The sequence below is a fragment of the Subtercola sp. PAMC28395 genome (genome assembly GCF_018889995.1).
Taxonomy (GTDB): Bacteria; Actinomycetota; Actinomycetes; order Actinomycetales; family Microbacteriaceae; genus Subtercola.
Genome location: NZ_CP076547.1, coordinates 3,094,618 through 3,152,288, shown reverse-complemented (window position 1 = coordinate 3,152,288; position 57,671 = coordinate 3,094,618). Strand labels below are relative to the sequence as shown.

Sequence of the window (57,671 nt, the reverse complement as noted above, 5' to 3'; positions counted from 1 at the left end):
ACTCGCGTCTTGATTGGCGGAGTCGGAGAATGCCCCGCCCTGGTTCGTTCGGGTGTCGGTGCCCACGAGAAGCAGGTTCACTTCGCCCTCGATGGCCCCGACGCTCGGCACGGCGACGCCGGTGGAACCGGGAAGCTGGGCCAGCTGGATACCCGGCTTGATGCGGCCGACGGTCTGCCAGACGGCGATCGCTGCGACAGAGGTCGAGCTCACCGCGAGAACGACGATGATGGCCAGGGCGATTCTGCCGACGGTGGCGAAAGGATTCTGTGGGGCGCGCCGGCTGTGCTTCAGCGGTTGGTCGTGGTGGGTCATGGGGGCCGGCCGAGAAACCTTTCGCTGCAGTCAGGTGAGACGCTGAAATCGACCCGTCGGTGTGTGACAGGTCGATTCTTTCGCGACACTATCGTTGCTTGACAGAGTCGTTAGTTCACCATGGTGCCGTACGACTGTGTCAATTGACTGCAATTGGCCGGTTATCTCGGGGGATTCTACGAAGATCCCCAGTTTGCGGGAGTCAGCCTGTGGCATCAGCTTGCGGCTGTCAGTCCGCGGGTATCAGACCGCGGGTGCCAGACGGCAGAAGGTCCGGCCGTCTCTGCTCCACGATTCGACCATGCGCAGGCCTGCACCGACCGAGCGGTGAGCGAGTGCGTGACTGCCGATCTCGGCCCAGGGGAACGCGTCGCTTGTGTGCCCGTCGTCACTGGTCACCGTGCAGTCGAAACGACTGTCGGCAGCATGGTCGTTCTCCACCTCGACGAGCACACATCCCGCAGGGGCGAGCAACTGGGCACAGCGGGCGAGCAGGCGCGAGGGGTCGCCGCCGATGCCGATGTTGCCGTCGACGAGGAGGGCGGTCATCCATCTGCCTTCGAGTGGAAGCTCGTCGAAGACGCTGGCCCTCAGAACGGAAGCCCCTGAACTCGAGGCGAGGTCGATTGCCGCCTGCGAGACGTCGATGCCGAGGGCGCGGTAGCCGACGCCCGACGCGGCCCGCACCATCCGGCCAGGGCCACAGCCGATATCGAGGAGTGGCCCCGTGCCCTCTTCGATGAGACTCATGTCGGTGGCGTCGGCGTTTGCCCGCCAGCGGGCGATGTCCAGGGTTGTGGTGGTGGCGGTGGTGGTTGTGGTGGTGTTGTCAGTCGAAGTCGCGGACGCGGTGGCTGCATTTCCAGCGACGGCTCCCTGTCGCACCAGGTGAAGGCGTCCCTCGCCTCGGAGCGCTCTCGCATAGGGGTCACCACCGCCGGAGCCGAAAGTGGGCACGTGGGTCGGCGTGAGTGCTGCCGGAGCTGAGGTGCTCACGATCAGGCCGCGGCAGCGCGATGTGCGCCGACCAGGTTGTCTGCGAATGCTCGGGCGACAGCCTCGGCGAATCGCCCGTCAGGCGCGATCTCTGCCACCTCTGCGGCGTCGCCGACCGTGTCGACGTCGCTCAGCACGGGCAGGAGCTTGACGCGAAGCCCGGCATCGAGAAGACGCTCGAGCTGTATACGCCCGGTGTCCGCCTGCGACATCGGTACACCGCGGATCAGGGAACCGTCGGGCTCAGCCAGGGCGAGGGCCCAGAACCCGCCGTCCGTCGCGAAACCGAACCAGGCGTCGAGTTCGCCACTCCAATCGCCGAGGGCCGGTTCAAGCACGCTTCGATCGACCTGGGGAGTGTCCATCCCGACCAGCAGGGTTGGGCCAGCGCACTGGTCGAAGATCGCGGCCAGCCTCTCTGACAGGTCGCCTTCGACCTGGGGAATGATCTCGAAACCTTGCGCCTCGGCGGGTGCATGGGCTGGTCGGCCGTCGAAGGCCAGAATCCTCCGTGTCGCGGGCAGAGCGCGCACCACGTCGAGAGTGTCAGCAAGGCTCGCGGATGCCACGGCGGCGGCCTGCTCGAAAGAGAGTTCGGGCGTGAGCCGGGTCTTGACCCTGCCGGGAAGGCACTCCTTGGCGATGACGATGATCGTGAGCATCTGCGACTCCATTCTCGGAAACGTCCTCTCGCGTTCGGGAACGCGCGGGATGGCTTCAGTGTGGTGTCAGGAGTTACTCGGTCAGCACCCCTGCACGCTTTGTTCGGAGCCGTGTGGGGGTTGGATGGGTGGGGGTGGATGGTGTGTTCAGCGAACGCACAGCTTTGGCGACAGAGGGGAGGAGGTCAGGTGAGGCGCGGGCGCTCGAGTGGGAGCGCAGGATGGGGCGGCGGGGCGCGGATTGGCTCAGCGAGGCTTCTTCACCTGGGCGAGCAGCGCCGACATGTCGGAGATCGCGCTGATGGTTCCGCGAACCGTACCCGTGACCTTGGAGGTGCCCACGCGGGGGGAGTAGGAGGTGTCGAGTTCGATGATGGTGTGACCTGCCGCGTTCGAGCGGAGCACCATCTCTAGAGGGTAGCCGCTTCGTCGATCTTCGAGCCCGAGGGCGAGCAACTGCTCGCGGCGCGCGACGCGCAGCGGGCCCAGATCGTGAAGGTGGATGCCTGCACGCACCCGGATGAGGCTACTGAGTGCACGGTTCGCGACCCGGGCGTGTAACGGCCAGGAGCCGCGCGCTGTTGGCCTGCGGCGCCCGAGCACCAGGTCGGCCCTGCCTTCGAGAATGGGGGTCACCAGCCGGGGAAGCTCTGCCGGATCCATCGACGCATCGGCGTCGCAGAAGGCGACGAGCTCAGCGGTGGCGGCAAGCAGGCCCGCATGGGCAGCTGATCCGAACCCGCGACGGGGTTCGGTGATGACGAGAGCGCCATGGGCGCGTGCGACGTCTGCGGAGCCGTCGGTGGACCCGTTGTCGACCACGATCGCGCGGTAGCCCTCGGGGAGCCGGCCGAGCACCCAGGGGAGGGCTGCGGCTTCGTTCAGGCACGGGAAGATGACGTCGACCCTGGCTGAGTGCGCATCAAACGAGGCGTGCGCAGTTGCTTCGGGGGCAGTGGTTTCGGGCGCAGTGGTTTCGGGCGCAGTGGCTTCGGATTGCGCTGTGGCTGTGGCTTCGGGTGCAGGAGGCTGCACGGCTGCACGAAGGGGGGCGGTCGCGAATTCCGTCATACCCGCCTCGAACTCGACCGAGGGTACCCAGCCCAGCTCGACCTGAAGCCGGTCGGACGACGCCGTGATGTGCCGAACATCGCCGAGCCGGAACTGCCCGGTGACGACGGGGGCAAGCCCCCCGGAGTTGCGGCTGAGGGCGGCCGCAAGGTCGCCGATCGTATGAACCTTTCCGCTGCCGACGTTGTAGGCCCTGAATCCGGGAGACTCGGCAGAGGCCGTGCGGGCGAGCGCAGCGAGGTTGGCACGCGCGACATCGACGACGTGCACGAAATCCCGTCGCTGGCCCCCGTCTTCGAAGACCTGGGGCGCCTCCCCTCGCTCGATCGCCGAGCGGAACAGCGAAGCGACTCCGGCGTAGGGAGTGTTCTGGGGCATACCGGGGCCATACACATTGTGGTACCGGAGCGCGATCGCGTGACCACCGGTCGTGCGCGACCACGAGGCCGCGAGGTACTCCTGCGAGAGCTTGCTTGATGCGTAGACGTTGCGGGGGTCCAGCGGGTCGTCTTCGTAGATCAGCGCGGGAAGGAGCGGCTGGCCGGTCTCGGGGTCGATGGGGTCGAAACGTCCCGCCTCCAGATCGGCCACGAGTCGAGCCGGCGGGCGGATCGTGATACTGCTTGCCTCAGTGCTGGCTGCCTCAGTGCCGGCTGCCTCAGTGCCGGCTGCTTCAGTGCTCGTCAGGTCACTCCGCGTGTAACTGCCCTCGCCATAGACGACCATCGACGATGCCAGAACGAGTCGATGGATGCCCAGCCGGGCCATTGCGGCGAGCAACACAGCGGTACCGAGCTCGTTTGTGGCCACGTAGTCCGGCGCATCGGCGAAGTCGACTCCGAGACCCACCTTCGCCGCCTGGTGGCAGACGGCCGTGACGCCCTGCAGGGCATCCGCCACCGCCTGGGGGTCGGTGATGTCGGCATGAATGAACTCGACTGAAGGATCGATCTGCTCGCTGGAGCCGCGGGTGGGCGGGTGTACGTCGGGGCGCAGGGAGTCCAGGACCCGAAGGCGCCAGCCGTCAGCGAGCGCCTGCACCACGATCTGTGAGCCGATGAAACCGGCGCCGCCGGTGACGAGAAGGAGGCCGGGTTGTCGGGTGTCGGGCATGGCTCCACGGTAACAGGGCCGTGCCGAAAGGAGGCACCGTGACCCTGGAGCTGCTGCAGCTTGCGGGGCCGCGAAAGTGGGCGGGACTACGGCGGCCCGCGTGCCTACTGCAGCTCGCGGCGGCGCATCAACGCCAGTGCGGCCAGAGCTGAGAGGAGGGAGAGCGCGAGCATCCAGACACCGCCCGTCCAGTCGGTGGTGGAGCCCGTGGTCACAGGGGTGTGCGTGAAGGGCGAGGTGTTGCGCAACCACTCGGGGAGCCCGAGCACCGCACCATACAGGCCGAAGACGATTCCAGCCGTCAGGGTGCCCCAGCCGATCGCTGCTGTCGCGCGAGGCAGCAGGGTGAAGACCACTGCGAGGCCGCAGAGATAGACGAGAGCGACCGGAAGTTGGGCCACTGTACTGAGGAGGATGCTCTGCCAGGCATCGGGGTACCCGGAACCGCTGAGCAGCAGGGCGGCCGGAATCGCTGCTGCCAGCAGGACGATGACGACGGCGGCAGACCCCACGACGAGATAGCCCAGTAGATAGCGCACACGTGAGACAGCCGAAGCAAGCACGAGTTCGGCGGTGCCCCTGGCCTCCTCCTGGCGCAACCGGATGATCGACTGGATCGCGCTCCCCGCCGCGAGGATGCCGGCGACGCCGAAGATTGCGGAGATGAACATCTTCATGACGTCGTTCGTATCGCCGGGCGCTATGAGCTTCAGCGCGGCAGTGATCGACGAGTCTGTCGACACCGCGGAGAGCATGGCCGGCCCGAGCGTGCCGACGATTGCGCCGAGTGCGGCGGAGCCCAGCGCCCAGCCGGTGATCGTCGGCCAGTGCAGGCGCCAGGCCAGGGCAGTCGGGCCGGAGAGCCAGCGGCGGGCCGTGGTGCGACCGGTTCGGGCTGCGAAGAGGCTCGCCCCGACGTCACGAGATGACTGCACGACGAGCGCGAGGGCGACCAGGCCTACTACCGCGACGACATCCAGCAGCAGCGGCAGGCCCGTGGGCCGCGTGAACGGGTGGGACTGCTGGCCCCAGCCGATCGGCGAGAGCCAGACGGGCCAGGCCGCGGCGACCGCGGTGCCGTCGGGTGACGCGGCGCCGGTCGCGTTGCCGATCCCGGCCGCGAGGTAGGCGAAGCCGACGAAAGCTGCCGAGAGGCCGTTCGCACCCCTCGATGTGCTGACGAGCTGGGCGACGACGAGCGCCACAGCCATCGAGGTGAGCCCGACCCCGGCCACGCTGGCCCCGGCCAGGATCGACCCCCAGACCGCTGACGACGGCGTGGGAGACGATGATGTGAGTGAGTTGGCCAGCGCCTGGAGTGCGGTGGCAGTCGCAGTTGCGGCCCCCGTCGCAGTCGGGTCACTCGCGTTCGCGACGTTCTGAGGGTTGCCGCTTGCCGACAGGTAGCCCGCGGCCACGATGATGCCGAGAACGAGGTTCGCGCTCGTCGCGAGGATGAGGGTGGCGAGAGTGGGAGCGCGGCGCGACGCAGGGGTCGCGCCGATGAGTTCGGCGCGACCTGTTTCTTCTTCTGCCCGCGTGTGGCGCGTGACGAGGAAGGTACTCATGAAGCCGGCCAGAAGGCCCAGGAATGAAAAGAGTTCGAAGAACCCGAATCCGCCGTTCGAGATACCGTCGGGAAGCCCACGGAGCAGGAGGAGAACAGGATTCGCGGTGGCAACCTGCAGAATGCCTACACGGCTCACTGCCGACGGGAACGTGGTGTTGACGGAGGCAAGCGAGGCGTAGGCGAGCAGGCCGATTCCTACGATCCAGATGATGAGGTGTGCGCGATCACGCCTGAGCCTCTGAGCGAGAAGGATGCGAACGGACTGTCGTTCGAGCTGCCGTTCGAGGCTCTTCACGGCTGGGCCAGTTCGACCGGTGCATCCGGTGCATCGCCGTAATGGCGGAGGAAGAGTTCCTCGAGTGAGGGCGGTGCGATCGTCAGGCCTGTGACCTCGAGAGCGGCCAGCTGGGGGAGAGCCGCTACGAGCTGCGTCGAGTCGACGGTGAGAAACACGCGGCCGTCGGCGGTTCGCAGATCGTGCACGTTCGCCAGGGTGGCGAGCCGGGCATCCGTCATGCCGGCTGAGGAGAACGAGACCTCTGTGCGCGTCAGATGACGGAGGTCAGCCAGAGTGCCGGTCTCGACGGTCGCACCTGCCCTGATGATAGTGACCCTGTCGCAGAGTTCTTCGACTTCGGAGAGGATGTGGCTCGAGAGCAGCACGGCGGCGCCATCGTTCGTGACCCGCGTGACTTCGCGGGCGAACACCGACTCCATCACCGGGTCGAGCCCGGAGGTCGGCTCGTCGAGAACGTACAGCTCAGCGGGAGTGGCGAAGGCGGCGATCAGGGCGACCTTCTGCCGGTTGCCCTTTGAGTACGCTCGGCCTTTCTTGCCCGGATCGAAATCGAACGCGTCGATGAGGGCATCTCGCCGGCGCACGGTGTCACGACTGTCGGAGGCTCCTCGCTCAGTGGAACCATGTTCGCGCCCGTGCCCACGCCTGTTCCCACGAACGGCGCGCAGGCGGGTGAGCAGGTCGATCGCCTCGCCGCCGGTGAGGTTCGGCCAGAGGGTGACATCTCCTGGAACGTAGGCGATCCGGCGATGCAGCGACACGGACGCCGCCCACGGGTCTTCACCGAAGACTTCGACCGTGCCACCGTCGGCGCGGGCGAGGCCGAGCAGGATGCGGATGGTCGTGGACTTGCCAGACCCGTTCGGTCCGAGGAAACCGTGCACTTCGCCGGGGGCGACGCTCAGGTCGAGGCCGTCGAGTGCTGCCACGTGACCGAATCGTTTGACGAGCCCGCGCGCTGCGATGACCGGCTGCCCTGGCCCCACCCCGGGAGTCGTTCCCGCCCCCACTGTTTCTGAGTTCATCGTGTTCTCCGACCGTGTGCGGCCAGACTACTCCCGGAGCGCTGTGGCGGAGGATTGGCGGCGAAGCAGCGGCGAAGCGGCGGCAGAACAGGGCTGGAGGAGCACAGTAGCCCTGATCGTGCCAGTCGTCAGCGAGCTAGTGGTGATCACGCACCTCTGACTCCGACAGGACGTGGCCCGTGTCGTGAGCAGGGGGTTCCGGCAGGAAGTTCAGGCCACTGCCACTGTTCGCCGACTCCATCAACGCGTCGACCCACTCCCGGTTGATCGAGGGGATCCGCGACCCGAAATAGCGGTAGCACAGGGTGCTGCTGGGGTCGAGCCAGATCGAACTGCGACCACTTCCTGTCTCGGGGGCGTCGTTCCAGGAGAAGACGAAGCTCTCGTGCCTGCGAAGCTTCGCGGTGATGACGATCTGGAGGTGCTGCAGTGCCCGGTCATCGAATTTGATCTCGATACCTGGGCTTCCGTAAAGCAGAAGACCCATCAGCCAACGCCCCCCTCTTGCCCACGCATGGTCTGCATCCACGTCCGCTCGTACTCGAGGCTTGTCGGGTGCAGCGGCCAGCGCGTCGGTGCGTTGTTCGTGTGGCAACACTCTATTGCTTACCGGTCGAGCTGTTCAGCATTCCACGACATTCAGGGCCAGCCCGCCCCGCGCGGTCTCCTTGTACTTGTCTTTCATGTCAGCGCCGGTCTGTCGCATGGTGAGAATGGCCTGGTCGAGCGAGACGTGGTGGGCGCCATCGGTGCGAATGGCCATCCGCGCGGCCGTGATGGCCTTGATCGCACCGACGGCGTTCCGTTCGATGCAGGGGATCTGCACAAGGCCACCGACCGGGTCGCAGGTGAGACCCAGGTTGTGTTCGATGCCGATCTCCGCCGCCATCTCGACTTGCCGCGGTGTACCGCCGAGCACCTCGGTGAGACCGGCGGCCGCCATCGAGCAGGCTGAGCCCACCTCGCCCTGGCAGCCGACCTCTGCGCCGGAGATTGACGCGTTCTCCTTGAAGAGGATTCCGACCGCGGTTGCCGTGAGCAGGAAGCGCACGACGCCGTCTTCGGTGGCGTCGGGCACGAAGTCCGTGTAGTACTTCAGCACCGCCGGGATGATGCCTGCCGCGCCGTTGGTGGGTGCTGTCACGACGCGTCCGCCGGCAGCATTCTCCTCATTCACTGCGAGGGCGAAGAGGGTGACCCACTCCATGGCACGCAGGGGGTCGTCAGGGTTGGGGTTCTGCTCGAGCTGGCTGCGCTGCACCGCTGCGCGTCGCCGAACCCTGAGCCCGCCGGGAAGGATGCCCGTAGCGGTGCTGCCGCGTTCGATGGTCTGCTGCATCACCTCCCAGATGTGGAGGAGCCCGTTGCGGATCTCGGCTTCGCCCCGCCAGCTCCGTTCATTGGCGAGGATCACGTCGCTCACACGAAGGCCGGTCTCCTCGCAGAGGGCGAGAAGCTCGTCGCCGCTGCCGAACCGGTGTGCCACGGGTGTCGGGTCGGGAATGAGTCTGCGGGTACCCGCCTCGTCCTGGTCGAGTACAAAGCCACCACCGATCGAGAAGTACTCGCGCACCTCGACAGGAGTACCAGCAGAATCGAACGCGCTGAACCTCATTCCGTTGGTGTGGAAGTTGAGCCGTTCGCGGCGGTGCATGACGATGTCATCCCGCCAGGAGAAGGCGATTGCATGCGTTCCGCCGAGTTCCAGGATGCCCTCGGTCGTGGAGCGTTCTGCCTTCGCATCAGCCGTGGTGGGGTCGACGAGTTGGGGCTGCTCACCCTGGAGACCGAGAATGACCGCCTTGATCGTGCCGTGCCCATGGCCAGTGGCCCCGAGCGACCCGAAGAGATCGACTCGCACGCGCGCCGTGCGCTCGAGAAGGGAATCGTCGCGGAGCCGGGCGACGAAGCTGTAGGCCGCGCGCATCGGCCCCACCGTGTGAGAGCTCGACGGCCCGATACCGATGGTGAAGAGGTCGAATGCGCTCAGACTCATGGGAGGGAGTGTACGCGCAAGCCCTCACAGAGACAGATCCCGCCGTCAGAATTGCAGGCTACAATCGTGCGCACACGAGAGCATTCGCAAGCCAGGGCACGCCGAACGAGGGAGTTTCGATGAGCGGACCACGAGGTGGTGCCGGGCTGCGGTTTCGGCCGGCTGTCGACACGGCTGCCCGCACAGCTGTCGAAATGCTCTGCGTCTCCGAAGTGAAGGCATGACCATGGCGGATCGCGCACAAGACCAGAGCCCGGCTTCTGAACCTGATTCGACGCTCGTCGAGTTCGACCGGCTGGCTTCGGCGATCCTGGAGAACCTGCAGAAGGTCATCAACGGCAAGACCGAGGTGGCCACGCTGTCGCTCGTGGTGCTTCTTGCGGAAGGTCATCTGCTCGTCGAAGACGTTCCGGGTGTGGGCAAGACCACACTGGCCAAAGCGCTTGCCCGCTCTGTCGGTTGCACCGTCAGCCGCATCCAGTTCACGCCCGACCTCCTGCCGAGCGATGTCACGGGGGTCTCGATCTACAACCAGCACGAGCGGGAGTTCGAATTCAAACCGGGCGCGGTGTTCGCCAACATCGTGATCGCCGATGAGATCAACCGGGCTTCTCCGAAGACCCAGTCCGCCCTCCTCGAATGCATGGAGGAGCGCCAGGTCTCCATCGACGGCCAGACCTACTATCTCGAGGCGCCCTTCAGCGTGGTGGCGACGCAGAACCCCATCGAGATGGAGGGCACCTACGCCCTGCCAGAAGCACAGCGTGACCGGTTCATGGTCCGGGTGTCGATGGGCTACCCCGACGCGCGTGCAGAACTCGCCATGCTGCACAATCGTGAGCTCGTGAGCCCCCTCGACCAGATCGAGGCGGTGGTGACCCGCTCGGAGCTGCAGTCCATGATCGAGACCGCGCGGAATGTCTTCGTCTCTCCGGCCGTCGAACAGTATGCCGTGAACATCGCCCAGGCGACCCGTCGGGATTCCGACATCCGTCTGGGCGTCAGCCCGCGGGCGACGCTGCACCTGGTGCGGGCCGCGAAGGTGACGGCCGCTCTGGATGGCCGAGACTACGTTCTCCCCGATGACATCGATGCGCTCGTGGTGCCGGTTCTGGCTCATCGCGTGCTTCTGACCCGCCGCTCGCTCGCCGACAACCGTGGCGGCAGCGCCCAGGCGGTCGACGATGTGCTTCGGAGAATCGTCTCCAACACCCCTGTTCCACTCGTGGCCACCAGGATGGCGTAGGCGAGCTGCCATGTCGAAGCTCCCGCACCTGACCCTGCGCGGCTGGGGTTTCGTGAGCGTCGCCGTCGTCTTCTTCGTGGTGATGCAGGTGCTGCAGCACCGGGAATTCGGTTTCGTCGCGTTGCTTCTGCTTGCCCTTCCACTCATCGGCCTGGCCAGTGTCTCGCTGTACCGCCTGCCTCTGACGGTGGAGCGTCGGTTCCAGCCGGAACTCGCTCCAGCAGGATCGCCCGTCACGGTGCGGTTGACGCTCCGAAACGAAGGTGTGCGTGCAGCGCCCGGGGCCAGCTGGTCGGATTCGGCCGAAGCGCCGCTGAAACCGAGCGAGCCGGCCGAGCTGCCACTTCTTCGCGGATTCCGCTCCAGCCGATCCGATGCCCCCCTTGCCCACACCCTGAGCTACGAACGCAATGCCACCCATCGGGGTCACCACGCGATCGGGCCACTGGTGCTGCTGCTCGTGGATCCCTTCGGCATGGCGTACCGCCGGGCATCCGTGGGTGCCACCGATGTCCTCACCGTGACGCCATCGATCGTTCCTCTGCCGAGAGGAGCACTGCGGCTCGCGTCCGGTTCCGGAGCCGCTCAGCAGTCCAGGCAACTCGGCAGCGGGGGAGAGCACGACGTCATCTCACGCAAATACCAGACCGGTGACTCGATGCGCAGGGTGAACTGGTCTGCCACGGCGCGGTTCGGTGAACTCATGGTTCGACAGGATGACCAGCAGAACGACCAGCACGCCGTCGTCATTCTCGATTCGTCGCGCCAGAGCTATCGCTCCGTCTCTGATCGCTTCGACTCTGGTCGCTCCGACTCTGGCCGGGAGGGCGACTCCTGGTCGCCCGAGTTCGAATGGGCTGTCTCGATGGCAGCGTCGATCGGCGTGCATCTCCTCGAAGAGGGATTCCACGTGCGCGTGGTTGACAGCGCTCACCCGGAGGGCCGGCAGTTCGAACCGGATTCGGCCGGTAACTTCGCCGATCTCCCCGGCGAACACGCTCTTCTGCTCCACGCCGCACAGGCCGACCTGGTCGACGCAGTCGATGTCGACTTTCGGCACTCAGTGACTCGCGACGACTCCAGTGCGGGCGACGCTCCGCCGCTCTTTGCTGTGGTGGGCCGGCTCGGGGCAACCTCGACTCAGACCCTGGCGGTGGCCGCGCGGCTCGCGTCGAGTGCCGTCGCGGTCATCGTCGTGCCCGGCGGGCGAGGAGTGCCAGGGGATCCCGACTGGGCCGTGGCGCTTCGCGATGTGCTCGAGGACTCGGGATGGGTCGCCCAGATCGTCTCGAGCGACGATGCGCCGTCGTCGGTGTGGGGCGCCAGCAGCGGCGAACGGCTGACACTGTGAGTGCAGACACTGTGACGGCACTACTATGACCACCCTTGCACCGGCACCCGGCTCGTCAACGCCCGGCCCGCGGCCGCATCAGCGCTCCGATCATCGGCCCCACGGGCATCCGCACCCCCCGAAGGGCGCGCACGACCCCCGCCGCGGCACGGAGCGCTCGCCGGAGCACGAACCCGGTCGATTCGCCTCCAGGGCCCGTCTGGGTGCGCTCAGCGGGCTGATTTTCGTGATGCTCATTCTGCCGGTCGGCGGATTGTCCGCACTCCTCGCCGGCGACAACTGGTGGTGGAGCACGGCCTCGTTCGTGGCCCTGGTTCTCGGTTCCGCTGCACTGGTGCGGCTGCTTCCCCTGCCGGCCTTCCTCTCGTCCCTCGTGGCCACCATCACAGCGCTGCTGGCCTGGACCATCTGCATCACCGTGGTGTTCGCACCCGATACCGCCTGGGCGGGATTCGTTCCGACCCTTGAGACGGCACGTGCCCTGCGATCCGGCCTCACCGCAGCCGGGGAGTCGATCGCGGTCCAGAGCATTCCCGCTGATCCCGTGCAGCCGATCGTTCTGCTGCTGGCCGTATCCGTAGGCCTGCTTGCCCTGCTGGCCGACGCCCTGGTCTTCGCCATCCGGATGCCCGCCCTGGCTGGGTTCGTGAGCCTGGCCATCTTCGCGGTGCCCTACGCCGTGCACCAACAGGACCTCGACGTGTGGCTCTTCGTCTGCACCTCCGCGGTGTATCTTGCGCTGTTGTGGGTGTGGGGGAGACTTATTCACCGACCACGCGGAAGACGCGGTCGCACCGGCCTCAGGGCGTTGGTGTCAGGAGCTCTTGCGATTACGATCGCCGTGGCTCTGCCCGCATTCACCCCCGGGCTTACCCCTGAGTCGTTCCAGGCGCCGACCCGGGGCCAACTGGCGTCGGTCTACTCCAGTGGAGTCGATCCGAGCATCCAGCTGAGCCAGGATCTGCGTCGTTCGAACCCGCTCCTCGCGCTGACGTACACCACGACATCCGCAGACGGTCTCTACCTGCAGTTGGTGACTCTGAGCGCCCTGATCGACGGGCCGTGGGAGCCCGAGACCGCCGGCACCGCGCACCCCCTCGAAGCCGGCTACCAGGCACCGACAGGCCTGGCCCCCGATGTCGCGACCGCAGCCGTCACCACCGACGTCTCGGTCAGCGGGCTGAGAAGTGACTGGGTGCCGGTTCCCTACCCGGCGACCGGCGTCACCGGGCTGACCGGCGATTGGATCCTGACGCCCGGCAGTCTCACCCTGACCGGCCAGGGGGCCGGCTCCCTGGGTCAGAACTACACGGTCTCGAGCCTCGAAGTGACGCCCACCGCAGCCCAGCTTGCGGCGGCGACAGGCCCGCTGCCGGGCGCGATCGCCGGCTACACGGCTCTTCCTGACGGCATCCCCGCGGTCATCGGCAACACGGCGCAGTTGGTGACCGCGTCTGCTGCGACGCCCTACGACAAGGCAGTGGCGCTGCAGCGGTACTTCACCTCTGGCGCGTTCCAGTACTCGGTGACGGCTCCGGTCGAAGGTCACTACGACGGAGGAAACTTCGCCGCAGTTGCGACTTTTCTCTCGGCAAAGAGCGGCTACTGCATCCATTTCGCGTCGGCGATGGCGGTGATGGCGCGCACCCTGGGCATTCCCTCACGCATTGCAATCGGCTACCACCCCGGCCAGGCGAGTGAGCGCAACGCCGACGGCACGTCGACCTTCCAGGTCTTCAGCGACCAGTTGCACGCCTGGCCGGAGCTGTGGTTCGAGGGCATCGGGTGGCTGGCCTTCGAACCGACGCCCGGGCTCGGAATCGTGCCGCCCGACTATTCGTTGCCGAGCTACGCGATCACCGGGGTCGGTGCACCGGCGCGCGACAGTGCCGGCAGTGCACTGCCCCTACGACACCGAAGCCCGTCACGGAGAAGGACACCGCCTCGAATCCTGTGATCGACGCGCAGACCCAGGCCCAGACGCAGGGGCGCGCGTGGCTGATCGCCCTGGCCGTGGCGCTCCTCGTGGTGCTCGCAGCCCTCACGCCTGCCACCGTGCGCAGACTCCGCCGCCGCCGGCGGTTGTCGGCGATGATGCGGGCCCCGAACCCGGCAGCGCTGGGCTGGAGCGAGGTGTGCGACACGGCCAACGACTACCGCATAGAGGTCCCGCATTCCGAAACCGCCCGTGCCTTCGCGGCGCGCCTGGGGGCGATCTACCGCATGCCTGCCGAGCCGGTTGCTGCTCTGCTGGGGGCGCTCGAGCGCGAACAGTTCGCCCGTCGCGGTGCCGGCGAGACCCGCGCAGACGAGCGAGCGGAGTTGGTCGAGCACGTGCGGGCGATCATCCGGGCAATCAGTGCACAGGCGAGTACGGCCGATGATCGGCGAGCCGTGTTTCTGCCTCTGTCGCTGCTGGCCGGTTTACCACTACTCTCGGGGGAATAACTGAGCCATCAACCAGCTGGCGCGTGAAGAACCAGGGCCTGGCACAAACAGGATCTGGACGCATCAGTGCGGCGGGGCTCGACTCCTCACGAGAACGGCGGAATGAGAATGACTGCGGTTTCAGCACAGGGTGGTTCAGGGGCGGGCTCAGGGGGAAATCCGGGCGGAAGCCCTGGTACCGGCGCGGGGGCCGGTGAGAAGGGCCTGAAGTCAGGTTCGCTCGGGCTGGTCTCGAGCATCGTCGTCGGCATGGCGTCGACGGCTCCGGCCTACAGCCTCGCGGCAAGTCTCGGGTTCATCATCGCCAGCGGCGGGGCGCTGCTGGCAGGAGTCAAAGCCCCCGCCATCGTTCTTCTGGCGTTCGTGCCCATGTACCTCATCGCGGTCTCGTACCAGGAGCTCAACAAGGCAGAGCCCGACTGCGGCACCACCTTCACCTGGGCCGCGCGCGCCTTCGGCCCTAAGACAGGCTGGCTCGGGGGTTGGGGCATCATTGCGGCCGACGTGATCGTGATGGCGAACCTCGCACAGATCGCGGGGTCGTACTCGTTCACCTTTCTCGGGGACCTCGGGTTGACAGGTGTCGCGGACCTCTCCAACGATGTCTTCTGGTCGACGGTGGTCGGTGTCGCCTGGATCGCCATCATGACCTACATCTGCTATCGCGGCATCGAGGTCTCGGCCCGGCTGCAGTACTTCCTGCTCGGGTTCGAGGTCATCATCCTGATCGTCTTCGCGGTGGTGGCCCTGGTACGGGTCTACTCGGGCAACGCTGAGTCATATTCGCTCGTGCCGCAACTGGACTGGTTCCTGCCGACCGGGCTCGACTTCGGCTCGGTGATCGCCCCGGCGATGCTCGTGGCGATCTTCATCTACTGGGGTTGGGACACGGCGGTCGCCTGCAACGAGGAGAGCGACGACCCGGGCAAGACACCGGGCCGCGCGGCCGTCATCTCGACCCTGCTGCTGCTGGCGACCTACGCCATCGTCTCGACCGCAACCGTGGCCTTCGCGGGCGTCGGCACCGATGGCGTCGGCCTCGGGAACCCCGACAACGCCAGCGACGTCTTCAGCGCGATCGGCGCCCAGCTCTTCGGCGACAGCGTGATCGGCCACATCATGATGCTGCTGCTGGCCGCATCAATTCTGACCTCCGCAGCAGCGTCGACGCAGACGACGATTCTGCCCACCGCCCGCACGGCGCTCTCGATGGCCGCCTATAAGGCCATTCCGCAGAAGTTCGCGCGCATCCACCCGAAGTTCCTGACCCCCACCTGGGCGACGGTCGCCATGGGCGTCATCTCGACGGTGTTCTACCTGATCTTCACCTTCATCAGCCCTTCGCTGCTGTCGGCTCTGATCGGCTCGGTCGGCCTGATGATCGCGTTCTACTACGGGCTCACCGGTTTCGCCTGCGTCTGGTTCTACCGCAAGACGCTCACGACGTCGTTCCGCAACTTCATCATGCGCGGTGTGGTACCCCTGCTCGGCGGGCTGATGCTCGCGGCCGTGTTCGTCTTCGGCCTGTACAACTATGCGCAGCCCGACTGGCTCACCGACGACAACGGCGACAATGTCACGATCTTCGGCATCGGTGCGGTCGCGGTTGTCGGTATCGGGGCCATGCTGATCGGCGTCGTCGTCATGATCATCTGGTGGGTGCGTTCACCCGACTTCTTCCGTGGTCGCACGCTCGAGAAGCGATCAGACGACCTGGTGCTGGCCAGCACGGACGGCTTCGTCGCGAGGCTCGGCCTGCCAGACTCCGGAGATCGGCCGGTCGTGATTGCCCCCGATCTGTTCAACCTGCCGCCGGGTGCGACGGCTGTCGACCCCGAGACGGGCGAGGAGTACAAGAAGCCGTAAGGCGAGCGCGGCGGGCGCCCCGAATGGGCGCCCGCTTCCAGCGAGCGAGGCGCACCGCACTCCGCCGACACGCCTGTCGGCTCCTCAACCGGCGTGGGTGCGGGTAGCCCAAGTGAGAGCGTCGGCGGCCCGCACGAGCGCGAGGTGCGAGAGTGCCTGGGGGGTGTTGCCGGCCTGCCGGTGGCCGGTGACGTCGTACTCCTCTGACAGCAGTCCCACGTCGTTGCGCAGGGCGAGCAGGCGCTCCATCAGGGCCGTGGCGTCATCGACCCTGCCCGACCGGGCGTACTGCTCGACAAGCCAGAACGAGCATGCCAGAAAGGGATGCTCGCCGGCCGGCAGCCCGTCGACACCAGTCTCTGTGCGGTACCGCATCAGAAGCCCGTCCCGGAGCAGCGTCTTCTCGATCACCGCCACCGTCGCCAGCATGCGCGGGTCGTCGTAGGCGCAGTACTCGACCTGGGCAAGTTGCAGCAGCGAAGCGTCGACCTCCGTGCCTCCGAAGACCTGGGTGTAGGCGCCCGTTGCCGGGTCCACGCCATGGCTCTCGATCTCTGAGCGAACCTGCTCCCTCAAGCTGCGCCACATCTCGACAGGGCCGCGCAACCCGAACTCCTCGACACCGCGGACCCCCCGGTCCAGAGCCGCCCAGATCATCACGCGGGAGTGGGTGAAGAACTGGTTGGCACCACGGATCTCCCAGATACCACTGTCAGCTCGATCGAGATTGGCCTCGACGAACCCGAGCAGTGCACGCTGGAGCGCCCAGGCCTCCTTCGTCTCGCGAACGGTGTGCACGCGAGACTGGTGCAGGCCCACCATGACCTCGCCGATGACATCGGCCTGGTACTGGCTCACTGCCCCGTTGCCGACCCGCACGGGAGAAGCGCCCTGGTAGCCGGGAAGGCTCGGAATGGTGTGTTCCGGCAGGTACCGCTCGCCCTGCAGGCCGTACATGATCTGCACATCGGCCGGGTCGCCGGCGATTGCGCGCAGCAACCACTGCCGCCAGTCACTCGCTTCTTCGATGAAGCCGTGGTCGAGCAGCACCATGAGGGTGAGTGAAGCGTCACGAAGCCAGACGTAGCGGTAGTCCCAGTTGCGCTCGCCGCCGAAAGCCTCCGGCAGGGAGGTCGTCGCGGCGGCGACGATTCCGCCAGTGTCTTCGTGGGTGAGGGCCCGAAGCACCAACAGCGAGCGCACCACCGCCGAAGAGTAGGCCCCGCTGCTCGTGCTGTTCGAACCCCACTTCTCCCACCAGGCAGCCGTCTCGGCCAGGACCTTGTCGACGTCGACGGGCTGCGGCATCGACCGGTGTGAGGGGTACCAGGTCATGACCATGTCGACGAGCTCACCTTCCCGAACGGTGTACTCGCGGCGGTGTGAATGGCCTTTCGGGCTGAGTTCCGCCCCTCGAAAGAGAACGGCATCCGGGCCCGCCACGGCCAGCAGCGAGCGTGTCGTGCGGGGGCCGCTCCTGCCACTGGTGCCCGTGGAGCTGTCAGTTCCAGCGCCAGAGCCGGCGCCTGAGCCAGCGCCAACTCCGAAGCCAGTGCCGTCGACGATGGGCTCCTCCACCTGCCTGACCCACGGTATCGCTGTGGCGTAGGCGAACCTGATGCGCAGGTCGACGGTCATCTCCACGCTGCCGCTGACACCCTTCACGCGACGAACGAGGTCGGCCCTGCGATCGCCGTGCGGCATGAAATCGGTCACCTCCACCACGCCGGTGGGGGTGGTCCAGGTGGTCACGAGGATGAAGGTGTTGCCGAGGTATTCACGCCGTGAGTGCGCCGACGGGTCGGTGGGGGCGATCATCCACCGCCCGTGGCTCTCGTCGCCCAGCAGTGCACCGAACGTGGAGGGGGAGTCGTAGCGGGGCAGGCACAGCCAGTCGATGCTTCCGTCTCGCCCGACGAGGGCCGCCGTGTGGCAGTCGCTGATGAGTGCATAGTCTTCGATCGGCAGTGACATGTCACCATCTTGACCGACGAACACGTGCAATGGTGTGTTGTGCCCCGGGTGCGCCGGTGGGTTGACACTCCCGCGGGCTGACACCTCCGTGGGTTGACACGCTGGTGGGTAGGGAAGCCCGTGGTAGGGATGCCCGTGAGTACGGATGCCCGGGAGTACGGATGCCCGTGGGCTGGGTGCCGTGACGCGCAGGTCAGGCGCACGGCCTGGACGCACGCCGTAGTCTTGTCGGGTGAGTATTCTCAGTGACGAGCTGATCGAACGCATCCGGTCGCGTGCGGCGGGGTACGACGCGAACAACAGCTTCTTCTTCGAAGACCTCGACGAGTTGCGCGAGGCCGGCTACCTGCGCATGTTCACGCCCCTCGACCGTGGGGGCCTGGGCTTCGGGCTCGAACAGGTTGCCAGGGAGCAGACCCGACTGGCCACGGCAGCCCCCGCGACCGCGCTGGCGATCAACATGCACCTGGTCTGGGCGGGGGTGGCCAAGGCACTGCTCGATCGCGGCGACGACTCGCTGGCCTTCGTGCTCGACGAAGCCGCGCACGGGGAGCTCTTCGCCTTCGGCAACAGCGAGGCGGGCAACGACCTGGTGCTGTTCGGGTCGACGACGAGGGCCGAGCCGCAGGCAGGCGGCGGTTACCGGTACTTCGGCCGCAAGATCTTCACCTCTCTCTCGCCGGCGTGGACGAGGCTCGGTATCTTCGGCCTCGACGACTCACGCCCCGGGCATCCGATGCTCGTGCACGGCTTCATCACCCGCGATACGCCCGGCTATGAGATCGTCGACGACTGGAACACGCTGGGCATGCGCGCGACGCAGAGTTCGACCACCATTCTCGATGGGGCCCTGGTGCCGGCCGACCGAGTGGTGCGAAGGCTGCCAGCAGGCCCGAGCGCAGACCCGTTGATCTTCGCGATCTTCGCCAACTTCGAGATTCTGCTGGCCGCCGTGTACACCGGTATCGGTGAGAGGGCATTGGCCCTTGCTGTCGAGGCAGCCCATCGGCGAACGTCGATGAAGAACGATGGCCGCAGCTACGCCTCCGACCCCGATATCCGCTGGAAGGTGGCCGACGCTGCGATTGCGCAGGACGGGATCTACCCGCAGATCGACGCACTAGCCCGTGACGTCGACACGCTCGCTGATCATGGCCGAGCGTGGTTTCCGCGACTCGTCGGCCTGAAGGTCCGCGCGACAGAGAACGCCCGGTTTGTCGTGGACCAGGCGCTTCGTGTGTCTGGCGGGTCGTCGATGGCGTCGTCGAGCGAGCTCGGCAGGCTGTACCGTGATGTCGTCGCGGGAATCTTTCACCCCTCCGATGGCGAGTCAGCGCACTCGACCGTCGCCAATGCTTGGTTAGGCCCGGTTTCATGAATGTCATCACCTTCGCAGGTCACACCCCCCTCATCGACGACGCCGCCTGGGGCGCCCCGAACGCGACGGTGATCGGTCAGTTCACCGCTGCAGCACGATCGAGCATCTTCTACGGCACAGTGGTGCGCGCCGACCGTTCTGGCATCAGCCTCGGCGTGGGCAGCAACCTGCAGGACAACGTTGTTGTCCACGGCGACGCCGGATTCGCCACCACGATCGGCGCCGGCGTCAGTGTGGGCCACGGAGCGGTGCTGCACGGCTGCACCGTCGCCGACAACTGTCTCATCGGCATGAACGCCACTGTGTTGAACGGTGCCGTCATCGGTGAGGGGTCGCTGATCGCCGCCGGCGCGCTCATCCTCGAAGGCACCGTCATACCGCCCGGCTCTCTCGTCGCGGGCGTACCAGGGAAGGTCAGGCGCGAGCTCACGACCGAAGAGCAGCAGGGCATCCGGCACAACGCCTTGACGTACCTCGAACTCTCGGCGCGGCATCGTGAGGCCGAAAGCAGCGGATGATCGGGCGATCCGGGCCGTCCGGGTCCGGCCTGCGTCGACCTGAGCGGTGCGGACCTGAGAGGTGCGGACCTGAGTGGTACAGGCATGAGTGGTACAGGCATGAGTGGTGCGGCCTGTCTGGCCCGGGTCTGAGGCCCGCGTGACCTCGCGGCGTCGGGAGCGGGTGGTGAGCCGACTGCGGCGCGGACGAGTGCCGTTGGCCGTCGGCGGGATTCTTGTGCTCGCCGGGTGTGCGGCCGGGTCATCGTCACCCGCGACCGGAGCGCCCGCATCCTCATCCGCCGTGCATTCACTCCCGTCGGTGGCTCCATCGCTGGCGAGAACGCCCTCACCGACCACGCCCTCACCGACCACGCCCCCACCGACCACACCCTCACCGACTGCGCGAGCATCACGGCCTGCGGCGACGCCCGTGCAACTGAACCGCTTGTATGCCGATACACGTATGCGATCCATGAGCCTGGCAGACAAAGTGTCGACGCTCTTCATGGTGCAGTTGCCGGGCACAGATCCTGCGCCCCTGGAGGCCTATCTCGCTGCAAATCGGCCGGCCGGGCTGCTGCTTCTTGGTTCCAACATCCCGGCCACGGCGGCCGAACTTTCGGGCCAGCTCTCGGGGTTGGGCATCACCACCGGCCTGAAGCCGCTCATCGCCGTCGATGAAGAGGGTGGCGACGTGACCCGACTGCCTGAAGACGACTTCGCTGGCGCAGACCGCCTGAAATCCCTTCCGGTCTCAGCAACCACTGACGCTTTCACCCAGCGTGCTGCGCTCCTCGAGAGCGCAGGGATCTCGGTCAATTTCGGCACGGTGGCCGACGTGACCTCCGACCCGGCTTCATTCATCTTCGACCGGGTGCTTGGCACTGATCCTTCATCGGCAGGTGAACGAGTTGGCGCTTCAGTCGCTGCGCAGAACGGTTCGGTGTTCGCAACGCTCAAGCATTTTCCAGGTCACGGTGAGACGAAGGCAGACTCGCACACGACCATCCCGTCGACCGGCATTACGTTCGCCCAGTGGCAGTCGCAGGATGCCCCGCCATTCCAGAGCGGAATCGACACGGGTGCTCCGCTCGTGATGTTCGGGCATCTCACCTACGCAGCCGTCGATTCGGCACCGGCATCGTTATCACAGCGCTGGCACGAGATTCTGCGCGGGGAGCTCGGTTTCACGGGAATCGCCATCACCGACGACATGCTCATGCTTCAGGATTCGGGGGACCCCTCGTACTCCGACCAGGCAGCGAACGCCGTGCGGGCAGTTGCCGCAGGCAACGACATCCTGCTCTACAACAGTGCAATCGATATGGCGCCTTCGGTGGCTGCCATCATGGCCGCCGTGAAGTCCGGCCAGATCGCCGAGGCCCAGATCGACGAGTCGGTCGTGCGTGTGCTCAGCCTGCAGCGTGCGGCCTGGCTGCAGGCTGCGAGCTAGAAGGCCCGGCACCCAGTTGCGGCACCCAGTTGCGGCACTCAGTGGCGGCAGTCAGTGGCGGCACGGAGTAGCATGACCACCCATGTGCGGCAGATTTGCGATGAACAAGGAGACCGACGACCTCATTCTGGAGTTCGTCGCGAGGGGCGGGCGCGCCGAGGACTGGCGGCCGAGCTACAGCGTGGCTCCGACCGACGTCGCCCCGATCATCCGGCAGCGCAAGGGTGCTCATGCTGGTGATTCCGGCACCGGTGCTTCGGGCAGCGGTGCTTCGCCCAGTGGTTCGTCGGGCAGTGGTTCGTCGGCCAGCGGCGCTTCGCTCAGTGAGAGTGGGGCGGGCTTCCGCGAGATCGAGATCGCGGCGTGGGGGCTGAAGCCGGCGTGGGCGAAACCGGGTGGGCCCGCACCGATCAATGCACGGTTGGAGTCGGTGGCGACGAACGGCATGTTCCGCAGTGCATTCGCGTCGAGTCGCTGCCTCGTGCCGATGACGGGGTACTACGAATGGCAGGCGGTTTCCGATGGCAAGCAGCCGTACTTCATCCACGCGGGTGCAGGCGCTGGTGTGGGTGTCGAGTCGACCAGTGCGAGCCGTCTGCTCGCGGCAGCCGGGCTCTACAGTGCGCGCAAGCTCGACGACGAGTGGGCAGTGACGTTCACGATCATCACGCGGGAGGCCCGTGATGCCTCGGGAGAAGTGCACGATCGCATGCCGGTCTTTCTCACGCCCGATGCGTGGGACGCCTGGCTTGATCCTCGAAAGATCGAAGCGAACAGTGCCGGTCAGGGGGCGATTCTCGATCTGCTCGACAGGAGTTCGACGGCGGTTGCGTCGACGATCACAACGTACGCTGTGGATCGTCGGGTCAACAACTCCCGAACGCTCGACAGCTCGGATGCGACGCTCATCGAACCGCTGGATCGTTCAGATGACGATTTCACCGGTTGGAATGCCGACCCGCTGACGGGCGAGATCCTCGACTGACCACGAGCACGTCAGTCTGTGTGCCAAGCCGACAGGCTCGTCAGTTGCGAACCGCTGCCGCGGCCTCGAGCGCGGGAAGCGCGGCGGCGATCGTTTCGATGGCGCTGTCGCTCTGCTCCGCGAGCATGGCGACGACTCGTTCGGTTCGCGAGGAGCGGGCTTCGGCAACGGTGCCGAGGCCGCTGGCGGTTGCACGCAGCAGGAACGACCGGCCGTCGACGGGGTCTGCTGTGCGCTCGACGAGTCCGCGCTGCTCGAGGTCTGCGACAATCCGGGTCATCGTGGGGGCAGCAACATTCTCTAGACGAGCCAGATCGCTCGGCCGCAGGGGGCCGGAGTTCTTGACGCTCGACAGGGCCGACAGGAGCCCGTGGCTCAGTTCGTCGCCGACAGGGCGGATGCGCCGACTCAGCCGGCTCACAACCAGGGTCAGGCGTTCGGCTACGTCGTCACGCGAGAGCGGAAGTGTGTCGGCGACCGGTTCAGCGCTAGATTCAGGCATTTTTAGACCCTAACATCGCTCGGTTGTGTCTGTGCTGCGACCAGATACTTGCTCTAGTCTAACTAGTTATTCACAGTTGCGCGTTTGCTGGGTCTGCGCGACACCCAGATTGCGCCAGCTCCGAGCGCACTGATCACCACAGCGATCAATACGACATAGAAGGCGACAGACGCGTATCCTGCGGCCGATGTCGTCGGGTTGAGGAACGGGTACGGATACCACGGCTTGCCGGTCGCCTGGTCTATCGCGAGGGGCCCGCGAACCAGCGTGTAGGCAACCCACACCACGGGGAAGGCGATGATCGCCCACAGGCGCTTCCAGTCGAGCGGGACCCGGCCCGGAGCGAACAGCCAGTCGAGCAGAAGATAGATCGGGCCGACCACGTGCAGGATCTCGTTCGACCACGCCACTGTGGTGCCCTGTGGAAGCGCTATTCCCCGGAGCAACAGGTTGTAGACGATTCCCGTGGTCACCATGTACGTGACGACTGAGGCGCGAACGGTTGTATAGAGCAGCGGGTCTGAGTACACCACCTGGTCTGAGTAGCGGGAGCCGCCCGAGAGCCCGCCCTGCCTGATCGCGAGCCCGGCCCCGACCAGCAGCACCACCACGCTCGCCGCGTTCGAGTCGACCGTGAAGAAACTGAAGAAGTTGACGACGACGAACCCTACGCTGGCCGGGTTCGCGTCGAAGGCGATCGACACCGTCTTGGCGAGCTGGGCGATGATGGCAGCACCGATGGCGAGGGCCACAGCCACCCGCAGAATCACAAAGAGCAATCGCATGGTGATCAGCATAAGAGGTTTCGCCAAGAGGTGGCGGCACAGCACGCACAGACCAGCGCGGTCGTCGGCACCTCTTGGCGAAACCTCTCGGCTCACGCTCGACCGATCGTGGGGCGACGCCTCACTGCCCGACTATGCGGCCTTGGCGAACCCTGCGTCCCGGCCGGTGTTTCTGCTGGCATCGCCGCGCCCTGCCGGTGAGCTCGTGAGCTGAGCGTCATCGGCCAGAACGCTGTCGTGGGCGATGAGCGAGCTGTCGGCGACCATCACGCGATCACCGATTCGTGTGTGGCTGCCGATCTTCGAACCACGGCCGATCCGGGCATCCTGCCCGACGTGCACGTTGGCACCGATGAAGACTCCGGCGCCGATGACGGCACCGCGATCGATCCAACTGCCGGCGCCGATCCAGGCACCCTGGCCGACTTGGGCGTCAGGCTCGACGAAGGCCGACGATTCGATGTACGCGGTCGGGTGCACGGCCGAGGTCGCTGAGATGAACCCGCGACCGTTCAGGTGGTGCTTGTATCGGGCGAGTTCACCGAACTCATTCTCGATTTCTACGTAGATCTTGCTCATGTGTGTCTCCCTGCTGGGCACTGCACTGAATAGCTGTGGTTATCAGCCCTGCGTGTGCCTACGAGGTGTGCAACAACGATCGACCGCTGAGGATTCCCGCCTGCAGACAATCGCACCGGTCGTGATCAGGCATGTCGTGAGCAGGTGTGTCGTCAGTTCGTCGCTTTGCGTGAGCCGCTGCGCCGGGCGAACCGGATGACCAGCAGTACTATCGCGGCCACAAGCGCTATCGCAAGCAGCCACGGCAGTGCGATGCCGAGCACGACGAGCCCGCCGGCGGCTCCCGCGACAAGCGATGACCACCCTGCTGCCAGGCCGCCCCAGAAGTCGTTCGGTGCTCCGGTTGCCAGCACGCTGTGGCTGGTGATCGTGAGAGTGACAGAGGCGTACTGAACCTGGTCGGCCAGGGCCGAACTCTGTGCTTTCAGGCCGTCGAGTTCGGCCTGGCGCTGGGAGAGGGCGGACTCGAGGGCGATGAGGTCGGCTGTCGTCGTCGCCTTCGTCATGAGGTCGAGCAGCCGGTCTACAGACGTCTGCAGTGCAGTGATGCGGGCATTCACATCGGCGACCTGCGTGGTGACGTCGGTCGACGTCAGCGTCACCGAGTCGACGGTGCCGAGTTTCTTCAGTGCATCGACGGTCGACGTGACCTGGGCATTCGGAATGCGGAGCGTGAGGTCGGCCCGTGCGCCCGCGGTGCTTGACGACGAGGTTCCTGACGACGAGGTGCCCTGCGTTGTGCCCGCCGGGTCGTTGGCACCCAGGGGCATGATGATGCCCGGCCCGCCGGTGTTGCCGAGCGATTCACTCCGGTTGTCGACATGCCCGCCTGCCGCCTCGACGGTCGAAACGGCTTTGTCTGCGGCTGCAATCGGGTCGTCGGCGATGAGCGCAATCGATCCCGTGGTGATGACCTGGGTGCTCGGAAGGGTAGCTGCACTACCCACGCTGCCCGCTGCACCGCCCCCCGAGGCGCTGTCTGCAGACCCGGCGCCCGGAGCCACGATTGCCGGGCCGGCCTCTGTGCCCGATGTACCGGAGGAGCCAGCGCTGCCGGAGGAACCCGACGAGTTCGAGCCGGCCAGAGCCGAGCATCCCCCGAGTGCGAGAGCAGTCAGAGTGACAACGGTGGCGATCGCGAGAATTCTTCGCTTCATGGGGTAACTGTATTGACTCCGCGCTCTGATGTGCTGTGAAACGGCGGATGGTTATGGGATGTTCACCGTCTTGTGATGAGGCTGTTACGAGCGCGTGCCCGCAGACGTGCAGGGGCATAGTCTTTCTGCATGGAATACCGCGAACTCGGCAGAACCCACCGCACCGTCTCGGTCATCGGCCTCGGCACCTGGCAACTCGGGGCCGACTGGGGCGAGGTGAACGAAGCGGATGCCCTGGCTGTTCTCGATGCGGCCGTCGACTCCGGCGTGACGTTCTTCGACACCGCTGATGTGTACGGTGATGGCCGCAGTGAGCAGCTGATCGGCACGTACCTCGCCGCGCATCCCGGGCATTCGATCACCGTCGCGACGAAGATGGGTCGCCGGCAGGAACAGCTCGCAGAGAACTACGTGCTCGAGAACTTTCGCGCGTGGACCGACAGGTCCAGGCGCAACCTCGGCGTCGAGACCCTCGACCTCGTGCAGTTGCACTGCCCGCCCTCCGAGGTGTTCCGGAGCGACGAGGTCTACGACGCCCTCGAAACGCTGGTGTCTGACGAGGTCATCTCGAACTACGGTTTCAGCGTCGAGACGGCCGCGCAGGCGCTCGACGCGATTTCGAGGCCAGGCACCGCGACCATCCAGATCATTCTGAATGCGTTCCGGCTGAAGCCTCTCGACGAAGTGCTGCCGTCCGCCATTGCCGCAGGGGTCGGGATCATCGCGCGGGTGCCATTGGCGTCAGGCATGCTGAGCGGCAAATACACCTCGGCCACGACGTTCGCAGCGAACGACCATCGCAACTACAACCGCGACGGCAGTGCGTTCGATGTGGGGGAGACCTTCTCTGGCGTCGACTACGAAACCGGACTGGCTGCTGCCCTGGAATTCGCGCGCCTGGCGCCGGCCGGCATGAGCCCCGCCACCGCCGCGCTTGCATGGGTTGCCCAGCAGGCTGGCGTGAGCAGCGTCATTCCGGGTGCACGGAACCCGGCACAAGCCGTGAACAACGCGGCCGCGGGTTCGGTCGGTCACCTCGGGGCCGCCTTCGACGCGGGTGTGAAGGAGATCTACGACCGGCACTTCCGGGCGGGCATCCACTCGCGCTGGTGACGCAGGCCCTCCTGACACACATTCCGGTGGTGCAGACACTGGTCGATCAGACGGAGAACCTGAAGTTCAGTCGAAGTCGTCGGGGTCTTTGCCGGTGCGCTCGCCGCTGTTGAGAGTGGCGATGGTGGCCAGGTCCTCTGCGTCGAGGGCGAAGTCGAAGACATCGATGTTCGCTGCGATGCGCGAGGGCGTCACCGACTTCGGAATCACCACGTTGCCGAGCTGCAGGTGCCAGCGGATCACGACCTGGGCCGGCGACTTCCCGTGCTTCAGAGCGACGGCGTCGAGAACCGGGGTGTCGAGAATCCGGCCGCGCGCGAGGGGCGACCAGGCTTCGGTCACGATCGAATGTGCGTCGTCGTAGGCCCGCGTCTCGGCCTGGGGTAGCCACGGGTGCAGCTCCACTTGGTTGATGCTCGGTACCACACTGGTCTCTGAGCCGGTTTCTGAAGCAAGCCTCTCGAGGTGGTGCGGGTGAAAGTTCGAAACGCCGATAGAACGGGCCAGACCGTCGGCCTGGATCTTCTCGAGCGCCCGCCAGGTCTCGACGTAGAGGTCCTGACGCGGAGCCGGCCAGTGGATGAGGAACAGGTCGACATAGTCGAGCTGAAGGCGTTCCAGGCTCGCGTCGAAGGAACGGCGGGCCTTGTCGTAGCCCTGCTGGTCGTTGAAGACCTTGGTCGTGATGAAGAGCTCGCTGCGGGGGATCGAACTTCGTCTGACGGCCTCGCCGACACCCTTCTCGTTGTCGTAGAGGGTCGCAGTGTCGATGTGCCGGTACCCATGCTCGAACGCAACGGCGATGGCGTCGATCGTCTCGGCGTCGGTCGCCTTGTAGACCCCGAGGCCGAGCTGCGGAATGCTCGAACCGTCGTTCAGCGGAATGCGGGGCACAGAAGGAGTGAGTGTCATCCTTCGATTATCCGGCCCGAAAGTGTCTGGCCGGTGAGAGCGTCTAACTGGTGATGGCCTCGATCGGCTCGGTGTCAGGGATGGGGCTTGCGTCCTTGCCTCGGAGGTCGGGGTGCCAGCGTTTGCCCAGCAGCGGAACAGCGAAGCCGGCCAGCGCGAGGGCGGCGGCGGCGATGAACGCCCCGGTGGGGCCCTGTGAGTCGATGAGGAACCCCGCGACGGCCGAACCGAGGGCCGCACCGATGAGCTGGCCGGTACCGACCCAACCATAGGCCTCGGCGGTCTCACTGAAGCGCACGCTCGAGGAGACGATCGAGAACATCACGGCGAGGGCCGGCGCGATTCCGACACCGGCGAGAAAGAGGAAGACCGAGAGCCACCAGATGTTCAGCGAGAACGCAGCGACCGCCGTTCCCGCGAAGACGATGAACATGCGCCGGGCGAGCGCCCAAGGGCCGATCGGAACGTGCCCGAGCGCGAGGCCGCCCACGAGCGAGCCGATGGCGAAGACCGCCAGAACGATCCCGGCCTGCGGGCCGTCGTGGCCGAAGGTCGACACGACGCCGGCCTCGATGGAGGCACAGGCAGCGACGAGCAGGAAGCCCACCACGGTGGCCAGCAGCACCGACGGTTTGGCCAGCACGGCACCGATGCGCCGGCGACTGCGCGGGATGCGCACCCGCCCGAGCTCGGGGCTTGCAAGGAACCACGCACCCCCGCCGACCAGGAACGCCACAGCGAGCAGGATTCCTGCCACCGTACTGATCTGCGTCGCGGCGAACGTCGTGATCACTGGGCCCACGACCCAGATGATCTCCTGGGCGGAGGCATCCAGCGAGAAGAGCGGGGTGAGCTGGCGCGAGTTGACCATCTTGGGGTAGATCGTGCGCACGGCCGGCTGGATCGGCGGCATGGTGAGCCCGGCGACCAGGGCGACGACCATGGTGACCGGGATCGTCATCGGAATGAGGGCGATCGAGGTGATCGCGACCGCACAGACCGCGATCGTGCCAGAGATCACCGGCCGCATTCCCCAGCGGCCCATCAGCCTGCTGGTGAGGGGCCCAGCGATAGCCTGGCCGATCGAGAGAGCGGCGAGCACCAGCCCGGCCGAGCCGTACGAGTTGTGGACGTGCTCGATGTGCAGCAGGAAGGCGAGCGAGAGCATGCCGAACGGAAAACGGGCGACGAGCTGGGCGGCCATGATGCGCCCCACGCCGCGGGTCTTCAGAAGGCTTGAATAAGTGCTCACAAGCAGTTAAGTGTACCGGTTGGACTGTTACGCCCGGCCGGTGACTCTGAAGCGTCGCTTCACGTTCCCAAGAGCTTCACTATCCGTTGCAGCGAAACAGGCTCGGCTGTGCCGAGCGACTGGGCGAAGAGGCTGATCCGGAGTTCTTCGATCATCCATCGCGCCTTCACCACCGGAGCCCCGATGGCCAGCCAGGCGTCGAGAGGGAGCGGAAGCACGCCGCCGGCGGCCTCGTAGCGCGCGGTCGCGTTCTGGGCCTCTGTCATCCACGCGCGGTCGCGGGCGGGAGCGTCGGGCAGCTTCTGCAGGCGCTGCTCGATCCCGGTGAGGTATCGCGGCAGGTTGCTCAGCTGGTCGATGCCCATCGAGGCGATGAAGCCGGCGAAGACGAGGTTTCCGAGCTGGCTCCGTGCGTCGGCGAGAGCGGTCAGCAGTGTCACGCTGGTGACCTTCTTGAGCGCCCGTTCGGCATCCCTGGCCCTCGTTAGGCTCGTGGCGACGGTTGCGACTGTCTGGTACATGAGGTCGATGATGCTCGACGAGAGCGTGTCGCGAACGGCCTCGAATTCTCCGCGCGTGAAGACCCTTCCGTCCGGGTGTGCGGTGCGCAGTACATGGTCGGCTGCGGCAAGAAGGCAATCGTCGAAGAGCGCCTGGATGCTCGGGTACGGGCTCGTCGCCAGAACCAGTTTCTCGTTCTGGCTGAGGTGCTCGCGAACATACGAGACGGGGGAGGCCACGCCGAGCAGCAGCAGCCTGCGAACGCCGGCAGGGGTGAGCCGTGCCGCCTCTGCTGGCGTCGTCACCAGGCGAATCGCCACCGACGTCTTCTCGTCGACGATCGCGGGATAGGCACGGATCACGCTGCCCGGCTGTTTCGTATCGAGGTGCTGCGGCAGCTCGTCGAAGTCCCAGGTGGTGATGCCCCGGCGTTCGATCAAGCTGGCTGCCGCACCGGATGCCCGGGCCACACTCTCGCGAGCGGCGCCCTTGAAGCGGCTCTGCAACGAGCCGAGGTCTTTCGATGCCGCGAGCGTCTTGCCCCGGTCATCCACCACCCGGAAGGAGACCGAGAGGTGCGACGGAATGCGCGCGAGGTCGAAGTCGGCAGCCGTGACGGGCGTGTAGGCGAGGCGCGACATGGTGGCGGCCAGCGCGGCGACGAAGGATGCTGAACCCGCTGAACCCGCTGAACCCGGTGAACCCGTTCCAGCCGTGTCGTGGACCGGCAGCTCGAGCAGGAGCTTCTTCGCCCAGTCGGTCGCCGGCACGAAGTTCTTGCGGATGTTCTTGGGCAGAGAGCGGATGAGCGCGGTCACGAGTTCGTCGCGGAACCCCGGCACCTGCGATTCGAAGCCGGAGGGCTCGAGGCGGGGCAGCAGGGTGAGCGGAACCGTGACGCTGACGCCGTCGTCTTCAGTGCCCGGTTCGAAGCGGTACGAGAGGGCAAGCTGCTGGTCGCCCTGCTGCCAGGTGGCCGGGAACTTCGCCTCGTCGATCTCGGGCGCGCCTTCGGGAACCAGCGAGGTGAGAGTCATCGTGAGCAGCTCTGGCGTGTCGTACTTCGCCTTCTTCCACCAGCCGTCGAAGCTCCGGGCGGTGTTCACCTCGCGGGGAACCCTCGCGTCGTAGAACTCGAAGACGGCCTCGTCGTCGAGCAGCAGGTCACGGCGACGGCTGCGCTCCTCGATTTCGGCGAGTTCTGAGCGGAACCGGCGGTTGTCGCGGTCGAAGGCGTGCTGTGATTCCCAGTCGCCCTCGACGAGAGCGTGCCGAATGAAGAGCTCGCGAGCATACGCAGGGTCGATCCGCGAGAACTGCACGCGGCGCTTGGGAACGATGGGCACTCCGTAGAGTGTGACCCGCTCGTAGGCGACGACTGCGCCCTGCTTCTTCTCCCAGTGGGGTTCGGAGTAGGTGCGTTTGCAGAGGTCGCCGGCGAGCGACTCCGCCCAGGCCGGATCGATCGTTGCATTCATTCGCGCGAAGAGGCGGCTGGTCTCGACCAGCTCGGCGCTCATCACCGAGTTGGGCTGCTTCTTCGCGAGGGCCGACCCCGGAAAGATGCTGAACCGGGTCTGGCGCGCCCCGACGTAGTCCTTCTTCGCCACATCTTTCAAGCCGATGTGCGACAGCAGGCCGGAGAGGATCGAACGGTGGATCCCGTCGGGGTTGACCGACGGCTCGCCGATTGTGAGGTTCAGCGGTTTGCTGAGCTGGCGCAGCTGACGAAAGACGTCCTGCCATTCACGCACCCGCACGTAGTTCAGGTGTTCGGCCTTGCAGAGCCGGCGGAAGGCACTGGAAGAGAGCTCACGTTGTTTCTCCTCGAGGTAGTTCCAGAGGTTCAGCAGTGAGAGGAAGTCGCTGCTGACGTCGGTGAACCGGGCGTGCAGTTCGTCGGCCCGCTGGCGTCGCTCGAGCGGGCGTTCGCGAGGATCCTGTACCGTCAGCCCCGACACGATGATCATGACTTCCCGGCTCGTACGGTGGTTCTTCGACTCGATGACCATGCGGGCGAACCGCGGTTCGATCGGCATGCGCGAGAGGTCGCGGCCGACGCGGGTGAGCGTCGGTACGGCGCTCGCGGTGCCGGGTCGTGCGCTGCTGTCAACGGAAGAATCTGTCGCGCTGCGACCCGGGTTCTCCCGGTTGCGACCGCCGCCACTTCGATCGACACCGCGCCCTGCACGCTTGGCATCACTCGGAGGGTTGATCGCGCCCAGTTCGCTCAGCAGGTCCAGGCCGTCTTTGATGCCGCGCGAATCCGGCGGCTGCAGAAACGGAAAGCTCGCAATGTCGCCAAGGCCCAGCGAGATCATCTGGAGGATCACTGCGGCCAGGTTGGTGCGCAGGATCTCCGGTTCGGTGAATTCAGGCCTCGCCAGATAGTCGTCTTCTGAGTAGAGCCTGATGCAGATTCCGTCGCTTGTGCGCCCACTCCGCCCCGCGCGCTGGTTCGCCGAAGCCTGCGAAATGGCCTCGATGGGCAGCCGCTGCACCTTCGAGCGCACACTGTAGCGACTGATACGGGCGGTACCGGTGTCGATCACGTACTTGATGCCGGGTACCGTGAGGCTTGTCTCCGCGACGTTGGTCGCGAGCACGATACGGCGACGGATGCCCGGGGCCGACGACTTCTGGAACACCTTGTGCTGGTCGGCCGACGACAACCGGCCATACAACGGCAGAACCTCGGTCGCCGCACCGAGAGCCCCGCCCCCACCCGAGTTGAGACGCCCGCGGATGGCCTCTTCAGCATCCCGGATCTCGTTCTCGCCGGAGAAGAACACCAGCACGTCGCCGTCGCCTTCGCGAGCGAGCTCGTCGAGCGCTTCGTTCACGGCGTCGAGAGGGTCGCGATTCAGTGCAGGCCGTGCCGCTGGCCCGCCATTCGGGCCCCCGCCCGAACGCGTACCGCTGTTGCCGTTCGACGCGCGCCGAGCAGGCGCCGCTTCATCGTCGTCACTCTCATCGTCGACGTCGTCGCTCACCTCGCCGTCGGCGACGAGCGGGCGATACCGTACTTCGACCGGGTAGGTGCGCCCAGACACCTCGATGATCGGCGCCCCGCCGAAGTGCCTGGAGAAGCTCCCCGGGTCGATCGTCGCCGAGGTGACGATCACCTTGAGGTCGGGTCGCTTGGGCAGCAGCTGGCGCAGGTACCCGAGCAGGAAGTCGATGGTGAGGCTGCGCTCGTGAGCCTCATCGATGATGATCGTGTCGTACTTCGTCAGCAGCCGGTCGCGGTGGATCTCGTTCAGCAGAATGCCGTCGGTCATCAGCTTGATCTGGGTGTTCGGTCCCACCGTGTCGGTGAAGCGCACCTGGTAGCCGACGCGGTCGCCGACCTCCTGGCCGAGCTCCTCCGCGATGCGTTCGGCGATCGTGCGTGCCGCGATGCGCCGGGGCTGCGTGTGCCCGATGCTCGTTCTGCCAAGCTCCAGGCAGATCTTCGGCAACTGGGTCGTCTTGCCGGACCCGGTCTCGCCGGCGACGATGACGACCTGGTTCGCGGCGATCGTGCGTGCGATCTCTTCGCGCAACTGGCTGACGGGCAGCTCGGGCGGGAAGTAGATCGACTCGGCATTCATCAGCGCTCCAGTCTACGGCTGGCCGGGCATCCACGTGCCCGCACCTGAATGCCGACGGCATCGAAGTGACGCGACACGCCCGGTGGATGCCCGGGGTGGGGCGAATCGCGTCAGCTCGAGGTGCAGCGGGGCGCTCGGGCGCGCGCCCTCGTCAGGCCGACGCCGCGCGTAGGCTTGCCTGATGGCCAATCGATTGGGCGACGCGATCAGCCCGTACCTCCGTTCGCATGCCGACAACCCCGTGGACTGGTACCCATGGGGTGAGGCCGCATTCGCTGAGGCTGCCCGGCGCGACGTGCCGGTGCTCGTGTCGATCGGGTACTCCACCTGCCACTGGTGCCACGTGATGGCGCGCGAGAGTTTCAGTGACACTGGCCTGGCGGCGGTGCTGAATCGCGGGTTCGTGGCTGTGAAGGTCGACCGGGAAGAGCATCCGGAGGTCGACGCGGTCTACCTCGCGGCCGCAGGGGCATTCACCCAGAACCTCGGCTGGCCGCTGAATGTGTTCGTCACGCCCGACGCGAAGCCGTTCTTCGCAGGCACGTACTCGCCGCCAGTGGCCGTGCAGGGTAACCCGTCGTTCGGGCAGGTTCTCGGCGCGGTGGCCGATGCCTGGGCGAACCGCCGCGAAGAAGTCGAGTCGACCGCAGCGCAGCTCACGAAGGCGCTCGTCGCTGCGTCGAACGGTGAGCAGCCCGGCGAACTACCTGCTGAAGCCCGCAGCAAAGCACTGCCCACCCCGGCCCAGCTGGCGCAGGTCGTCTTCGAGCTCGACGCCTACGAAGACGCCCTTCATGGCGGGTTCGGGGGTGCCCCGAAGTTCCCGGTGGCGCCGGTGCTGAAATTCCTGCAGGTCATGGATGCTCCGCTCGCCGATCGCGCGCTCCGGGCTATGGCCGCCTCCCCGCTCCGCGACCCGGTCGAAGGGGGCTTCTTCCGTTACGCGACGGCCTCTGACTGGAGTGAGCCGCACTACGAGCGCATGCTCTACGACAACGCACTGCTGCTCGACGCGTACACGACGTCGGCGCAGAAGGCCGGAAGCACGGGCGCCGCCAAGACACCGGCAGACCACTGGGCCGGCGAAACCGCGGCTGGCATCGCCTCGTTCCTCGTTTCGACGATGCAGATCGATGGCGGAGGATTCGCCTCAGCGCAAGACTCGGAGAGCGTCGTTGCCGGCCAGCAGAGCGAGGGTGGCTACTACGCACTCGACGCTGAAGCACGGAAGGGGGAGACTCCGCCGAAGCTCGACCTCAAAGTGCTGACCGGATGGAACGGCCTGGCCATCTCGGCGCTCACACACGCGGGGGCGGCCTTCGGCAACGAACAGTGGCTGAGCGCAGCGGCGTCGGCCGCCGACTACGTGCTCGAGCATCACGTGCGCGCTGATGGAACACTCGCGCGTGCTTCCCTTGACGGCCAGCTGTCGCCCGCGCGGGCGATACTCGAAGACTACGGAATGTTCGCCGACGCACTGCTCCAGCTGGGTTCCGTTCTCGGCAACGAGCGGTACCTCCGGGTCGGCCGCCAACTGGTCGACCTCACTATCGGCGCAAGTGCTGCGGCAGGAACAGGAGCAGGAGCGGAACCGGAAGCAGGAGCGGAAGCGGGAGACGGAGCCGATGGCAGGCCGCCGTTCCTCGCGCCCGGTGGCGGAGACCCGGTGCTCGCCGCGCATGGCTTGCTCATCGAGGGTGACGTCTCCGAAGGTGCCTACCCGTCCGGGCTTTCCGCCGTGTCGAGTGCAGCCTGTGCCCTCTTCTTCGCGTCGGGGGAGCAACGGTACATCGACGCGGTTCGCGAGTCGCTCGCGTCTGTGGCAGAGGATGCCCTGCAGCGCCCGATCGGATTCGGTGCTGCCCTGGAGATTATGGCGAAGCTTGCTGCGACCGATCGGGCACGCGCGAATCGCTGAACGTGCGCGACAGGCCAGACGAACTCGAGGCGCCGATCGAATTCACCGCGCCGATCAATCTCGAGGGGCTGTTGAATCGCGGGGTGCTGTTCAATCGCGAAGGGCTGGACTGTCGTGAGTCTCTAGACGAGCGCCGCGCTCGGGTCGTCAGCCCATTCGTTCAGTGATCCGTCGTAGAGGGCGACCCCTGTCTCGCCGAGAACGGCGAGAGCGAGCGCGTCGAGCGCTGCGGCTATGCCGCCTGCGCAATAGACGATGATCGGTTGCGTTGGCCTGCTTCGCCCTGCGAGCACCGGGGCGAAAATGGCACGCAGCGCAACGGGCTTGAGAAGAGTGTTGGTGTCGCTGTTGATGACCTCGGCGGAGGGCAGGCTGGAGCTGCCGGGGATGTGCCCCAGTCGGGAACGGTTGCCGGAGTGACCCGCGAATTCGCGGGGTGGCACGGCGCAGATCAGCAGGGCATCCGTAATCCCGTTCACGACGGATTCGACGAAAGTCTTGTCGACCCAGAAACCGGGCAGCTCAGTCGCCTTGAATTCAGCAGGCTCAGCTTCTGTCAGAGCGGGTTGTATCTGCGCAGATTCCTCCGAGACGACTGCCGCGAAGCCGGCCTCGGTGGGGCGATCTTCTGCCCTCCACTTCGTGAAGCCGCCGTCGAGGACGGAGATGGCGTCGAAACCGAACGAGCGGAACAGCCACCAGACGCGTGCGGCCCACTGCCCACGCCCACTGTCATAGACGACTACTCGTGAAGATGCCTGCACGCCGACAGATGCCGCGGCAGCTTCGAATTGTTCAGCGGTGGGCCTCGTGAATGCAAAAGGCGCACCTGGATCGGAGAAATCATCGATCAGGTCGGCGAAGATCGCCGAGGGAATGTGGCCTGCATCCCGATACTCATCGCGACCGCTCTGCCAGTACGGCAGGCCGCCCGGGCCTTCGCCGGCCAGAACGCTGGCATCGAGCACGACCAGCGATTCGCCACCGAGGTGATCGCAGAGCCACTGCGTCGACACGACGGGGAAAGTACTGCCCGGGAGGGAGTGTGTCGGTGCGGCTGGGAAGGTCACGCTGTCAACGCTAGCTGCCAGTGGGCTCGGGTGGCTGTGGGTTGCAACAGAAAGTCACAAGTCCGTAACGGCCTATTCACACAAGCAGCCAAGAGGCTCGCGCAGCGTCGTCGCACCGAGTCGTCGCACAGCGTCGCACATAGGGCGGCAAGTAGGCGCTCGTTCAGCGCGACAACCAGCCGTCACACGAACTCAGTCGGCCGTCACTCGAGCTCAGAGGGCCTTCACCCTTATCAGGGAGCCGACGTCCCGAGTGTGCGAGCAACGTCAGCGCAGGCTCTTTCGCGCCGTGATCTGACCTGTGTCGAAGCCGAGCAGGTGCAGGCCGCCGTTGAACCGGGCATGTTCGACCTTGATGCAGCGGTCCATGACCACCGTGAGGCCTTTGCTCTCACCGTAGAGGGCCGCATCCTGGTTCCAGATGCCGAGCTGGATCCAGATGGTCTTCGCGCCGCTGGCCAGTACGTCGTCGATGACGGAGGGGATGTCGCTCGCCTTGCGGAACACGTCGACGATGTCGGGAACCTCTGGCAGTGAGGCAAGGTCGGGGTAGGCCTTCTGCCCCAGGATCTCGCTGGCGTTCGGGTTGACGAAGTACACCCGGTAGTCGCTGGACTGCAGAAGGTAGGTTCCCACGAAGTAGCTCGAACGAGCAGCGTTCGGCGAGGCGCCGACAATCGCGATCGACTTCGCTTTGCGCAGGATCTGGAGCCGCTCTTTGGCCGTGGGTCCGACCCAGGTGCGCTGCGACTTCAGCAGCTTCGCAAGCGGCGAACTCGATGGCACGTCACAGGTGAGCCCGTTCGCGAACTGCGCGGTGATCGTCTCTTCGTCTGCTGCAGTCGCGGTGTCGGTGATCGTAGTGCCGGTGATCGCGATGTCGGTGACAGTCATCACTTGCCTTCCGTTGCTTTGGCCAAGGCCTGGTCAAGGTCGTAAACGATGTCTTCGGGGTCTTCTATTCCGACACTCAGGCGCACGATGCCCGGCAGCACACCGGCTTCGAGCAATTGCTGCTCGGTGAGCTGCGCGTGCGTCGTGGAGGCGGGGTGGATCACGAGCGTCTTGGCGTCACCGATGTTCGCGAGGTGGCTGGCCAGGTCGACCGACTCGATGAAGGTCTTGCCTGCTGCCCGGCCAACTTTGACACCGAAGCTGAAGACTGAGCCTGGGCCCTTGGGCAGGTACTTGAGGCCTCGTTCGTAGTGCGGATGCCCGGGCAGGCCTGCCCAGTTCACGAACTCGACGCGCGGGTCGGCGTCGAGCCACTCGGCGACGATGCGCGCGTTGTCGACGTGCGCCTGCATGCGGAACGGGAGCGTCTCGACGCCCTGGGCGAGCAGGAACGCCGAATGCGGTGCGAGGGACGGCCCGATGTCACGAAGCTGCTCTGCCCGGAGGCGCGTGAGAAAGGCATACTCGCCGAAGTTGCCCGACCACTGCAGGCCACCGTAGCTCGGAACGGGCTGCCCGAACAGCGGGAACTTCTCGCTGTGCCAGTCGAAGCGGCCGCTTTCAACGACGACGCCGCCGAGGGTCGTGCCGTGGCCACCGAGGAACTTCGTGGCCGAGTGGATGACGATGTCGGCACCCCACTCGATAGGTCGGTTGAGGTAGGGAGTCGCGATCGTCGAGTCGATGATGAGCGGAATGCCGTGGGCGTGGGCCACATCGGCGAGACCCTCGATGTCGGCGACCTCGCCGGAGGGGTTCGCGACCGTCTCGGCGAAGATCAGCTTGGTCTTGTCGGTGATCGCTGCTGCGTAGTCGGCGGGGTCTGAGCTCTTCACGAACGTCGTGTCGACTCCGAAGCGGCGCAGGGTGACGTCGAGCTGTGTGATGCTGCCGCCGTACAGGTTCGCTGACGAGACGATGTGGTCGCCGGCACCGACGAGAGAGGCGAAGGTGATGTACTGCGCGGCGAGGCCGCTCGCCGTGGCGACGGCGCCGAGCCCGCCCTCGAGGCTGGCCACCCGCTCCTCGAACGAGGCCACAGTGGGGTTGGCGAGCCGGCTGTAGATGTTGCCGTATTTCTGCAGGGCGAAACGGGCCGCGGCGTCTTCGGTGTCGTCGAACACGAAGGCTGAGGTCTGGTAGATCGGCAGGGCACGCGCACCCGTCACCGCGTCAGGGATGTTGCCTGCGTGGATTGCCCGAGTTCTGAAGCCGTATTCGCGATCTGCCATGCCTCAACGCTAGTTCAGGCATGGCGAACATCTGTGGCGCTAGAAATTCTGACGTAACACTTCGCAGCGACAACCGAGCGCGTGCGCGGCGTCAGACGCGCCGCAAGACCATGCCTCAACGCTAGTAGAGGCATGGCGAACATCTGTGGAGCAAGGAATTCTGACGTAACACTTCGCAGCGATCACCGAGCGCGTGCGCGGCGTCAGACGCGCCGCAAGACCATGCCTCAACGCTAGTAGAGGCATGGCGAACATCTGTGGCGCGAGGAATTCTGACGTAATACTTCGCAGCGATCACCGGGATTCGGTCGGCTCCAGACTTGTGCGGTAACAAATGTTTCCTACGGCGCGCCTGTGCACTGGTAGTCAAGTCCCTGCCTCTGCACAGCCATGGCGATTACACTGATCGAAAGTCAATGACGACCGAAAGAAGCCCTCCGATGAGCGCAGGTTTTGCCACTGTTTCCGTTGCCTCGATCCTTGTCGAGACGGCACGCAGAATGCCCACGAACGTCGCCCTGGTCGTTGGGCCGACCGAGACCACCTACGCCGAGCTCTGGCAGCAGACTCGCGAGTACGCCGGTGCCCTCCGCGATCGCGGGGTCGGGCCGGGTACGCCCGTGGCCATGCTCATCCCGAACGTGGCCGACTTTCCTCGTGTCTACTACGCCGTTCTCGCCCTCGGCGGGGTCGTCGTACCGATCCACGCGCTCCTGAAGGCGAAAGAGATCGAGTACGTCTTGCGCGACAGTGGTGCCCAGCTGCTCGTCTGTGCGGCTCCACTGCTCGGCGAAGGCGCGAAGGGGGCTGCGCTCGCGGGCGTGCCCGTCATCTCAGTGCTGCTGCCGGAGGCCGGCCCCGAGCTGCCTGCCCGCCTCGAAGACGAAGCCCGGGCATCCGTGCCGATCGATACCTACGTGCAGCGTGACCCGTTCGACACGGCCACGATCCTCTACACCAGCGGCACAACCGGAACGCCGAAGGGCGCAGAAGGTTCCCATCTGGCCCTTGTCGAGCAGGTGAACGTCTCGCTGCTGACCACCTTCGACATGAAGGCGGACGACCGCGTTCTCGGCGCCCTTCCGCTGTTCCACACCTTCGGCCAGACCTGCACCATGAACACCGTCTTTCGTGCAGGCGCGACACTCGTCATGGTGCCGAAGTTCACCGGTGACACCGCACTGCAGGTGATGAACGAGCAGAGGTGCACGATCTTCATGGGTGTGCCGACGATGTACATCGCGCTGCTCGACGCCGCCTCGCGAAGCACCGACCGCCCGTCGCTGCGCTACGGCATCTCCGGTGGCGCGGCCATCCCGGTTGCCGTCATCGACCGGTTCCGCGAGCAGTTCGGCACCGAGATCCACGAGGGTTACGGGCTCACCGAGACGTCTCCGGTCGCCACCTTCAACATGGTCGGGGTGCCTCCGCGACCCGGAACGATCGGCACGCCGATCTGGGGCGTCGACGTCGAGATCGCCGACGCCGAGATCGAGGATCGCATCGTGCTGCTGCCCGCCGGCGATCTCGGTGAGCTGGTCATCCGTGGCCACAATCTCATGAACGGCTACCACAACCGGCCCGAAGACACGGCGAAGGTCATGGTCGACGGCTGGTTCCGCACCGGTGACCTCGGGCGAAAGGACGATGACGGTTACCTGACGATCGTGGACCGCACCAAAGACATGATCCTGCGCAACGGCTACAACGTGTACCCGCGTGAAGTCGAAGAGGTGCTGGCCAGGCACCCCGAGATCCAGATGGTCGCTGTCTACGGGGTTCCGCACGAGACCCACGGCCAGGAGATCGTGGCATCGGTGGTGCTGGTGGCGGATGCCCGGGCCACCGTCGATGAACTGCTTGAGTTCGTGCGTGACGATGTTGCGGCCTACAAGTATCCGCGTCATCTCGAGATCGTCGAGGTTTTGCCGCTCGGGCCCTCTGGCAAGGTGCTCAAGCGGGAGCTCGTGGCGACCTGGGTCTCCCGCGAGGAGGCGAGCGTCTCGCACTGAGGTCTGGCGCTCGCGTTCGCGGGTGTCGGCACGCACGTGATGCTGCTCGCCCTGCGTGAATCTCGCCGTCGCCGGTGAAGTCGAGCCGCGCTGTATCGAATTGTCTGTGACAACCGGTTCTCGACAATCGGTACTCGAGAACGGGCGGAGCTGAGCCGATCTCCCGGCGAATACGGTGCCAGTGTTGCTCAGCTCCGCCCGTTGTGCTGTTTGGGTGGTCAGCGCTGGGGGTTCGGCGCAGGGGGTTCAGCGCAGCAGGTTCAGCGCAGCAGGGCTTAGCGGCGGGGCTCAGCGCAGCAGGTTCACGGCGGCCAGCGACATCACCGCAATGAGGGCCCACGAGACCAGTCCGACGATCAGCGCACGCCAGCCGGTGCGTGCGAGGGCGGCGAAACGGATGTTCGACCCCAGTGCGAACAACGCCATCGCCAGCAGTGCGGTCTGCAGGGTGTCTGCGCCAGAGAGCACCACATCGGGCAGCGGCACGAACGTTCGGATCAGCACTGCCACGAGGAACCCGGCGATGAACAATGGGACGATCGGTGGGCGTCTGGCACGCACGGCTGGCTCTGACCCGGGCCTGCTGTCGGCCGCGCCCTCGCCATCCGCGCTGCCGTCCGCGCCATCGCCATCCGCCTCGGTGTGCGTGCTGAATTCGGGGTCGAACGCGAGCGCCGGGCTGCGGATCCCCGTCAGAGTGGTGCGCTCAGCACGCTTGTCGCGGCCGCGCTCGACGAGCCCGACAATCGCGACCATCGGCGCGAGCGTGAGCACGCGCGTGAGTTTGACCACCACGGCCGCAGCGAGAGCCGCCGGCCCAGCGATCTGGGCGGTCGCGACGACCTGGCCGACGTCGTGCACGCTCAGGCCGACCCAGAGCCCGAAGTCTTCGGCGCTCATGCCGAGCGGAATGCGCAAGACCGGCAGGACGAAGATCGCCAGCGTTCCGCAGAGCGTCACCAGGGCGACCGGCGTCGCCTGGTCTTCGTCTTTGCTCCGCGTCACTGCGCTCATGGCGCCGATGGCGGATGCTCCGCAGATCGAGAATCCAGCGGCAATCAGTATGGGCTGGGTACCCGGCAGGCGAAGCAGCTTTCCCAAGCCCAGGGTCGCGGCGAACGTGATGCCGACAATGAGCACGATCACGACTATGGTCGGCCAGCCGAGGCCCGCGATGTCGAAGAGCGAGAGCTTCAGCCCGAGGAGCACGATTCCCACGCGCAGCAGACGACGGGCCGAGACGGCGATTCCCGGCTTGAGGCTGCCGTCGAGCATCCGCTGGCTTGCGGGGATCTGGCCGACGATCATGCCGAGCCCTACGGCTGCGGTGAGGAGAGGCACCACAGGGAACAGAGTGTGCAGCCCGAATGCTGCCGCTGCAGCGACCCCGGCAACGACGACGCCGGCCAGCCAGCGAGGAGAACCGCTCTTCGGATCAGCTACCGATACTGAACCAGCTACCGCCACGACGGCAGCCAATAGTGCAGCGTGAGCAGCCACCCGGGAATCGGCTGCGCCGTCCACACCGGGTAGAAGAACACTGTCACGAGCGAGGCAAGTACCAGATAGGCCGCCACAACGATGAGTGCGGCGGTGCGTTTTCGCCGCGGATCGTCACGCGAACCGAGTGCGAGCCCGATCACGAAGGTGAGCCCGAGGATCATGTACGGCTCGAAGGCGATCGTGTAGAACTGGAAGATCGTGCGGTTGATGTACATCAGCCAGGGCAGGTAGCCCACGACCATGCCCATCAGGATGAGCCCCACCTGCCATTCGCGCTTGCGGATCAGCCGGTAGACCAGGTAGAAGATCGCGGCCGTCGCGGCCCACCAGATCGCCGCATTGCCCACCGAGGTGATGTTCGCGTAACACGTGTCTTCGCCACAGCCGCCGGTGCCACCCGTGGTCGTGTTCACGTACATCTGGGTCGGCCGGATCATGAACAGCCAGGTGAGCGGGTTCGACGCGTACGGGTGCGGGTCGTGCTCGTTCACATTGAAGTTGTAGACCGAGACTTCGAAGTGCCAGAAGTTCTGGATGACCAGCGGCACCCAGCTGAGCGACCCCGTCCACGGCTGACCGTCGGTCTGGGCCCAGTTGCGGTAGTACCCGCCCGCCGTCGTGAACCATCCCGTCCAGGTGACGAGGTAGCTCGCCAGGTAGAGCGGAACCAGCAGCACGACATTGGCGAGACCCTGTTTCAGGATCGCCGCGCTGATCCAGAACGGCAGGCCCACCCTGCGGCGGGCCAGTGAGTCGACCAGCACAGAGTAGAGCCCGAACCCGATGAGGAAGAACAGGCCGGACCACTTGACTGCGCTGGCAAGCCCGAAGGCAACCGCGGCTGCCATGAGCCAGGGGCGCCACCAGAGCGTCGGGCCCCAGGTCGGTTCACGGCCCTCTGCTTCGCGCGCGACCACCCATTCGGTGAGCCGTCGCAGATGCCACTCGCGGTCGAGCAGCATGGCCCCGAACCCGAGCAGGAGGAAGAGCATCAGGATGCCGTCGAGCAGCCCCTCGCGGCTCATGACAATGGCGTGCCCGTCGATCGCGAACAGGAACCCGGCGATGGTACCGAGAAGCGTGGACCTGAAGAGTTTCGTGCCGATCATCGCGATGAGCAGAACCGCGAGGATGCCGCACACGGCGACGGAGATCCGCCAGCCGAAGCTGTTCTCGGCGCCGAAGGCCGCCATGCCCAGCGCGATGATCCACTTGCCGAGCGGCGGGTGCACCACGTAGGAGCCGGTATCGGTGTAGGTGTTGACGTCACCGGCGTTGAACGAGGTGTCGGCACCCGACGGCCAGGCGCCCTCGAAACCGAGGTGAAGCAGCGACCAGGCATCCTTCACATAGAAGGTCTCGTCGAAGACGAGACTGTGCGGGTCGCCGAGGTTCCAGAGCCGGAGGATCGCGGCCAGCAGGGTCACAGCGAGTGGGCCACCCCAGCGCCAGGCCCGTTGCCTGCCCGGCGTGCTGAGCAACCGGCCCCACCAGGCATCGAGCCTGCTGCCGCGGGGTTCGGCAGAGGAAGGCTCAGGTGAAGATGGCCCAGCAGAGTGGGCATCGGCGTGGGCTGGCACGTCGATGCCGGCCGGCGTGGGCGGTTCTGAGTCGGTCGCAAGGCTCACCCGCCCCATGCTACCCACCGCGGGCTGCCAGCCTGCTCAGCCCACGGGCATCCTGTGCCTGCAAGTGTGGGCCAGAGTGCAGTGCGTCGGGCAGACTGGGCAGATGATCATCCTCGCGGCGACGCCCATCGGCAACCTGAAGGATGCGTCGGTGCGCCTCATCGAGACTCTCGAAGCAGCCGAGACGGTCGCGTGCGAAGATACACGGGTCACCGCGAAGCTGCTGCGGGCCCTCGGCGTCGAGAACCGGCCCCGGCTCCTGGCGCTGCACGACCACAACGAACGTGAGAAGGCGGCGGAGCTGGTCGAGGCGGCGAGAGAGGCAGACCTCGTCGTGATGAGCGATGCCGGCATGCCGACGGTCTCCGACCCGGGATACCACCTCGTGCAGGCCGCGGTCGCGGCGGGGGTCGGTGTCACGATCGTCCCGGGCCCGTCTGCCGTGGTTTCAGCGCTCGCGATCTCGGGGCTGCCGACCGACCGGTTCACGTTCGAGGGATTTCTGCCGCGTAAACAGGGCGATCGGCTCGGCGCGCTCGGTGACCTGGTGCGTGAGCGCCGAACGATGGTCTTCTTCGAGTCTCCCAACCGACTTGCTGCATCGCTGGCCGACATCGCCAGCGTTCTGGGCGACGAGCGGCGGGTGGCTGTCTGCCGCGAGCTCACCAAACTGTTCGAAGAGGTCAAGCGCGGGGGAGCTGCATCACTGGTGCCCTGGGCAGAGGCCGGTGTGAAAGGCGAGATCGTGCTCGTCGTCGCCGGAGCCGAGCCACTGGAGGTGAATCTGGCAACCGGCGTTGCGCAGGTGCTCGAATTGGTGGCCGACGGAACCCGGCTGAAGGATGCTGCAGCAGCCATTGCCGAGGCGACCGGACTCAGCAAGCGCGACCTCTATGAAGCGGCGTTGCAATCGCGGCGGTGAGGAGTCCGCTTCCGCACCCCCATGCTCCCGCTGTACCCGGTGTTGGCTCGACCGGGCACACGCTGCGTGCGCCGAGGGAGAGCGTGTCGTCCACAGCGAGAATGAGGGCCTCGACTGCCCACACCCGCGGTAACACGGCGGCGCCCTGCGGCTCGACCGCTTAAGATGAACCTTATGTCTGACGGCTCCTCGTTCTATATCACCACGCCCATCTTCTATGTCAATGACGTGCCCCACATCGGCCACGCCTACACCGAGGTGGCGTCTGATGTGCTCGCGCGCTGGCACCGCCAGGCCGGCGACCCCACCTGGTTCCTGACGGGCACTGACGAGCACGGCCAGAAGATCCTGCGCACAGCGACCGCGAACGGCGTGACACCCAAGGAGTGGGCGGACCGCCTGGTCGAAACCGCCTGGCAGCCGCTGCTGAAGACGATCGACATCTCGAACGACGACTTCATCAGAACGACGGATGCCCGGCACGAGGTGAACGTGCAGCTCTTCCTGCAGCGGCTCTTCGACGCCGGGTACATCTACACCGGCGACTACGAGGGCGCCTACTGTGTGGGCTGCGAAGAATACAAGCAGCCCGGCGACCTGCTCGACGGCACCGGCCCCTACGAGGGCCAGCAGGTCTGCGCCATCCACTCGATACCCGTCGAGCTGCTGCAGGAGCGCAACTACTTCTTCCGGATGAGCGACTTCACCCAGCCGCTGCTCGACCTCTACGAGTCGAATCCCGACTTCATCCAGCCCGAGAGCGTGCGCAACGAGATCGTGGCGTTTGTGAAGCGTGGGCTCACCGACCTGTCGATCAGCCGCCAGACGTTCGACTGGGGTGTGAAGGTGCCGTGGGACGACAGTCACGTCGTCTACGTCTGGTTCGACGCGCTGCTGAACTACATCACGGCCGCGGGCTACGGCTCCGACGAGGAGAAGTTCGCCCGTCTCTGGCCGGCGACCCACATCGTCGGCAAAGACATCGCCCGGTTCCACGCCGTCATCTGGCCTGCCATGCTGCTCGCAGCGGGGCTCGCCGTACCCAGGCAGGTCTTCGGCCACGGCTGGCTGCTCGTGGGCGGCGAGAAGATGTCGAAGTCGAAGCTCACCGGAATCGCCCCGAACCAGATCACCGACACCTTCGGCTCCGACGCGTTCCGGTACTACTTCATGAGCGCCATCAACTTCGGCCAGGACGGCTCGTTCAGCTGGGAAGACCTCTCAGCCCGCTACCAGGCCGAGCTTGCCAACGGCTTCGGCAACCTCGCGTCGAGGGTGATCGCCATGGTCACGCGGTACTTCGACGGCGACATCCCGAACCCCGGAATCTCCGAGGGCGCAGACGAACGCGTGCGAACCGTCGAGCGCCGCGTGGTCGACGAGGCCGATGCTGCCATCGAACGCCTGGCCATCCATGAGGCACTCTCGGCGATCTGGGAGCTCGTCGACGAGCTCAACGGCTACATCACAAGCCAGGAGCCGTGGGCGCTGGCCAAGAAGCCCGAGCTGGCAGACCGTCTGCAGACCGTGCTCTTCACCGCCGTGCGCGGGCTCGGCACGCTTGCCGTGCTGCTCTCCCCGGTCATTCCCGAAGCGACCGCGAAGCTCTGGCAGTCCCTCGGCGGAGTCGGCGAGATCGCCGACGTACCCATCCGCACTGCTTACCACTGGGAGACCGACGGCAAGGTCTGGCCGCTGGAACCGCTCTTCCCGCGCATCGAGAACATCGAGGGTGCAGACGGCCCAGCCTCGACGGGCGCTCCGGCCGGAGCTCCAGCTTCCAGCGCTGGTGCTGTGTCTCCTTCAGCCGCCACCACACCATGACCAGCGAATCGCCATACATCCGCCAGCGCGACGCTTCACCGGGTCGCGACCTGACGTACCCACCGCTGCCGCAGGCACTCACCGTACCGGTCTACGACAATCACACGCACCTCGAAATAGCCGTCCCCACTCGCTCGGCCGCCACGCCGGTCCCCGGCGCGTCGGAACCGGCGAGCGTGGGCCCAGGCGATGACCCGCTCTCGTATCGCGAACACCTCGACCGGGCATCCAGTGTCGGCGTGCGAGGTGTCGTGCAGGTGGGCGGCGACGTCGAGACCTCACGGTGGTCGGCCGAACAGGCGCTCCGGGAGCCACGGATGCTCGCGGCCGTCGCTCTGCACCCGAACGAGGCCCCCGTGTACGACCTCGCCGGCGGCCTCGACGACGCGCTGGCGGTCATCGCCGAACTCGCCACCAGGCCCCGGGTTGCCGCGATCGGTGAAACCGGGCTCGACTTCTTCCGAACATCCGGTGACGTGGCCATCGCCGCGCAGTACCGATCGTTCGAAGCCCACATCGAGATCGCCAAAGAGAACAACCTCGCGATGCAGATCCACGACCGCGATGCGCACAGCGAGGTCATCGCGACGCTGAAGCGCGTCGGCGCACCCGAACGCACGGTGTTCCACTGTTTCTCAGGCGACGCCGAACTGGCCCGCATCTGTGCCGAGAACGGGTGGTACATGTCGTTCGCCGGCAACGTGACGTTCAAGAACGCCGGCAACCTGCGCGAAGCCCTCGAGGTCTGCCCGCGGTCGCTGTTGCTCGTCGAAACCGATGCGCCCTTCCTGACGCCGATGCCGAACCGAGGCCGGCCGAACGCACCCTACCTGCTTCCGTTCACGCTCCGGGCGATGGCCGCCCACCTCGGCACTGACGCCTCGATGCTTGCGGCGCAGATCTCCTCGAACACCGAACTCGTCTACGGTTCGTGGGACGCGGAGCCCGTCGTGTTGCCCGCCCTGGACGCCTGATGGCCGACGAGAAGGCGGCGCTGCTGGGCCCCGCTGAGATCCGTGACCTTGCCGGCTTGCTCAACCTGACACCGACCAAGAAGCTCGGCCAGAACTTCGTCATCGACGGCAACACCGTGCGCCGCATCGTGCGCATCGCTGGGGTGCAACCGGGCGAGACAGTTGTGGAGGTCGGGCCCGGTCTCGGCTCGCTCACCCTGGGAATCCTCGAGATGGGTGCGGAGGTGATCGCGGTCGAAATCGACAAGCGGCTCGCCGAACAGCTGCCCGTGACCGTCAGTCTTCTGCAGCCCGACGCGAAACTCACCGTCATCCGTGACGATGCCCTGCGCATCCTGAGCCTGCCCGGCGCCCCGACGCGCCTTGTTGCCAACCTGCCGTACAACGTCTCTGTGCCCGTGTTGCTGCACTTCCTCGAGCACTTCTGGAGCATTCTCTCGGGTGTGGTGATGGTGCAGGCCGAAGTGGGCCTCCGCATTGCGGCAGAACCCGGCTCGAAGATCTACGGTGGCCCGAGTGTCAAGGCCGCGTGGTATGGCACCTGGCGAACAGCAGGGCAGGTCAGCCGGCAGGTGTTCTGGCCGGTGCCCAACGTCGACTCGATCCTGGTCGCGTTCGAGCGCTCGCCCACCAGCCTCGCCAGTGAAGAGCTTCGTCTCTCGACGTTCGAGATCGTGGATGCCGCGTTCCAGCAGCGCCGCAAGATGCTGCGCCAGGCGCTCTCCGGGTTGTTCGGCAGCGCCCAGTCTGCGTCGGAGATCATCACCGTGGCGGGCCTCGACCCGACAGCGCGCGGCGAACAGCTGACCGTTCGTGACTTTCTCGCCATCGCCGAGACCCGCGCCGCACTGGAGTGATCTGCCGATCGATCGGAGCGGTGGCCAGCGGTGTGAGCCGTGTGCTCACCGCCCGCGGATCGACACACGCTGGCAGTGAGCTAGGTTAAATCTATGACGGCGAACGCGGGCTCCCAGGCGATCCATGTCAGGGCACCCGGCAAGATCAACGTCTTCCTCAAAGTGGGGGCTGTCATGGAAGACGGCTACCACGATGTCGCCACGGCCTACCAGGCAGTGTCGCTCTACGAAGACGTGCGCGCCTACCCCGCCGACGATTTCTCGGTGTCGTTCACCGGCAGCATCGACACCTCCACGCTGAGCACAGACGGGTCGAACCTTGCCATCCGGGCCGCGAGAATGCTGGCCCACAAGGCGGGATTCCGGGGCGGAGTGCGCCTCGAGATCTCCAAGAACGTGCCCATCGCAGGCGGAATGGGCGGTGGGTCTGCAGATGCCGCTGCCACCCTCCTTGCCTGTGACACCCTCTGGGGCACAGAGCTGGGTCGCGAAGAGCTCGTCACCCTCGCGGCCAGACTCGGCGCCGACGTGCCCTTTGCGTTCACCGGCGGCACGGCTATCGGCACCGGGCGCGGCGACCAGCTGAGCCCTGCGCTGGCGAAGGGCCAGTTCCAATGGGTTCTCGCCCTCGCAGAATTCGGTTCGAGCACGCCCGACGTCTATCGTGAACTCGACCGCCATCGCGACCGTCATGCCCAGGACATCTTTCCGGCCCAGACCCAGCCCTCCGTCGACGCCGATGTGCTCCAGGCCCTGCGTGCCGGCGACCCCCACATGCTCGCCGAATCGATGCACAACGACCTGCAGGCCCCTGCGCTTCATCTGGCGCCGCAACTGGCTGCCGTACTGGAACTCGGTGAAGCGAGCGGCGCGCTCGCGGGGATCGTCTCTGGCTCTGGCCCGACTGTGGCCTTCCTCGCTGCTGACTCCGACAGTGCTCTCGACTTGCAGTATGCCCTGAGCTCTGCCCGTCACAAGGTCGTACGCGCGACAGGTCCCGTTCACGGGGCCCGAGTCGTGAATGGCGCCGAGGCAAGCTGAAGCGCACCCCCTGGAGTCCACCTCTGTGCGGTCGTGGCCGCCCTCGCGACTGGCTCTCGAGGGCCTATGGAACCGCATTCCCGGCAACGCCGCATCAGCCTTCGGCGAACGTGCTGCCGAACCTGTGGTCAACTTGAGTAATGGCACATCTACTGGGGGCCGAGTCCCTCCACCTCGAATTTCCGACCCGCGTGATCTTCGACGACGTGACACTCGGCATCAACGAGGGCGACCGCGTCGGCATCGTCGGGCGCAACGGCGACGGCAAGTCGACGCTCCTGCAGCTCCTGGCAGGCACGCTCGAGCCTGACTCCGGCCGTGTCACGCGCCGAAACGGCGTCACCCTCGCCATGCTCGACCAGTCAGACACCCTCGACGACTCCCTGAGCGTCGGCACGGCGATCGTCGGCGACATCGACGAGCACGTCTGGGCGGGCGACCCGATTGTGCGCGACGTCATCGCAGGCCTCGTCAGCGACATCCCGTGGGAATCCAGCGTGGCAGACCTCTCCGGTGGCCAGCGACGCCGGGTTGCGCTCGCAGCCCTGCTCATCGGCGACCACGACATCATCTTCCTCGACGAACCGACGAACCACCTCGACGTCGAGGGAATCGCCTGGCTCGCTGGTCACCTCAACCGCCGTTGGTCGACGAACTCCGGTGGGCTCGTGGTCGTGACTCACGACCGGTGGTTCCTCGATGAGATCTGCACGGCCACCTGGGAGGTGCACGACCGCCTGGTCGAGCCGTTCGAGGGTGGCTATGCCGCGTACATCCTGCAGCGCGTCGAACGCGACACGATGGCCGCGACGATGGAGGGCAAGCGTCAGAACCTCATGAAGAAGGAGCTGGCCTGGCTCCGCCGCGGCGCGCCGGCGCGCACGGCCAAGCCGAAGTTCCGCATCGAAGCGGCAAACGCACTCATTGAGAACGAACCCCCCGCGCGCAACTCGATCTCGCTCGCCTCGATGGCCATGCAGCGCCTCGGAAAAGACGTCGTCGACCTCGAGAACATCTCTGTGGTCTACAACGGCAACGCAGGCGAGAAGCGGGTACTGCACGATGTGACCTGGCGGATCGCGCCGGGGGAGCGCACGGGCATCCTGGGCGTGAACGGAGTCGGCAAGAGCACGCTGCTCAGCCTGGTCTCGGGTACGCTGCAGCCCACCACCGGCCGTGTGAAACGCGGCAAGACGATCAAGGTCGCCACCCTCACCCAGCAGCTCTTCGAGCTCGACGAGATCCTGAACGATCGTGTCAGCGACGTCATCGCCCGACAGCGGAGCACCTATGTCAGCGGGGGCAAGGAGATGACGCCGAGCCAGCTGCTCGAACGAGTCGGCTTCTCGAGCGCCCAGCTCTCCACGCCTGTCAAGGACCTCTCCGGTGGCCAGAAACGGCGCCTGCAGCTGCTGCTCATTCTGCTGAGCGAGCCCAACGTGCTGATTCTGGATGAGCCCACCAACGATCTCGACACCGACATGCTTGCTGCGATCGAGGATCTGCTCGACACGTTCCCCGGCACGCTGCTCGTCGTCTCACACGACAGGTACCTGCTGGAGCGCGTGACCGACAACCAGTACGCGGTGATCGAGGGAGGCCTCATCCATCTGCCTCGCGGTGTCGACCAGTACCTCGAGGTCCGTGCGCTGCAACAGCGCAATGCATCGCGTGGGTCGAGCACTGAGGCCCCGAAGGCCAGCTCACCCGGCGCGGCCACTGCGAAGCCGACGCTCGGCGGGGCCGAACTGCGCTCGGCACAGAAGGAACTCGCCTCGGTGAACCGTCGCCTCGAGAAGTACGGCACCCAGGTTGCCCAGATCCACGAGCGCATGGCCGCTCACGACCAGAGCGACTACCCCGGGCTGGCCGCTCTCTCTGCAGAGCTCGACGGGGTGCAGAACACGCTCAGCGACCTGGAGCTGCGCTGGCTCGAGTTGTCGGAGCTGCTGGCTTAGAGCTGCATGATCAGAGTTCGAGCGTCGTGCTCAGCTTTCTCAGGAGCCCGGCAAGGCGCTCCTGTTCGAGTCTGCTGAGGCCAGACAGCAGCGTCGACTCAGAGGTGACCAGCACCGCGATCGCGGCGTCGACCCGGGCGAGGCCGTCTACGGTCATGGTGACCAGGATGCCCCGGCCATCGTGGGGCGAGGTACGACGTTCAACCAACCCGCGTGCCACAAGCCTGTCGATGCGGTTCGTCATCGTGCCCGACGACACGAGGGTCTCCTCAAGCAGCGCCTTGGGGCTGAGCTGGTAGGGCGAACCCGCCCGGCGGAGCGCCGAGAGCACGTCGAACTCCCAGGAGTCGAGATCGCTCGTGCTGAATGAGGCACGCCTGGCACGATCGAGGTTGCGGGAAAGCCGCCACACACGCGACAGTACCTGCAGCGGCTCGAAGTCCAGATCGGGCCGTTCCCGCTTCCACGCGCCAACGATGAGGTCGACTGAGTCTGCAGATTCCGATTCGGGCATATTCCATTATCCAAGTTCTTTGCTTCTTCCTGGCTGCTCCTGGGCCACCGGGGTGCCGTGGGGGAGCCGGAATGCCCTCCGCGCGGTCGAATGCCTGACGTGAACTCCGAGAATCTGTGAGTGCAGATTCCGTTTGTGCGACGCGCGACCCCCGAAGCTCTGGCAGACTTGTTTACTGCACGCGGCCCGGGGCTTCGTGTGATCCGCCTTGGTGTAACGGCAGCACGACAGCCTTTGGAGCTGTTAGGACTAGGTTCGAATCCTGGAGGCGGAGCAGTATTTTGCCAGACGGGCTGCAGCAGTGCCGCTCAGGAGACAGGGAGAAACACGTGACCGACTCCACGCTCGCGATCATCATCCTGGCCGCAGGCCAGGGAACCCGCATGAAATCGGAGACGCCCAAGCTCCTGCATACGCTGGCGGGAATTCCGATCGTCAGTCATGTGCTCGCCACGGCCAGAGAGCTGGATGCTGCCTACACCGTCGCGGTCGTGCGGCACGAACGCGAGCAGCTCGTGTCTGTGATCGTCGATGAGCTGCCAGATGGCCTCGTCGTCGACCAGGACGACGTTCCCGGCACCGGCCGTGCCGTCGAACTGGCCGTTCTTGCGCTGCCGGCCGGGTTCGATGGCGATGTGCTCGTGATCAACGGTGACACCCCGATGCTCGACGTCCAGACGCTCTCCGGGCTGGTTGCCGAACACAAGCGCTCCGGCGCTTCGGCGACACTGCTCTCGGCATTCCTTGATGACGCATCCGGCTACGGGCGGATCGTCAGGGCGGCATCCGATCGCGACGGAGCAGGCAAAGTCGACCGCATCGTCGAACACCGCGATGCATCCCAGAGTGAGCTCGCGATCTCTGAGATCAATGCTGGGGTGTACCTCTTCGGTGTCGCAGAACTCCGTGACCTCCTGCCGAAGCTCACGCTTCACAACGCGCAGGGTGAGAAGTACCTCACCGATGTCGTCGAGCTTCTGCGAAAGGCCGGTTCCGAGGTCAACGTGCTGCCGGTCGCGGACTCCTGGCTCGTCGCCGGCATCAACGATCGCGCCCAGCTCAGCGAGGCCGCTGCGAAGATGAACGCGATCATCGTTCGCACCTGGCAACTGGCGGGCGTCACCGTGCAAGATCCCGCCACCACCTGGATCGACCTCAAGTCGACCTTCGAACCCGACGTCACGCTGCTGCCTGGCACGCAGATCCGCGGCGCCACTACGATCGCCCGTGGTGCGATCGTGGGCCCCGACACGACTCTCGTCGACTGCGAGGTCGGAGAGGGAGCCATCGTGAAGCGCACCGACGCCACGCTCTCGGTAATCGGGGCCGGGGCATCCGTCGGACCGTTCGCGTACCTCCGACCCAATACGATCCTGGGCGACAACGGCAAGATCGGAACGTTCGTCGAGACGAAGAACGCCCAGATCGGTGAGGGAAGCAAAGTGCCGCACCTGTCGTACGTGGGCGATGCGCACATCGGCGTCGGAACCAACATCGGGGCCGGCGCGATCTTCGCCAACTACAACGGCGTCGTGAAGAGTGAGACAGAAGTCGGTGCCCATGTGCGCATCGGGTCGCACAACGTCTTCGTCGCCCCGGTTAGAATTGGCGACGGAGCCTACAGCGGAGCAGGCACGGTCATTCGCAAGAATGTGCCAGCCGGCTCGCTGGCGATGAACGTCGCTCCACAGCGAAACCTGGAAGGGTGGGTGGCTGCGCATCGTGCCGGCAGTGCTGCCGACGTTGCTGCCCAGGCGGCTGCTGCAAGCTCGCATTCAGCAGCAGACAATTCAGCAGGAAACAATCCATCAGATTCAGCGCCCGACGCTGAGAAAATCGGAGACTAAGTGGCTGAGATCACGTCGAACGGCGAGAAGCACCTCGTACTGGCAAGTGGCCGGGCACATCCGGAACTCGCCGAGGCAATCGCCCTCGAGCTCGGTACCGGTCTGATCAGCACGACGAGCCACACCTTCGCCAACGGTGAACTGTACGTTCGCTTCAACGGCAGTGTGCGGGGATCTGATGTCTTCGTCATCCAGTCGCACTCGACCCCGATCAACGAGTGGTTGATGGAGCAGCTCATCATGGTCGATGCGCTGAAGCGTGCCTCAGCCAAACGCATCACCGTCGTCGCCCCGTTCTACCCCTATGCCCGCCAGGACAAGAAGCACCGGGGTCGCGAGCCGATCTCGGCGCGCCTGGTCGCCGACCTCTTCAAGGCGGCGGGAGCCGACCGGATCATGTCGGTCGACCTGCACGCCCCACAGATCCAGGGCTTCTTCGACGGCCCCGTCGATCACCTCTTCGCGATGCCGGTGCTCATGCAGCACATCCGCGAGACCTTCGACCTCAGTCAGCTCACCGTCGTCTCGCCCGACATGGGCCGCGTGCGGGTCGCCGATGTGTGGTCCGACAAGCTCGGCACACCCCTGGCGATCATCCACAAGCGTCGCGACCCCCTGGTGCCCAACCACGTCTCTGTCCACGAGATCGTGGGCGACGTGAGCGGCCGATGGTGCCTACTCGTCGACGACCTCATCGACACGGGCCGAACAATCGTTGCCGCGTCGGAAGCGCTCAAAGACGCCGGTGCGAAAGGTGTCATCGTCGCTGCGACGCACGCCGTCTTCTCCGACCCTGCGTCACAGATCCTGCAGTCCGACTTCATCGATGCAGTCGTCGTCACCGACACCCTGCCGATCGCCGAGGAGAAGCGGTTCCCGACGCTCACGGTGCTGCCCATCGCCCCGCTGCTGGCCCGCGCCATCCACGAGGTTTTCGACGACGGCTCTGTGACCTCGATGTTCGACGGCGACGCGTGATTCTGCGCAGAAACCCCCGAAGGAAATATTCGCTCCCGTTCGAAGGTTGACCCCAGCATGACCGCTACCACCGACTTTCTCCCCGCTGCAGACACGATCACCATGTTCTCGACGTCGTGGTGCGGCTACTGCAACCGGTTGAAGACGCAGCTCACCAAAGACGGCATCGCCTACACCGAGATCAACATCGAAGAGGTCGAGGGCACTGCGGCCCTGGTCGAAGCGTTGAACGGCGGCAACCAGACGGTTCCGACGGTGCTGTTTCCCGACGGCTCCAGCGCGACCAATCCTTCGCTCATAGAGGTCAAGAGCCGCCTGGGCCTCTGACTCTCGGTCGCACTGTGTCGGTCGCTGACTATCAGCTGCTGACGCTTGGCACGGTCTGCGACGGGAACGACGGTATCAACCCGAGCGGCGCGACGGGCTTCTTATCGCCGCCGTATGCGCCGACGGTGTAGCACTGCCAGCCGATGCCGCCAGGGCCGAACAGTTCGAACTTCGCCTTCGACCCGCGCGCGCTCGGCGAGAGGTACGCGACGCTCGCCGCACACGCGGCTTCGGCTGTCGCCTTCGCGAGGCTGTAGGTGGTCAGGATGCCCGGCAGAACCAGCGCGACGATCCCCACGATCACGGCAGCCCGCATGAGCTGCACCTTGCGCGCACTCCGCAGTGGCCTCTCGTGCGGCTCGTACCCGGCGAGTTCGGGTTCGTCGTAGTAGTCGGTCATCCGCGCCTCTGTCGTCTCACGTCACTCACACGCTGCCCACACGCTGCCCACGTGCCACTCACGGGGCGACCCACGTCGAGGTGAGCCCGGTCACCACGCTGCCGTCGAGGTCGCGGAGCTTCGCGCCGACGAAGGCCGTCGCTCCGTCTGACGACTGCAACCGGAACGGCACGGCGTCGGCCGTCATCGCACTCACGATCACGTCGGCGACACCCTGCGGCTGCTGCGCGTTCGCGAAGCTCGTCCCAGTGCGCTCGATGTAGTGGTCGAACGCCTCGGAGTACACCGCTCCGGCCAGCGAATCCGCGTCGCTGGTCGCGCGCACGCTCGCCACGAAGCTGGTGGCCACGGCTCCCGGTTCGACCACGACCACCCTCACCCCGACGGCCGCCGCAACGGGGTGCAGGCTCTCCATCAGGCCTTCGACGGCGAACTTCGCAGCACAGTAGCTCTCATTGAACGGTTGACCGACGATTCCTCCGACACTCGTGACGGTGATGAGGATGCCGCGCGACGCCCGCAGAGGCTCCATCGACGGCTTCGACACGTTCACCACGCCGAAGTAGTTCACCTCCATCACCTCGCGGATCGCCTCGAGGGTATCGGTCTCCAGGGTGCCCACGTGGCCCGCTCCGGCATTGTTCACTACGGCGTCGAGCCGGCCGTAGACCGAGACGACGTCGGCGACGAGCGCGGCGCTCGCCCGGGCATCCGTCACATCGAGCAGCCGTACGTCGAGCTCGACACCTGCGATGCCGGCTGCCGCGAGAAGTTCTTGTTCGCTGCCCGGGCGGCGAACAGTCGCAATCACCCGCCAGCCCGCCACCGCTGCGGAAACGGCTGTTGCCAGCCCGATACCGGTCGAGGTGCCCGTGACGATGACTACGGGTTCTTGAGCATCTGGTTCAGCTGGTTCTGTGGTTTCGCTCGTCATCATCACATTATGCGCCGCGAGAATGGGACATCGAAGTCCGGCGAATAACGATTTCGCCTGCGTGCATGCGCGCGGCGGAGTGTTGGCACGGGGTGCGGCAGCTCCACGTCCCGGCCATCTCCAAAAAGGGCCCGTCTCCGTCGATGTCGAAGGCGGGCCCTTGTGGGGGATGGCGAAGACGGCTAGTGCGAGCTGCCCTCAGACTCGATCTCCGTGCGGTCGCCCGACCAGAGCGTGTGGAACGTGCCCGGCATGTCGACGCGCTTATAGGTGTGCGCTCCGAAGAAGTCGCGCTGGGCCTGCACGAGAGACGCCGGCAGGCGCTTCGAGGCGAGCGAGTCGTAGTAGCTGAGTGCCGACGAGAACCCGGGAACGGGGATGCCCGAGAGGGCCGCCGTCGAGACGATCCGGCGCCAGGCCGCTTCGCCGTTCGCCACAGCAGAGGCGAAGTACGGGTCGGCGAGAAGCGTCTTCAGCCCGGGGTTCTTGTCGTACGCCTCGACGATCCTGTTGAGGAACTGCGCACGGATGATGCACCCACCGCGCCAGATCTTCGCGATGTTGCCCTTGTTGATCTCCCAGCCGTACTTCTCAGCGCCCGCGATGATGGCGTCGAAACCCTGGGCGTAGGCGACGACCTTCGACGCGTAGAGCGCGGCGTTCACGTCGTCGGAGAACGAGTCGCCGACCTCGACCGGCGTCGGGCGGGAGGTGATGACAGCCTGGGCTGCCTCGCGCTGCTCGGGGTGGCTCGAAACGGCACGGGCGAAGACGGCTTCGGCGATGCCGCCGACGGGCACACCCAGGTCGAGTGCGTTCTGAACGGTCCAGACGCCGGTGCCCTTGGATCCGGCCTGGTCGAGCACGATGTCGACGAACGGCTTGCCTGTCTTGGCGTCGACCTGCGTGAGTACCTCTGCCGTGATCTCGATGAGGTACGACTCGAGGTCGCCCGAGTTCCACTCCGTGAAGACGTCTGCAGTGGCAGCGGGGGAGAGGCCGCCGATCTTGGTCAGCAGGTCGTACGACTCGGCGATGAGCTGCATGTCGGCGTACTCGATGCCGTTGTGGATCATCTTGACGAAGTGGCCTGCGCCGCCGGTGCCCACGTGGGTGACGCACGGCTCGCCCTCAGCGATAGCCGCGATCGACTCGAGAATCGGGCCGAGCGTCTCGTACGACTCGTTGGAACCGCCGGGCATGATCGACGGGCCCTTGAGTGCGCCCTCCTCGCCACCCGAGATGCCGGTGCCGACGAAGTGGATTCCCTTGGCCGTCACGGCCTCCTCGCGGCGGATCGTGTCGGTGAAGAGCGCATTGCCGCCGTCGACGATGATGTCGCCCTCTTCGAACAGATCGGCGAGCTGCGAGATGACCGCATCAGTGCCCTTGCCGGCCTGCACCATGATGATCGCGGTGCGCGGCTTCTGGAGCGAGGCGACGAAGTCCTCGATCTTCTCGCTGGCCACGAAACCGGCTTCCGGATGCTCGTCCACAAGAAGGGTCGTACGTTCCGGTGAGCGGTTGTACACCGCCACGGTGTTGCCCTCCCGGCTGGCCAGGTTGCGTGCCAGGTTCGAGCCCATCACCGCAAGCCCGACGACCCCGATGTTTGCGGTTGCGACGCTTGATTCAGCCATATTCTTCCTCCAGATTTGTGCCCTTTCAAGCGTAGCGGTTTGACCACTACCCTTAGCTGACACCAGCGCGGGCTCATGACGAGAGGCACACCAGTGACGACAAAAGCCATCAGGGGAACGTTCTTCGACTTCACCGACGACCCCTGGAAGCACGTCGGCGACGAAGAGGCGTCGGCGCGCTTCGTCTCCGATGGACTGCTCGTCATCGACGACGGAATCATCGTCGCCTTCGGCCCCTTTGCTGAGGTGAGCCCGTCGTACCCCGACGTGCCGACGACTCACATCGAGCACCGCATCATCACGCCCGGCTTCATCGACGGCCACATCCACTTTCCCCAGACCCGGGTGCTCGGCGCCTTCGGCCTCCAACTGCTGCCGTGGCTGCAGAAATGGGTGTTCCCCGAAGAGGCGCGCTACGCCGACCGTGAGTACGCCAGGGACGGCGCAGTGCGCTTCTTCGACAACATCCTCGCCTCGGGTACGACGACGGTGCAGGC

Annotated in this window: 47 protein-coding genes, 1 tRNA gene and 2 pseudogenes (2 of these 50 only partly in view); 24 read left to right on the top strand and 26 right to left on the bottom strand. The window is 65.9% G+C overall.

Annotated features, from left to right (window positions below):
* The 9 genes and pseudogenes from KPL76_RS14390 to KPL76_RS14355 form a co-directional block, all read right to left on the bottom strand.
* On the bottom strand, window positions 1–315 hold the start of the coding sequence (locus KPL76_RS14390) for an LCP family protein (protein ID WP_216334254.1). The gene continues 984 nt to the left of window position 1, outside the view; 315 of the gene's 1,299 nt are visible here — the first part of the coding sequence; the start codon lies at window positions 313–315; its stop codon lies off the left edge, out of view.
* Window positions 316–558: 243 nt separating this feature from the next.
* Window positions 559–1,311 carry a bifunctional 2-polyprenyl-6-hydroxyphenol methylase/3-demethylubiquinol 3-O-methyltransferase UbiG gene (locus KPL76_RS14385; RefSeq protein WP_253202069.1) on the bottom strand — a complete coding sequence of 251 codons (753 nt, stop codon included), beginning with the start codon at window positions 1,309–1,311 and terminating at the stop codon, window positions 559–561.
* A gap of 2 nt (window positions 1,312–1,313) precedes the next feature.
* Window positions 1,314–1,973: a DUF2064 domain-containing protein gene (locus KPL76_RS14380; RefSeq protein WP_216334253.1), complete on the bottom strand. Its 660-nt coding sequence runs from the start codon at window positions 1,971–1,973 to the stop codon at window positions 1,314–1,316.
* Between the two features lie 246 nt (window positions 1,974–2,219).
* Window positions 2,220–2,861, bottom strand: a pseudogene (locus KPL76_RS14830) (glycosyltransferase family 2 protein); the annotation flags it as partial.
* Between the two features lie 144 nt (window positions 2,862–3,005).
* Window positions 3,006–4,157, bottom strand: a pseudogene (locus KPL76_RS14375) (NAD-dependent epimerase/dehydratase family protein); the annotation flags it as partial.
* Window positions 4,158–4,261: 104 nt separating this feature from the next.
* Window positions 4,262–6,022 (bottom strand): ABC transporter permease, encoded by a 1,761-nt coding sequence (locus KPL76_RS14370; RefSeq protein WP_216334250.1) that lies wholly within the window; start codon window positions 6,020–6,022, stop codon window positions 4,262–4,264.
* Window positions 6,019–7,050: an ABC transporter ATP-binding protein gene (locus KPL76_RS14365; protein ID WP_216334248.1), complete on the bottom strand. Its 1,032-nt coding sequence runs from the start codon at window positions 7,048–7,050 to the stop codon at window positions 6,019–6,021. Before KPL76_RS14365 ends, KPL76_RS14370 begins: the two co-directional genes overlap by 4 nt.
* A 136-nt stretch (window positions 7,051–7,186) precedes the next feature.
* Entirely contained in the window at window positions 7,187–7,537 is a 351-nt protein-coding gene (locus tag KPL76_RS14360) for an ATP-dependent DNA ligase (protein ID WP_216334247.1), read from the bottom strand.
* Window positions 7,538–7,672: 135 nt separating this feature from the next.
* Window positions 7,673–9,046 (bottom strand): L-serine ammonia-lyase, encoded by a 1,374-nt coding sequence (locus KPL76_RS14355; protein WP_216334246.1) that lies wholly within the window; start codon window positions 9,044–9,046, stop codon window positions 7,673–7,675.
* Window positions 9,047–9,272: 226 nt separating this feature from the next.
* On the opposite strand from KPL76_RS14355, the gene KPL76_RS14350 reads away from it, so the two are divergent.
* The 5 genes from KPL76_RS14350 to KPL76_RS14330 all read left to right on the top strand — a co-directional run bounded on the left by KPL76_RS14350 (window position 9,273) and on the right by KPL76_RS14330 (window position 15,957).
* Window positions 9,273–10,292 carry a MoxR family ATPase gene (locus tag KPL76_RS14350; protein ID WP_253202270.1) on the top strand — a complete coding sequence of 340 codons (1,020 nt, stop codon included), beginning with the start codon at window positions 9,273–9,275 and terminating at the stop codon, window positions 10,290–10,292.
* A gap of 10 nt (window positions 10,293–10,302) precedes the next feature.
* Window positions 10,303–11,643 (top strand): DUF58 domain-containing protein, encoded by a 1,341-nt coding sequence (locus tag KPL76_RS14345; protein ID WP_216334241.1) that lies wholly within the window; start codon window positions 10,303–10,305, stop codon window positions 11,641–11,643.
* Between the two features lie 25 nt (window positions 11,644–11,668).
* Window positions 11,669–13,600 (top strand): DUF3488 and transglutaminase-like domain-containing protein, encoded by a 1,932-nt coding sequence (locus KPL76_RS14340; protein WP_216334239.1) that lies wholly within the window; start codon window positions 11,669–11,671, stop codon window positions 13,598–13,600.
* A complete protein-coding gene (locus KPL76_RS14335; RefSeq protein WP_216334237.1) occupies window positions 13,597–14,091 on the top strand; it encodes a hypothetical protein in 495 nt (164 codons plus the stop codon). Before KPL76_RS14340 ends, KPL76_RS14335 begins: the two co-directional genes overlap by 4 nt.
* A gap of 102 nt (window positions 14,092–14,193) precedes the next feature.
* Window positions 14,194–15,957 (top strand): APC family permease, encoded by a 1,764-nt coding sequence (locus KPL76_RS14330; RefSeq protein ID WP_216334235.1) that lies wholly within the window; start codon window positions 14,194–14,196, stop codon window positions 15,955–15,957.
* Between the two features lie 84 nt (window positions 15,958–16,041).
* Here the strand turns inward: KPL76_RS14330 and KPL76_RS14325 are convergent, their stop codons facing one another.
* Window positions 16,042–17,931, bottom strand: coding sequence for a glycoside hydrolase family 15 protein (locus KPL76_RS14325; protein WP_216334233.1), 1,890 nt, complete (start codon window positions 17,929–17,931; stop codon window positions 16,042–16,044).
* Between the two features lie 232 nt (window positions 17,932–18,163).
* Here KPL76_RS14325 and KPL76_RS14320 point away from each other — a divergent pair, with 232 nt between their 5' ends.
* From KPL76_RS14320 to KPL76_RS14300, 5 genes are all read left to right on the top strand, one after another.
* Window positions 18,164–19,309, top strand: a complete 1,146-nt coding sequence (locus KPL76_RS14320; protein ID WP_216334232.1) for an acyl-CoA dehydrogenase family protein — start codon at window positions 18,164–18,166, stop codon at window positions 19,307–19,309.
* Window positions 19,306–19,827, top strand: coding sequence for a gamma carbonic anhydrase family protein (locus KPL76_RS14315; protein ID WP_216334230.1), 522 nt, complete (start codon window positions 19,306–19,308; stop codon window positions 19,825–19,827). Before KPL76_RS14320 ends, KPL76_RS14315 begins: the two co-directional genes overlap by 4 nt.
* Before the next feature lie 39 nt (window positions 19,828–19,866).
* Window positions 19,867–19,959 carry a pentapeptide repeat-containing protein gene (locus KPL76_RS15000; protein WP_216336553.1) on the top strand — a complete coding sequence of 31 codons (93 nt, stop codon included), beginning with the start codon at window positions 19,867–19,869 and terminating at the stop codon, window positions 19,957–19,959.
* A gap of 322 nt (window positions 19,960–20,281) precedes the next feature.
* Window positions 20,282–21,262, top strand: coding sequence for a glycoside hydrolase family 3 N-terminal domain-containing protein (locus KPL76_RS14305; protein WP_216334228.1), 981 nt, complete (start codon window positions 20,282–20,284; stop codon window positions 21,260–21,262).
* A gap of 82 nt (window positions 21,263–21,344) precedes the next feature.
* On the top strand, window positions 21,345–22,247 hold the full coding sequence (locus KPL76_RS14300) for an SOS response-associated peptidase (protein ID WP_216334226.1): 903 nt from the start codon (window positions 21,345–21,347) through the stop codon (window positions 22,245–22,247).
* A gap of 40 nt (window positions 22,248–22,287) precedes the next feature.
* Here KPL76_RS14300 and KPL76_RS14295 read toward each other — a convergent pair whose 3' ends face one another.
* From KPL76_RS14295 to KPL76_RS14280, 4 genes are all read right to left on the bottom strand, one after another.
* On the bottom strand, window positions 22,288–22,749 hold the full coding sequence (locus tag KPL76_RS14295; protein WP_216334224.1) for a MarR family winged helix-turn-helix transcriptional regulator: 462 nt from the start codon (window positions 22,747–22,749) through the stop codon (window positions 22,288–22,290).
* 62 nt (window positions 22,750–22,811) lie between these two features.
* On the bottom strand, window positions 22,812–23,534 hold the full coding sequence (locus KPL76_RS14290; RefSeq protein ID WP_216334222.1) for a Pr6Pr family membrane protein: 723 nt from the start codon (window positions 23,532–23,534) through the stop codon (window positions 22,812–22,814).
* Window positions 23,535–23,666: 132 nt separating this feature from the next.
* On the bottom strand, window positions 23,667–24,113 hold the full coding sequence (locus tag KPL76_RS14285; protein WP_216334219.1) for a hypothetical protein: 447 nt from the start codon (window positions 24,111–24,113) through the stop codon (window positions 23,667–23,669).
* Window positions 24,114–24,265: 152 nt separating this feature from the next.
* Window positions 24,266–25,270, bottom strand: coding sequence for a DUF4349 domain-containing protein (locus KPL76_RS14280; RefSeq protein ID WP_216334217.1), 1,005 nt, complete (start codon window positions 25,268–25,270; stop codon window positions 24,266–24,268).
* A gap of 129 nt (window positions 25,271–25,399) precedes the next feature.
* On the opposite strand from KPL76_RS14280, the gene KPL76_RS14275 reads away from it, so the two are divergent.
* Entirely contained in the window at window positions 25,400–26,383 is a 984-nt protein-coding gene (locus KPL76_RS14275; protein WP_216334215.1) for an aldo/keto reductase, read from the top strand.
* 66 nt (window positions 26,384–26,449) lie between these two features.
* Here the strand turns inward: KPL76_RS14275 and KPL76_RS14270 are convergent, their stop codons facing one another.
* From KPL76_RS14270 to hrpA, 3 genes are read right to left on the bottom strand one after another with little or no spacing between them, the layout of a single operon-like run.
* Window positions 26,450–27,295: an aldo/keto reductase gene (locus KPL76_RS14270; RefSeq protein ID WP_216334214.1), complete on the bottom strand. Its 846-nt coding sequence runs from the start codon at window positions 27,293–27,295 to the stop codon at window positions 26,450–26,452.
* A 43-nt stretch (window positions 27,296–27,338) separates the two neighbouring features.
* Window positions 27,339–28,547 carry an MFS transporter gene (locus KPL76_RS14265; protein WP_216334211.1) on the bottom strand — a complete coding sequence of 403 codons (1,209 nt, stop codon included), beginning with the start codon at window positions 28,545–28,547 and terminating at the stop codon, window positions 27,339–27,341.
* A gap of 59 nt (window positions 28,548–28,606) precedes the next feature.
* Window positions 28,607–32,641, bottom strand: coding sequence for an ATP-dependent RNA helicase HrpA (hrpA, locus tag KPL76_RS14260; protein ID WP_216334209.1), 4,035 nt, complete (start codon window positions 32,639–32,641; stop codon window positions 28,607–28,609).
* Window positions 32,642–32,822: 181 nt separating this feature from the next.
* Here hrpA and KPL76_RS14255 point away from each other — a divergent pair, with 181 nt between their 5' ends.
* The gene (locus KPL76_RS14255; protein ID WP_216334207.1) at window positions 32,823–34,559 is read left to right on the top strand and encodes a thioredoxin domain-containing protein; all 1,737 of its coding nucleotides are present in this window, start codon (window positions 32,823–32,825) and stop codon (window positions 34,557–34,559) included.
* Between the two features lie 122 nt (window positions 34,560–34,681).
* Here KPL76_RS14255 and KPL76_RS14250 read toward each other — a convergent pair whose 3' ends face one another.
* From KPL76_RS14250 to KPL76_RS14240, 3 genes are all read right to left on the bottom strand, one after another.
* Entirely contained in the window at window positions 34,682–35,629 is a 948-nt protein-coding gene (locus tag KPL76_RS14250; RefSeq protein WP_216334205.1) for a sulfurtransferase, read from the bottom strand.
* A gap of 267 nt (window positions 35,630–35,896) precedes the next feature.
* Window positions 35,897–36,415 (bottom strand): CoA-binding protein, encoded by a 519-nt coding sequence (locus KPL76_RS14245; RefSeq protein WP_371733965.1) that lies wholly within the window; start codon window positions 36,413–36,415, stop codon window positions 35,897–35,899.
* A 107-nt stretch (window positions 36,416–36,522) separates the two neighbouring features.
* Window positions 36,523–37,815, bottom strand: coding sequence for an O-acetylhomoserine aminocarboxypropyltransferase/cysteine synthase family protein (locus KPL76_RS14240; RefSeq protein ID WP_216334201.1), 1,293 nt, complete (start codon window positions 37,813–37,815; stop codon window positions 36,523–36,525).
* 440 nt (window positions 37,816–38,255) lie between these two features.
* Between KPL76_RS14240 and KPL76_RS14235 the strand changes: the two genes are divergently transcribed.
* Window positions 38,256–39,827: a long-chain fatty acid--CoA ligase gene (locus tag KPL76_RS14235; RefSeq protein ID WP_216334199.1), complete on the top strand. Its 1,572-nt coding sequence runs from the start codon at window positions 38,256–38,258 to the stop codon at window positions 39,825–39,827.
* 288 nt (window positions 39,828–40,115) lie between these two features.
* Here the strand turns inward: KPL76_RS14235 and KPL76_RS14230 are convergent, their stop codons facing one another.
* Together KPL76_RS14230 and KPL76_RS14225 are read right to left on the bottom strand one after the other, a co-directional pair.
* Window positions 40,116–41,237: a YeiH family protein gene (locus tag KPL76_RS14230; protein ID WP_216336551.1), complete on the bottom strand. Its 1,122-nt coding sequence runs from the start codon at window positions 41,235–41,237 to the stop codon at window positions 40,116–40,118.
* Between the two features lie 47 nt (window positions 41,238–41,284).
* A complete protein-coding gene (locus KPL76_RS14225) occupies window positions 41,285–42,958 on the bottom strand; it encodes a dolichyl-phosphate-mannose--protein mannosyltransferase (RefSeq protein WP_253202068.1) in 1,674 nt (557 codons plus the stop codon).
* Between the two features lie 103 nt (window positions 42,959–43,061).
* Between KPL76_RS14225 and rsmI the strand changes: the two genes are divergently transcribed.
* The 6 genes from rsmI to KPL76_RS14195 all read left to right on the top strand — a co-directional run bounded on the left by rsmI (window position 43,062) and on the right by KPL76_RS14195 (window position 50,534).
* Entirely contained in the window at window positions 43,062–43,880 is an 819-nt protein-coding gene (gene rsmI, locus KPL76_RS14220; protein ID WP_216334190.1) for a 16S rRNA (cytidine(1402)-2'-O)-methyltransferase, read from the top strand.
* Window positions 43,881–44,054: 174 nt separating this feature from the next.
* Complete coding sequence (gene metG, locus KPL76_RS14215) at window positions 44,055–45,704, top strand: methionine--tRNA ligase (RefSeq protein WP_216334188.1); 1,650 nt, start codon at window positions 44,055–44,057, stop codon at window positions 45,702–45,704.
* On the top strand, window positions 45,701–46,678 hold the full coding sequence (locus KPL76_RS14210; RefSeq protein ID WP_216334187.1) for a TatD family hydrolase: 978 nt from the start codon (window positions 45,701–45,703) through the stop codon (window positions 46,676–46,678). Before metG ends, KPL76_RS14210 begins: the two co-directional genes overlap by 4 nt.
* Window positions 46,678–47,535 carry a 16S rRNA (adenine(1518)-N(6)/adenine(1519)-N(6))-dimethyltransferase RsmA gene (gene rsmA, locus KPL76_RS14205; RefSeq protein WP_216334185.1) on the top strand — a complete coding sequence of 286 codons (858 nt, stop codon included), beginning with the start codon at window positions 46,678–46,680 and terminating at the stop codon, window positions 47,533–47,535. The genes KPL76_RS14210 and rsmA overlap by 1 nt, the downstream gene beginning before the upstream one ends.
* Before the next feature lie 93 nt (window positions 47,536–47,628).
* Window positions 47,629–48,576 (top strand): 4-(cytidine 5'-diphospho)-2-C-methyl-D-erythritol kinase, encoded by a 948-nt coding sequence (locus KPL76_RS14200; RefSeq protein WP_216334184.1) that lies wholly within the window; start codon window positions 47,629–47,631, stop codon window positions 48,574–48,576.
* A 140-nt stretch (window positions 48,577–48,716) separates the two neighbouring features.
* Window positions 48,717–50,534 (top strand): ABC-F family ATP-binding cassette domain-containing protein, encoded by a 1,818-nt coding sequence (locus tag KPL76_RS14195; protein ID WP_216334183.1) that lies wholly within the window; start codon window positions 48,717–48,719, stop codon window positions 50,532–50,534.
* Window positions 50,535–50,544: 10 nt separating this feature from the next.
* Here KPL76_RS14195 and KPL76_RS14190 read toward each other — a convergent pair whose 3' ends face one another.
* Window positions 50,545–51,048, bottom strand: coding sequence for a MarR family winged helix-turn-helix transcriptional regulator (locus KPL76_RS14190; protein WP_216334181.1), 504 nt, complete (start codon window positions 51,046–51,048; stop codon window positions 50,545–50,547).
* A 202-nt stretch (window positions 51,049–51,250) separates the two neighbouring features.
* On the opposite strand from KPL76_RS14190, the gene KPL76_RS14185 reads away from it, so the two are divergent.
* From KPL76_RS14185 to KPL76_RS14170, 4 genes are all read left to right on the top strand, one after another.
* Window positions 51,251–51,322 (top strand) — tRNA-Gln (locus KPL76_RS14185).
* Between the two features lie 55 nt (window positions 51,323–51,377).
* The gene (gene glmU / locus KPL76_RS14180) at window positions 51,378–52,895 is read left to right on the top strand and encodes a bifunctional UDP-N-acetylglucosamine diphosphorylase/glucosamine-1-phosphate N-acetyltransferase GlmU (protein WP_216334179.1); all 1,518 of its coding nucleotides are present in this window, start codon (window positions 51,378–51,380) and stop codon (window positions 52,893–52,895) included.
* Complete coding sequence (locus tag KPL76_RS14175; RefSeq protein ID WP_216334177.1) at window positions 52,896–53,873, top strand: ribose-phosphate diphosphokinase; 978 nt, start codon at window positions 52,896–52,898, stop codon at window positions 53,871–53,873.
* A 57-nt stretch (window positions 53,874–53,930) separates the two neighbouring features.
* The gene (locus KPL76_RS14170; protein ID WP_216334176.1) at window positions 53,931–54,200 is read left to right on the top strand and encodes a mycoredoxin; all 270 of its coding nucleotides are present in this window, start codon (window positions 53,931–53,933) and stop codon (window positions 54,198–54,200) included.
* Window positions 54,201–54,231: 31 nt separating this feature from the next.
* Here KPL76_RS14170 and KPL76_RS14165 read toward each other — a convergent pair whose 3' ends face one another.
* The 3 genes from KPL76_RS14165 to gndA form a co-directional block, all read right to left on the bottom strand.
* Complete coding sequence (locus KPL76_RS14165; protein WP_216334174.1) at window positions 54,232–54,600, bottom strand: hypothetical protein; 369 nt, start codon at window positions 54,598–54,600, stop codon at window positions 54,232–54,234.
* A 58-nt stretch (window positions 54,601–54,658) separates the two neighbouring features.
* Complete coding sequence (locus KPL76_RS14160) at window positions 54,659–55,534, bottom strand: SDR family NAD(P)-dependent oxidoreductase (protein ID WP_216334173.1); 876 nt, start codon at window positions 55,532–55,534, stop codon at window positions 54,659–54,661.
* 182 nt (window positions 55,535–55,716) lie between these two features.
* Window positions 55,717–57,174: an NADP-dependent phosphogluconate dehydrogenase gene (gndA, locus tag KPL76_RS14155; RefSeq protein ID WP_216334172.1), complete on the bottom strand. Its 1,458-nt coding sequence runs from the start codon at window positions 57,172–57,174 to the stop codon at window positions 55,717–55,719.
* Window positions 57,175–57,267: 93 nt separating this feature from the next.
* On the opposite strand from gndA, the gene guaD reads away from it, so the two are divergent.
* Window positions 57,268–57,671 carry the 5' portion of a guanine deaminase gene (guaD, locus tag KPL76_RS14150; RefSeq protein ID WP_216334171.1) on the top strand. The gene runs 1,039 nt beyond the window's last position, so the window shows 404 of its 1,443 coding nt (coding positions 1–404); the start codon lies at window positions 57,268–57,270; the stop codon falls past the right edge of the window.

What these genes read in the sequence shown, in the direction of transcription:
- KPL76_RS14290 (WP_216334222.1), bottom strand. Translation starts at nt 23,534, where the DNA reads ATGCGATTGCTCTTTGTGATTCTGCGGGTGGCTGTGGCCCTCGCCATC.
- KPL76_RS14165 (WP_216334174.1), bottom strand. Translation starts at nt 54,600, where the DNA reads ATGACCGACTACTACGACGAACCCGAACTCGCCGGGTACGAGCCGCAC.
- KPL76_RS14255 (WP_216334207.1), top strand. Translation starts at nt 32,823, where the DNA reads ATGGCCAATCGATTGGGCGACGCGATCAGCCCGTACCTCCGTTCGCAT.
- KPL76_RS14195 (WP_216334183.1), top strand. Translation starts at nt 48,717, where the DNA reads ATGGCACATCTACTGGGGGCCGAGTCCCTCCACCTCGAATTTCCGACC.
- KPL76_RS14330 (WP_216334235.1), top strand. Translation starts at nt 14,194, where the DNA reads ATGAGAATGACTGCGGTTTCAGCACAGGGTGGTTCAGGGGCGGGCTCA.
- KPL76_RS14345 (WP_216334241.1), top strand. Translation starts at nt 10,303, where the DNA reads ATGTCGAAGCTCCCGCACCTGACCCTGCGCGGCTGGGGTTTCGTGAGC.
- KPL76_RS14200 (WP_216334184.1), top strand. Translation starts at nt 47,629, where the DNA reads ATGACGGCGAACGCGGGCTCCCAGGCGATCCATGTCAGGGCACCCGGC.
- KPL76_RS14270 (WP_216334214.1), bottom strand. Translation starts at nt 27,295, where the DNA reads ATGACACTCACTCCTTCTGTGCCCCGCATTCCGCTGAACGACGGTTCG.
- KPL76_RS14170 (WP_216334176.1), top strand. Translation starts at nt 53,931, where the DNA reads ATGACCGCTACCACCGACTTTCTCCCCGCTGCAGACACGATCACCATG.
- KPL76_RS14160 (WP_216334173.1), bottom strand. Translation starts at nt 55,534, where the DNA reads ATGACGAGCGAAACCACAGAACCAGCTGAACCAGATGCTCAAGAACCC.
- KPL76_RS14295 (WP_216334224.1), bottom strand. Translation starts at nt 22,749, where the DNA reads ATGCCTGAATCTAGCGCTGAACCGGTCGCCGACACACTTCCGCTCTCG.
- KPL76_RS14355 (WP_216334246.1), bottom strand. Translation starts at nt 9,046, where the DNA reads ATGAGTCTGAGCGCATTCGACCTCTTCACCATCGGTATCGGGCCGTCG.
- KPL76_RS14280 (WP_216334217.1), bottom strand. Translation starts at nt 25,270, where the DNA reads ATGAAGCGAAGAATTCTCGCGATCGCCACCGTTGTCACTCTGACTGCT.
- hrpA (WP_216334209.1), bottom strand. Translation starts at nt 32,641, where the DNA reads ATGAATGCCGAGTCGATCTACTTCCCGCCCGAGCTGCCCGTCAGCCAG.
- KPL76_RS14190 (WP_216334181.1), bottom strand. Translation starts at nt 51,048, where the DNA reads ATGCCCGAATCGGAATCTGCAGACTCAGTCGACCTCATCGTTGGCGCG.
- KPL76_RS14340 (WP_216334239.1), top strand. Translation starts at nt 11,669, where the DNA reads ATGACCACCCTTGCACCGGCACCCGGCTCGTCAACGCCCGGCCCGCGG.
- KPL76_RS14300 (WP_216334226.1), top strand. Translation starts at nt 21,345, where the DNA reads ATGTGCGGCAGATTTGCGATGAACAAGGAGACCGACGACCTCATTCTG.
- KPL76_RS14285 (WP_216334219.1), bottom strand. Translation starts at nt 24,113, where the DNA reads ATGAGCAAGATCTACGTAGAAATCGAGAATGAGTTCGGTGAACTCGCC.
- metG (WP_216334188.1), top strand. Translation starts at nt 44,055, where the DNA reads ATGTCTGACGGCTCCTCGTTCTATATCACCACGCCCATCTTCTATGTC.
- KPL76_RS14315 (WP_216334230.1), top strand. Translation starts at nt 19,306, where the DNA reads ATGAATGTCATCACCTTCGCAGGTCACACCCCCCTCATCGACGACGCC.
- KPL76_RS14380 (WP_216334253.1), bottom strand. Translation starts at nt 1,973, where the DNA reads ATGCTCACGATCATCGTCATCGCCAAGGAGTGCCTTCCCGGCAGGGTC.
- KPL76_RS14360 (WP_216334247.1), bottom strand. Translation starts at nt 7,537, where the DNA reads ATGGGTCTTCTGCTTTACGGAAGCCCAGGTATCGAGATCAAATTCGAT.
- KPL76_RS14325 (WP_216334233.1), bottom strand. Translation starts at nt 17,931, where the DNA reads ATGTCACTGCCGATCGAAGACTATGCACTCATCAGCGACTGCCACACG.
- KPL76_RS14305 (WP_216334228.1), top strand. Translation starts at nt 20,282, where the DNA reads ATGAGCCTGGCAGACAAAGTGTCGACGCTCTTCATGGTGCAGTTGCCG.
- rsmI (WP_216334190.1), top strand. Translation starts at nt 43,062, where the DNA reads ATGATCATCCTCGCGGCGACGCCCATCGGCAACCTGAAGGATGCGTCG.
- KPL76_RS14275 (WP_216334215.1), top strand. Translation starts at nt 25,400, where the DNA reads ATGGAATACCGCGAACTCGGCAGAACCCACCGCACCGTCTCGGTCATC.
- KPL76_RS14210 (WP_216334187.1), top strand. Translation starts at nt 45,701, where the DNA reads ATGACCAGCGAATCGCCATACATCCGCCAGCGCGACGCTTCACCGGGT.
- KPL76_RS14235 (WP_216334199.1), top strand. Translation starts at nt 38,256, where the DNA reads ATGAGCGCAGGTTTTGCCACTGTTTCCGTTGCCTCGATCCTTGTCGAG.
- KPL76_RS14350 (WP_253202270.1), top strand. Translation starts at nt 9,273, where the DNA reads ATGGCGGATCGCGCACAAGACCAGAGCCCGGCTTCTGAACCTGATTCG.
- gndA (WP_216334172.1), bottom strand. Translation starts at nt 57,174, where the DNA reads ATGGCTGAATCAAGCGTCGCAACCGCAAACATCGGGGTCGTCGGGCTT.
- KPL76_RS14365 (WP_216334248.1), bottom strand. Translation starts at nt 7,050, where the DNA reads ATGAACTCAGAAACAGTGGGGGCGGGAACGACTCCCGGGGTGGGGCCA.
- KPL76_RS14240 (WP_216334201.1), bottom strand. Translation starts at nt 37,815, where the DNA reads ATGGCAGATCGCGAATACGGCTTCAGAACTCGGGCAATCCACGCAGGC.
- rsmA (WP_216334185.1), top strand. Translation starts at nt 46,678, where the DNA reads ATGGCCGACGAGAAGGCGGCGCTGCTGGGCCCCGCTGAGATCCGTGAC.